A 55,769-nucleotide genomic window follows, 5' to 3' on the forward strand; every position below is an offset into this window, starting at 1 on the left:
GCCCAAGCTCAAGGCCATGTGCGCTTGCACCGACCACGGCCACCAGGCCGTGCGCGACGCCATCCGCGCCAGCAAGCTGCTCAGTATTTCGGACACCTTCAAGTTCATGGAATGGAAGACGCCCAACGGCTGCGCCACTTGCCGCCCTGCCGTCAACTACTACCTGATCAGCACCTGGCCCAAACAGGCCAAGGACGATCCGCAAAGCCGCTTCATCAACGAACGCAGCCACGCCAATATCCAGAAAGACGGCACCTACAGCGTCATTCCGCGTATGTGGGGCGGCGAGACCACCGCGAGTGAGTTGCGCCGCATCGCCGACGCGGTCGACAAATACAAGATCCCGACCGTCAAGGTGACCGGCGGGCAGCGTATCGACTTGCTGGGCGTCAAGAAAGAGGACTTGCAGAACGTCTGGAAAGACATCGGCATGCCCTCCGGCCACGCCTATGCCAAGGCGCTGCGCACAGTGAAAACCTGCGTGGGCAGCGAATGGTGCCGCATGGGCACGCAAGACAGCACACAGATGGGCAAGGACCTGGAGCGCGCCATGTGGCGCATGTATGCACCGCACAAGGTCAAGTTTGCGGTGAGCGGCTGCCCGCGCAACTGCGCTGAGTCCGGCATCAAGGACGTCGGCATCATCGGTGTCGATTCGGGCTGGGAAATGTACATCGCCGGTAACGGCGGCATCAAGACGGAAGTCGCCCACTTCTTCACCAAGCTCAAGACCGCGGCAGAGGTGCTCGAATACACCGGCGCCTTCTGCGAACTCTACCGCCAGGAAGGCTGGTACCTCGAGCGCACGGTTCATTACGTCAACCGCGTCGGCCTGGACTATGTGAAGAAAAAAATTCTGGAAGACCACGAAGGCCGCAAGGCGCTGTGGGAACGCCTGCAGTTCGCGCTCGACGGCGAGCCCGATCCCTGGTTCGACCTCAAGGAAGCTTCGGTCGACACACGCCAGTTCTCCGCCCTGCCCGCCTGAGATGCCGCTCCGCCATTCACCACACAAAGACCATTTGATGCGCCACCTTTTTCAACGCCGGGATTTTTGCAGCCTGGCCCTTGTTTCGCTGGGCTCGCTGGCGCCTGTCGCAGCCCACGCGCAAGTCGCCGGCATAGGCGACGCCATCAACAAGGCCGGCCGCCTGCGCATGCTGTCCCAGCGCATGGGCAAGGCCTGGTTCGGCCTGGGCCAGGGCATACAGGCCGAGTCGGCACGTCGTGTGCTGGACCAATCCATGGCACTGTTCGATCGGCAACTGGTGGAACTCAAGGCTTTTGCCCCGGCCGGCGAGACCCGCGATACCTATGCCCAGCTCGAGGGGGCCTGGGGTGAGTACAAAGATCTGCTGACAGGCGCCACGCCGTCGCAAGACAAGGCCAAACAGGTGCTGGAGCAGGCCGGCAAGGTGCTGGCACTCGCGCACAAGGGCACCGGGCTGTTCGAGCAGCAGGCCGGCAAACCCGGCGCCAGGCTGGTCAATGTGGCCGGGCGGCAGCGCATGCTCTCGCAGCGCATGGCCCAGTTTTACCTGGCCAGCAACTGGAACGTCGAAAGTGCGGTGAGCCTGCGCGAGATCAACAAGGCGCGCGAGGAATTCGTGCCGTCGCTGGAGCTGCTGCGCAGCGCGCCCGAAGCCACGCCGGAAATCAGGCAGGAACTTGCGCTGGCCGACAACCAGTGGTTCTTTTTCGACAACGCACTGAAGGCCCGCGTGACCGGCGCCAAGGCGGCCACCGACGTGTTCGTCAGCAGTGAAAACCTGCTGCAGGTCATGGACCGGGTCACCGGCATGTATGCCCGGGTTCTTGGTTAAACGGGCTAAGAGGAGACAGTCATGAGCGAATGGAAAAAAATCTGCCTGGTCGACGAAATCCCCGTGCTGGGCTCACGCCGCATTTCACGCGCGCAGGGCATGGACGTCGCGGTGTTCCGCAATGACCAGGACCAGGTGTTTGCGCTGCTGGACCGCTGCCCGCACAAAGGAGGCCCGCTGTCGCAGGGCATCGTGTTTGGCACCAGCGTGGCCTGCCCGCTGCACAACTGGACCATAGGCCTGGTGGACGGCTGCGCCAAAGCGCCTGATGAAGGCTGCACCCCCAAGTTCAGCTGCAAGGTGGAGATGGGCCAGGTGTTCCTGGATGCCGCCGAGCTGGACACGCTGGCGCTGGACTTGCAGCCGCCGCGCGCCGGCCCCGGAGCAAGCGCAGGTGCTTTGGGCGATGAAAGCTTCAGCGTGCAGGCGCCGCAAACGGCATGAGGGGAGGCCCCCTCGATCTTCATGACTGATACAAGATCAACCTGCCCCTATTGCGGTGTCGGCTGCGATCTGGCAGCTTGCGCTGCTGATCGCTTTGCGATTCCTTGGAAACACCGCAGCCGCGGCTCCGTTCACCATGGTTGAAACGCGATCAACCTGCCCTTATTGCGGTGTCGGCTGCGGTGTAATCATCGAATCGCAGGGCGACGAGATCACCGGTGTGCGGGGGGACCCGGACCACCCGGCCAACTTCGGGCGGCTGTGCACCAAGGGTTCGACGCTGGCGCTGACCGCAACCGCCTCCGTCACGCGGCAGACACGCCTCTTGCAGCCGATGCGGCGCGAGCATCGCCGTGAAGCGCCCAAGCCGGTGTCCTGGGACGACGCGCTGGGTTTTGCCAGCGAGAGCTTTGCACAGATCATCCGTGAGCACGGACCCGACGCCGTCGGATTTTATATTTCAGGCCAGTTGCTGACGGAAGACTATTACGTCTTCAACAAATTGGCGAAGGGCCTGATCGGCACCAACAATGTCGACACCAACTCGCGCCTGTGCATGAGCAGCGCCGTGGCCGGCTACAAGCAGACGCTAGGTGCGGACGCCCCTCCTTCTTGCTACGACGACGTGAACCATGCGCAGTGCATTTTTATCGTCGGCAGCAACACGGCCTATGCGCACCCCATCCTGTTTCGCCGCATTGAAGACGCCAAGGCGGCCAACCCGGCGCTGAAGATCATTTTTTGCGACCCGCGCCGCACCGACACGGCCGAGATCGCCGACCTGTACCTTGGCATCCAGCCGGGCACGGATGTGTCGCTCTTCAACGGCATGCTGCATATCATGCTGTGGGAGGGCTGGACCGACGCCGCCTACATCGCGGCGCACACCACAGGCTTTGACGCCCTGAAGGCGACAGTACGCGACTACACGCCCGACCTTGTGGCGGAAACCTGCGGCATCAAAAAAGAAGACCTGCTGGCTGCCGCCAAACTCTTCGCCACGTCAGCCCCCACATTGAGCCTGTATTGCCAGGGCCTGAACCAATCCAGCAGCGGCACTGCCAAGAACGCCGCGCTCATCAATTTGCACCTGGCCACCGGCCAGATCGGCAAGCCGGGCGCCGGGCCCTTTTCTCTGACCGGGCAGCCCAATGCGATGGGCGGGCGCGAAGTGGGCGGCCTGGCCAACCTGCTGAGCGCGCACCGGGACCTGGCCAACCCTGAACACCGCGCCGAAGTTGCTGCGCTGTGGGGCCTGCCCTCTGTGCCGGAAAAACCGGGCAAAACCGCAGTCGAGATGTTCCAGGCTGCAGCCGACGGCGAGATCAAGGCACTGTGGATTGCCTGCACCAACCCGGCGCAGTCCATGCCCGACCAGGCCACCGTGCGCCGTGCCATGGAGCGCGCCGAACTGGTGATCGTGCAGGAAGCCTTTGCCACCACGTCGAGCTGCGACTACGCCGACCTGCTGCTGCCGGCCACCACCTGGGGCGAAAAGATTGGCACCGTCACCAACAGCGAGCGCCGCATCAGCCGCGTGCGGCCGGCCGTGGCTGCACCGGGGCAAACCCGCCATGACTGGTCCATCGCGGTGGACTTTGCCCGGCGGCTTGAAAAGCTGCTGCCCAACCGAACGGAAGCAGGCGCGGCTCTCTTCCCTTATTCGCTGGCCGACGAAGCCGCCGGCGTGGAAACCATCTGGAACGAACACCGCGAATCAACCCGCGGCCGCGACCTCGACATTACCGGCTTGAGCTACGCACTACTCGACGTCGGGCCGCAGCAATGGCCCTTCAAATCGGGCGATACGGCGGGCAAAGTGCGGCTCTATGAAGACGGCGTGTTCCCCACCGCCGACGGCAAGGCCCGCTTCGTCAACACCGTCTACAAGCCAGTGGCCGAGCCACGCGAATCACGTTACCCGTTTTCCCTCACCACCGGCCGGCTGCGCGACCAATGGCACGGCATGAGCCGCACCGGCACGCTGGGGCGCCTGTTCGGCCATGTGGCCGAGCCCTCGGTGCAGATGAATGCGCAGGACATGGCACGGCGCCTGCTGAAAGACGGCGACCTGGTGTATGTGACCTCCAAGCGCGGCTCCATCGTGGTGCCCTTGCAGGCTTCGCCCGAAGTGGCGGTGAGCCAGGCCTTTATCGCCATGCACTGGGGCGAAGAGTATTTGAGCGGCCAGTCCACCGGCGGTACGCCGCTGACCGGCGTCAACGCGCTCACCACTTCGGCTTACTGCCCCAGCTCCAAACAGCCCGAGCTCAAGCACGCGGCGGTGAAGATCATCAAAGCCGAAATGCCCTGGACATTGCTGGCCGTGGCCTGGTTGCCGGAGGGCGATGCGCTGTCGGCGCGTGAACAACTCAAGCCCCTGATGGCGCAGTTTCCTTTCACCAGTTGCGTGCCATTTTCGAACAACACGCCGCTGGCCGACCGCAGCCGCGAGCGCACCGGCCTGCTGTTTCGCGCCGCCAGCCATGAAGCGCCGCCTGACGAAACGCTGGCGGCGCTGGAACGCATTCTCGGCCTGGACGGCGCCGACGTGCTGCGCTATGGCGACCGCAAGAAGGGCCAGCACCGCACCATGCGGCTGGTTCGCAACGAAGGCAACGCCCAACTAGACGGCTTTGTGCTGGCAGGCGACACCAGCGCCCAGACCTGGATCAAAACCCTGCTGCAGGACGAGCTTTCCGCGCAGTCCTATGGGCGCCTGCTGCTGCTGCCCGGCGCCAAACCGCCGGTGGCGGTGCAGTCACGCGGCAAGCCGGTGTGCACCTGCTTTAATGTGAGCGACATGGCCATCGACGAGCACCTGACCTTGCTCGCTCAAGGCGGCGGCGGTGCCGGTCACCTGGGCACCGATGAAGAGCGCCTCACTTCACTGCAGGCCACGCTCAAGTGTGGAACTAACTGCGGCTCTTGCGTGCCTGAGCTCAAGCGCCGGGTGCGGTCGGCGCGCGACATCCCGCCCAGTCCACAGGGACCCTCCCGCACGGTGATTCCCCTGCGGCAGGTGGCTTGAGCAGGAAGGATGGCATTCTGTGCAGACATCCTTCATTTTTCCGCCGGGCCGCCCCAAGGAAAATCATCCCCCTCGGGGGGGCAGCGCATTACGCGAAGCGAAAAGCGTGGAGGCCCTTAAGCTCATAACGAGAAGTTATCAATCTTCGCCGACAATCGCTCCCATGGGCATTAGCCAGTACATCAAGGAAATCGGTCGCGGCAAGGATGGCGCCCGCGCGCTGACGCGCGAGCAGGCCACCGACCTGCTGGGCCAGGTGCTCGACGGCAAAGTGACTGACCTGGAAATCGGCGGCTTTTGCCTGGCCATGCGCATCAAGGGCGAAACGCCCGAAGAGATGGCAGGCTTTCTGGATGCGGTGCACCAGCGCCTGGACCACCTGCCTGCCAGCGACACGCCTGTCGTGGTACTGCCCAGCTACAACGGTGCGCGCAAGCTGCCGGTGCTGACGCCGCTGCTGGCCTTGCTGCTGGCGCGCAAGGGCGTTCCCGTGCTGATCCACGGAACGCCCACTGAAAGCAGCCGCGTATTTTCATCAAAAGTGCTTGAAGCCCTTGGTATACGTGCGCAAGCAGCTACTAAAAAGATAGCAAATGGCGAGGTTGTCTTTACCCCGACCGAATTGCTGCTGCCGGCGCTGAAGCGCCTGCTGGACGTGCGCCGCGCGGTCGGCCTGCGCAACCCGGCGCACAGCCTGGTCAAGATCATGACCCCTTGCCTGGGCAAAAGCCTGGTAGTGAGCAGCTACACCCACCCCGAATACGCGGTATCAATGGCGCAAACCTTTGAGCTGACGGGCGCCAACGCCATGCTGCTGCGCGGCACCGAAGGCGAAGTGGTGGCCGACGCGCGCCGTATGCCGCAGATGGACGCCTTTATCGGCGGGCAGCGCTCACTTCTTCAGGAAACGCAGGCCGGCACGCTGGCCTCCATCCCTGACTTCCCCAAAACGGTGGACGCTGCCGCCACGGCGGACTACATTCGCGCCGTGCTGGCTGGCGACACGCCAGTGCCGCCTTCGATTGCGCAGCAGGTGGAACATATCTTGCGTTTGCTTCCTCAAATCAAGTTGCCCCAAACAGCCCCACCCACGATCACTTCCCCATCATGAACAACGGAAAAGTCACACTGGTAGGCGCAGGCCCCGGCGATCCGGAACTGCTGACCCTCAAGGCCCTGAAAGCTATCCAGCGCGCCACCGTGCTGCTGGTGGACGACCTCGTCAGCGACGAGATCGTGGCCTTCGCACGGCCCGAAGCGCGCATCGTCTACGTGGGCAAGCGCGGCGGCTGCAAGTCCACGCCGCAGGCCTTCATTGAAAAGCTCATGCTGATGGCCGCCCGCGAAGGCGAAGACGTGGTGCGGCTCAAGGGCGGCGACCCGTTCATCTTCGGCCGCGGCGGGGAAGAAGTCGAACACCTGCGCGCCGCCGGCGTTGCGGTGGAAGTCATCAACGGCATCACCGCGGGCCTGGCGGCTGTCACCTCGCTGGGCGTGCCGCTCACGCACCGCGAACATGCGCACGGCGTGGTGTTTGTCACCGGCCATGCCAAGCCGGGCGACACCGGCACCGACTGGAAAGCGCTGGCCGCCACGGCGCACAGCGCGCGGCTGACGCTGGTGATCTACATGGGCGTCAGCGGCTCCGGGCGCATTCAGAACGAGTTGCTCTCGGGCTTGCCTGCCGCCACGCCGGTAGCCGTGATCCAGAGCGCATCGCTGCCCACGCAGCGCCACATCACCACCACACTGGGTGCGCTGGCCGCCGCCATCCGCGAAGCCGGCCTGGCCAGCCCGTCCGTCATCGTGGTGGGTGACGTGATCAGCGGTGTGGCGCTCGCTGCCGCGCATCCTGACGCAGTCCGCGCAGCCTGAACGCGAGCCTGCCCCGCAACGTCGTCATACCCCCGTCATACAGCCCACCTAAGCTCCCGGTCTTTCGACTGGAGCATTCATGTCTCACCGTTTTCTGGCTGGTGCGCTGCTGGCGCTCAGCCTGGCTTCCGCCCAGGCGCAAAATTTTTCATTCGGGCTGTGGGGCGACATGCCCTACCAAAAAGCCGGCGACGACCCAAAGATTCCCGCGCTGCTCAAGAGCATCAACCGCTCCGACATCGCCTTCTCGATCTACGACGGCGACATCAAGGACGGCAGCTCCAAATGCACCGACGATATCTATGCCGCGGCGCTCACCATGTTCGGCGAGCTGAACAAGCCCGTCATCTATGTGCCCGGCGACAACGAATGGACAGACTGCCACCGCCTGAACAACGGCGGCTATGACGGCATGGAGCGCCTGACCTACCTGCGCAAAACCCTGTTCCCCACCACCCGCAGCTTGGGCAAACGCACGCTGCCGCTGGTTCATCAGGCCCCGCAGGGCGAGAAGTTTGTGGAGAACACCCGCTTTGCGCACGGCGGCATTGTGTTTGCCACACTCAACGTACCGGGCAGCAACAACAACAAGATCCTGGACGACAAGGACTGCACGCAAAAAAGTGCGCGCACCGCCGTCCAGTGCGAAGCCTCCAATGCCGAATACCTGGAGCGCGACGCGGCAAACGTGCGCTGGCTGCAGCAAGCCTTTGCAGAGGCCAGGGCCGGCAAGGCGCGCGGCGTAGTGCTGGTCATACAGGCCGATCCGGGCTTTGACCTGCCTGAAACCGAAGGCACGGACGAAAGCCAGGCGCCGGGCGTCAGCGGTTACCGCAACTTCATCAGCAACGTCATCGCCGAAACGGAGCAGTTCGCCGGCCAGGTCCTGCTGGTGCATGGCGACACGCATTTCTTCAAGGTCGACAAGCCGCTGTACAGCCCCGGCAAGCTGCTGGCCAACCTCACCCGCCTGCAAACTTTCGGCAGCCCGCTGATCCACTGGGTGCGCGTCACGGTGGAGCCTAAAAACCCCAACGTCTTCACAATCCAGCCCGTCATCGTCAAACAGTAAGCGGGGCTGGGAAAGAAGCCGGGAGGCGGTAGGGCGCACACGTGTGCGCCCCGCCTTACCGCCCCTCGCACAGCTACACTCCCGAAGTCAAACAACAACAGCGGGAGCCTCACGGTGCTTGAAAAACTCAATGAACTGACGGAAAGCCACGGCGAACTGCGCCGCGGCAAGGGCATGATGAGCGGGGTAATTGCCCTCAGCCTGGGCATTTTGTGCTTTCTGGGCGTGCTGGCCTTTCATTTCCCCGAATACCTGACCACGCCGCAGCTGCGCAAAAGCTACAACGTCGACGTGATCCGGATTGTCATGTTTGCCTCGCTGGTGATTGCCGGCGGCATCTCGCTGGTCAACATCATCTTCAACCGTTCGCGCTGGCTGTCCGGCGCTGCCTTCCTGCTGGTGGCCGGCACCGCGCTGCTGGGCGGCCACAAGGTACCGGTGAACGACTTTGCCGACAACACGCCCTACATCGGCCTGGACTGGTTCATCCTCGACTTGCTGGGCTCCTCGCTGATCTTCATCTTTATCGAAAAGCTCTTTGCGCTGCGCAAGGACCAGCCGGTGTTTCGCGCCGAATGGCAAACCGACTTTCACCATTTCATCGTCAACCACATGATCGTGGGCTTTGTGCTGCTGGCGACCAATCTGCTGGTGCACAAGTTCTTCGGCTGGGCCGCCAACGACGGCATACGCGGCTGGGTGCAGGGCCTGCCTTTCTGGGGCGGTGTGCTGCTGATCGTGCTGGTGGCCGACCTGGTGCAGTACTGGACGCACCGCGCCTACCATGAGGTGCCGGTGCTGTGGCGCCTGCACGCGGTGCACCACAGCGCCAAAAGCATGGACTGGCTGGCCGGCTCGCGCCAGCACATCCTGGAACTGCTGATCACCCGCACGCTCATCCTGGCACCCATCTATGTGCTGGGCTTTTCCAAGGAAGTGATCGACGCCTACATCGTCATCGTCGGCTTCCAGGCGGTTTTCAACCATGCCAACGTGAGCGTGCGCCTGGGACCGCTACGCTACATCATCGTCACGCCCAACTTTCATCACTGGCACCACAGCCAGGACCAGGAGGCGCTGGACCGCAACTACTCGGCGCATTACGCCTTCATCGACTATTTGTTCGGCACCGCCGTCAAAAGCACCCGCCTCTGGCCGGAGCGTTATGGCGTGCTGGGCGACTACGTGCCGAACGGCTTCCTGAAGCAGCTGAAGTTTCCGTTCACCTGGAAACCGTGACCGCGGCGACTGCAGTGGCATTGGGGCGTCGACCGGTTGGTCGCTACGTTATTGATAGCTGCTTGCGCTCGTCCCTATTGGCCTGGAGCACGATTTGACCCATAAATTCGACGCCGTGGTGATCGGCGCGGGTGCCGCCGGGCTGTTCTGCGCGGCCCAGGCCGGCCAGCGCGGCCTGAAGGTGCTGCTGGTCGACCACAGCGAGAAGGTGGCCGAGAAGATCCGCATCTCGGGCGGCGGACGTTGCAACTTCACCAACCGCGACGCCACGCCGGCCAACTTCCTGAGCGAGAACCCGCACTTTTGCCGATCGGCCCTGTCGCGCTACACGCCGCAAGACTTTATTGAACTGCTGCAGCGCCACAACATCCCGTTTCACGAAAAGCACAAGGGCCAGCTGTTTTGCGACCACTCGGCCGAAGACGTGATCAACATGCTGCTGGCCGAGTGCGATGCCGGCGATGTGACGCGCTGGCAGCCTTGCGGCATAAAAAGCATCAAATACAGCCCTAACCCAGATGGGACGGGCGCAAGCAGCTATCAAATTGAGAGCGACCGCGGAACGGTGGAAACGCCGCAAGTGGTCATCGCCACCGGCGGCCTGTCGATCCCGAAGATCGGCGCCACCGATTTCGGCTACCGCATCGCCAGACAGTTCGAGCTGCGCCTGGTCGAACCACGCCCCGCGCTGGTCCCGCTGACCTTTGACGGTGACGCCTGGGCGCCGTATGCGGGCCTGGCCGGCCTGGCCTTGCCGGTGCTGATCGACACCAGCCCCGCAGACGCAACGCCCAAGCAGCGCAAGAAAGCCATGGTGTTTTCAGAAGACCTGCTGTTCACCCACCGCGGCCTCAGCGGCCCGGCGGTGCTGCAGATTTCCAGCTTCTGGCGTGAGGGCCAGCCAGTACATATCAACCTCGCCCCAGGCATCGACCTGCCCGCCCTGCTGCTGCGTGCCAAGGCGCACTCGAAAAAACTCATTGCCAACGAGCTCGGCACCCTGGTGCCGGGCCGCCTGGCCGATGCCTGGGCCAGCACCGACCCCGCCTTGCAAAAACCCGTCAGCGAGGCAACCGACAAGGCCTTGCTGGACCTGGCCGGGCGGCTGGCCGATTGGCAGCTGACGCCGAACGGGTCGGAAGGCTACCGCAAGGCTGAAGTCACCATCGGCGGCGTCGACACCCGCGATTTGTCGTCGCAAACGCTGGAATCAAAGCAGCCGGGCCTGTATTTCATCGGCGAAGTCGTTGACGTGACCGGCTGGCTCGGTGGCTACAACTTTCAATGGGCCTGGGCCTCGGCGCATGCCTGCGCGGAGGCGCTCAGCGCTGCGCACCAGACCGCGGGCGAGGCAACGCACTAACCCTGCCGGGCCAGCTTCCATTCGCGCGGTGTCTGGCCGCTTTGCGCCTTGAAAGCGCGCGACAGCGCCGCCTCGCTGCCATAGCCAACGTCAGCAGCAATGAGCTTGAGCGGCCGCCCCCGGCGCAGCGCCTGCTGCGCCAGGCCCACCCGCCAGCGCTGCAGGTACACCCCGGGCGTGCAACCGACCGCGTCGCGAAACCGGTTGGCAAACACACTGCGCGACATGCCCGCGTGATCGGCCAGGGCTTCCAGGCTCCACTCCTGCGCAGGGTTCTGGTGCATGGCCACGATGGCGTGGCGCAGGCGCGGATGCGACAGGCCCGCCAGCATGCCGGACCGGGTTTCACCGCTCTCCATCAAATGCCGAAGCACCTGGATCAGCACCACGTCAAACAGCCGGTCCAGCAATGCCTGCCGGCCGCAGCGCTGCTCGAAAGCCTCCTCGAAGAGCAGTTCCAGCACACCCGCAGCGCCTGCAATTTGCCCCAGCGGCAGGCACACGAAGGACGGCAGCGCCGCTGCGATGGGGTTGGCCGCGCCGCCTTCAAAGCGCAGGTGTGCGCAGACAAAATCCGCGCCGTGTATCGGGTCGGTGATGAACCGATGCGCCATCGGCCTCGGGTAAAGCAGCAGGCAGGGTCCGCTGACGCGCAGCACTTCGGCGCCGCCATGGCTGACGCCGACGTCGCCGCTGCGCACCAGGTGCAGCTGGCCGGCCCCCTCTTCCTCGTCGAGGTCATTGACGCCGCAGAGCGCACCGGAATGGAAGACATTTGCGGTCACCGAAAAATGCCGCAGCAAGGTTTCGAGTCGATCGCTCATCGATACTCCTTATCAATTTTTAAGGATTATTAAATACTTATCGTATTTTGTGAAGCGTAAAGTTCGTTCTGTCGATTCCGACTTGTCTCAACCCCGCAAAGGAAACCGAAATGAACGCCTTGACCCGCATCACCGCCGCAGCCGCACTGGCCACCGCCGCAATCGCCTCTGGCCCTGCCATGGCCGCTGGCGCGCCGCAGCAGCCAGCTGCTGCTGCACGCAGCGCCAGCTACATCACGACCTCGGACGGTGTGCAGATCTATTACAAGGACTGGGGCCCGAAGAACGGACCGGTTGTGAGTTTCAGCCACGGCTGGCCGCTCAATTCGGACAGCTGGGAATCGCAGATGATTTTTCTGGCCTCCAAAGGGTTTCGTGTGATTGCCCATGACCGTCGCGGCCACGGCCGCTCCAGCCAGCCCTGGGACGGCAACGACATGGACCACTATGCCGCCGACCTGGCTGCGGTGATCGACACGCTCGGCGTCAAGGACGTGACCCTGGTGGGTTTCTCAACCGGCGGCGGCGAAGTTGCCCGTTACATCGGCCGCTACGGCACGGCCAAGATCAAAAAGGCGGTGCTGGTCAGCTCCGTCCCGCCGCTCATGCTGAAAACCGCGGCCAACCCGGGCGGCCTGCCGATCGAGGTGTTCGACGGCATCCGCCAGGGCGAGCTGGCCAACCGGTCGCAGCTTTACCTGGACATTGCCTCCGGCCCCTTCTTCGGTTTCAACCGTCCGGGTGCCAAAGTGTCGCAGGGCCTGATCCAGTCGTTCTGGGTGCAGGGCATGCAGGCAGGCCACAAGAACACCTATGATTCGATCGCGGCGTTCTCGGCCACCGACTTCACCGAAGACCTCAAGCGCTTCGACGTGCCGACCCTGGTGATCCACGGCGATGACGACCAGATCGTGCCGATTGATGCGTCTGGCCGTGCCGCTGCAAAACTGGTGAAAAACGCCAAACTGATCGTCTACGCAGGCGCGCCACACGGCCTGGCTGACACCCATAAGGAACGCCTCAACAACGACCTGCTGGCTTTCATCCGGGAATAAAACACCGCCCCCCCCCCGTCCAGGCTCACTGCGTGTAGCCTGTTCCCCCCTCAAGGGGGCAGGCGCCTGCGGTCTGGCAAAGCCAGTCCCGCGGCCCCTACTGGGGTGGACAGCCCGCCAGCCACTCAAGGCGATGCGAAGCGAGTCGATCAAAGGCCAGCATGAGCCACGGAACCGGCTTTGCCGGGCCGTAGGCTCTGTCCCCTGCAAGGGGAAAAGGGCTACACGCAGTGAGCCCGATAGGGGTGTGCCAATTTTCGGCTTTGCCGGGCCGCAGGCGGGCGGCCCCCTCTGGGGGCAGGGAGTTACACGCAGTGAACGACTGTGGGGGTGCTATAATCTCAGGCTTTGCTAGCAAACCCGCGCCTGGCCTGATCCTGATCAGATCAATTAAGGCGCACCTTTTGGATCAATTGAACGATGACCACCATCCGTGTAAAAGACAATGAGCCCTTTGATGTGGCTCTGCGCCGTTTCAAGCGCACCATTGAAAAACTCGGCCTGCTGACCGACCTGCGCGCCCGCGAGTTTTACGAAAAGCCAACGGCTGAACGCAAGCGCAAGAAGGCAGCCGCCGTCAAGCGTAACTACAAGCGTATCCGCTCGATGCAGTTGCCCAAGAAGCTGTACTAATTTTAGTACCGCCTTACGGCAACAAAAAGCCCGCACGAGGACGCTCTGCGGGCTTTTGTGTTTTTGGCGCCTGCCAATTCCATCCTGCCAGCCTTTCCGCTTCCCATTCTTCATTCCTCTTCATCCATTGCCCCCCTTCAGGAGCCCCAATGTCAGCACTCAAAGACCAGATCACCGAAGACATGAAGACCGCCATGCGCGCCAAGGACAGCGAGCGCTTGGGCACCATCCGCCTGCTGCTCGCCGCCCTCAAGCAAAAGGAAGTGGATGAGCGCGTGGTGCTGGACGACGCGGCCGTGGTCGCCATCGTCGACAAGCTGATCAAGCAGCGCAAGGACTCGCTCGAGGCCTTTCAGAAGGCCGAGCGCAAAGACCTGGCCGACAAGGAGGCCGCCGAACTCGTCGTGCTGCAGGCCTACTTGCCTGCGCGCCTGAGCGCCGACGAAGTCGCGGCGGCAGTGAAGGCCATCGTGACCGAACTGGGCGCCACCGGCCCCGGCGACATGGGCAAGGTCATGGGCGCGGTCAAGGCCCAACTGGCCGGCAAGGCCGACATGGGCCAGGTGTCTGCGGCCGTCAAAGCTGCCTTGGTGGGCTAAACCCCCTTCAAGCCGGGGCCGCGGAACTGGCTTTGCCAGACCGCAGGCGCAGCGGCCTCCTCGGGGGGAGGGAGCTACACGAAGTGAGCGACCGTGGGGGCTCTTCTCTTCCCAAGCCGGGGTCGCGGAACCGGCTTCGCCGGGCCGCAGGCGCAGCGGCCCCCTCGGGGGGCAGCGACCCACACGAAGTGGGGGAGCGTGGGGGCTCTAGCTCCCCGCAACCTTCATGCGGTTGACGAGAATGGAGCCGACCGTCTTGGCGCCGTAGTTGTACGCATCAGCGCCCACGGCTTCAATGCCCATCAACATGTCGCGCAGGTTTCCGGCAATGGTGATTTCTTCCACCGGAAAAGCGATGCGGCCGTTTTCTACCCAGAAGCCGGAGGCGCCGCGCGAATAATCGCCGGTCACATAGTTCACGCCCTGCCCCATCAACTCGGTCACAAAAAGGCCCCGGCCCAGCTTGCGCAGCATGGCGTCCAGGTCGTCGCCCTGGCGCGTCAGCCGGCTGGTCATGACAAGGTTGTGTGAGCCTCCGGCATTGCCGGTGGTGCGCATGCCGAGCTTGCGCGCCGAATAGGTGCTCAAAAAATAGCCTTCGACGCGGCCGCCGTCGACCACCTGGCGCGCCTTGGTCTTCACGCCTTCTTCGTCAAACGGTGCACTGCCCTTGCCTTTGCGCAGATGCGGATCTTCGGCAATGTCGACGTGCTTGGGAAAAGCCGGTTTGCCCAGGCTGTTGGCCAGAAAGGTGCTTTTGCGGTACAGCGCACCGCCGCTCACGGCCTGCACAAAGCCGCCCAAAAGGCCCGCGGCCAGCGGCGACTCGAAGAGCACAGGGCACTGTGTCGTCGGGATCTTGCGACTCTTGAGCCGCGCTAGCGCGCGCTCGGCAGCGTAACGGCCCACCGCCTCGGGGGGCGCCAGATCACGCGCGTCGCGCATGGAGCTGTACCAGGCATCGCGCTGCATCTGGTCGCCCTTGCCGGCAATAGGCGCCACTGAAATGCTGTGCCGCGAACTGGCATAGCCGCCGCGAAAACCTTTGGTGTGAGCGCTGAAGAAATGGCTTTGCTGGGCCGACACGCCCGCGCCCTCGCTGTTGGTGATCAGCCGGCTGGTGCCCAACGCCGCAGCTTCGCACAGCAGGGCCAGTTGCGCGGCTTCTTCCGAGTTGATGGACCAGGGGTGAAACAGGTCCAGCGCCGGATGCACACGCGCAATGTCGCGGTCGTCAGGCAGACCCGAGGTTTTGTCTTCCGCCGTAAAGCGCGCGATGTCGTAGGCCGCTTTCACGGTCTGTTCGATGGCCGCCTTGGAGAAATCACTGGTCGCTGCATTGCCGCGCTTCTTGCCGATATAGACAGTAATGCCCAGTGATTTGTCGCGATTGCGCTCAACGTTTTCCAGCTCGCCCTTGCGCACGCTGACGGACAAACCACAGCCTTCCGAGGCTTCCGCCGCGGCATCTGTGGCACCCAGTTTTTTGGCATGGCTCAGCGCACTGTCGACGAGTCCCTCAAAAAAATCACGGTGGTAGCTGAAGCCGGATTCGGGCTGGCGTTGCTGGCCATTGGGGCCCGAAGCGGGACGGGATGCACTGCGAGTTGCGCCGCTGGCGCGTGAGGAAGCTTTTTGGGTCATATGGGTAGCTATGATACTGACTGCTATGAACAACAAGACTCCCAAGGCCATCAAGGGCTACTGGTCCAACGGCCGCTTCGTCAAACCCGAGGAAATCGCGCTTGAAGAAGTCGGCCCGCCCAGCAAAACCCAGCTCAAGGCCGAGGCCGACGAAAAACAGGCGCTCGGTGAAGCGCTGCTAACCTTGCGCGCCGACCTGATGGCGCGCCTGGACCTGCCCGACAAGCTGCGCGACGCGATCGCCGACGCCAAAAAGATCACCAATTTCGAGGGCAAACGCCGCCAGATGCAGTTCATCGGCAAGCTGATGCGCCCGCTGGACCCTGATCCGATTCGCGAAGCGATCAACGAGCAGCTCAACGGCTCAGCCGACCTGACGCTGGCCCTGCACCTGGCCGAGCAATGGCGCGACAAGCTGATCGCCGACGACGCCGCGCTGGGCACCTGGCTGGGGGAGCACCCCGATACCGATTCCCAGCAACTACGCGCACTGATCCGCCAGGCCCGCAAAGACGCCAAGCCCGAAAAGCCCGGCGAAGCCGCGCGCCACGGCAAGTCCTACCGCGAAATCTTTCAGCTCGTGCGGCAGACGCTTGCCCGGGGACCTGGCGAGGCTGAGGAACCCGAAGAGCCTCAGGCATGAGCGAAGCCTTTGACGCCGTCAGGATCGGCATCGTCTCGGTCAGTGACCGCGCCTCAGCCGGCGTCTATGTCGACAAAGGCTTGCCGGCGCTAAAAGACTGGCTCACACGCGCCCTGCGCAACCCCATCGCCTTTGAAGAGCGCCTGATTCCCGACGAGCAGGTGCACATCAGCGCCGCGCTGATTGAACTGGTGGACGCCGGCTGCTCCCTCGTACTGACCACCGGCGGCACCGGCCCTGCGCTGCGCGACGTGACACCCGAGGCCACACTGGCAGTAGCCCACAAGGAAATGCCCGGCTTTGGCGAGCAGATGCGGCAGATCAGCCTGAAATTTGTGCCTACGGCCATCCTGTCGCGCCAGTGCGCTGTCATCCGCGACAAATGCCTGATCATGAATTTGCCAGGCCAGCCCAAGTCCATCGCGGAAACCCTGGAAGGGTTGAAGAACCCTGACGGCTCCCAGGCCGTGGCCGGCATCTTTGCCGCGGTCCCCTACTGCGTCGACCTGATAGGCGGGCCCTACCTGGAAACCGATGCCTTGGTCTGCCAGGCGTTCAGGCCGAAAAGCGCCATACGCCCACCGCGTTGAGCCTGGCCGCTCTCCGGTTTTGGGGCGGCTTTTTTCTCACGTAGTATTCGTGCTTTACAACACGAGGAGCCGAGATGGACGATCTGACTGAAACGCCGAGCAAGGAATCCAGGAACACCGCCGTGCTGATCTGGGTCGGAACCCTGTTTCTGGGTTTTATTCCGGGCCTGATTGTGTACCTGGTGAAAAAGGACGACACCTACATCCTGGACCAGTCCAAGGAAGCGCTGAACTGGTCCATCACCGCGGCCATCGGCTATGTGGCGGCGATCATCCTGACCTTCGTGCTGATTGGCTTTCTGGTGTTCGCGGCCCTAGGCATCTGCCACCTGGTGTTCTGCGTCATGGGCGCGCTGGGCACCTCCAACGGCAAGGCATTCCGGGTGCCGTTCGCGCTTCGCCTGATCAACTGAACGCGCCACTAAGGGCAAAGAAAAAGGAAGGGTGCGCCCTTCCTTTTTTGTTGCTACTTGCCGACCAGCTGGTTGAGCTTGTCGGCCTCAAAGGTTTCCGTCAGCGCCGCGTCCTTGGGTACGCAGTCTTTGCTCATGGCCGTTTGCGGGCCGGACAGCTTTTCAATCGCCTGCCAGAGCAGCGCAATCTGGTGCTCCTGCGACGAGGCGTTGTCGATCAGCCCCTTCATGGCCTGCCCAAGGGGGTCGTCGTCCAGCGTGATGCCGTAGGCAGAGAACTTGGGCGAGGTCGTGACGTCGGCGCTTTCACCCACTTTGGACGGGATGATGCGCGCCGGAATGCCAACCGCCGTAGCGCCGGCCGGGACCGGCTTGATGACGACGGCATTGCTGCCTATCTTGGCCCCGTCACCGACCAGAAAACCGCCCAACACCTTGGCGCCGGCGCTCACCACCACGTTACGGCCCAGCGTGGGATGGCGCTTTTCGCCCTTGTAGAGCGAGGTGCCGCCCAGCGTCACGCCTTGGTAAATCGTGCAGCCGTCACCGATTTCAGCGGTCTCGCCGACGACAACACCCATGGCATGGTCAAAAAACACCCGCTGGCCGATTTTGGCGCCTGGGTGGATCTCAATACCGGTCACCCAGCGCGAAAAATGCGAGATAAAGCGGCCCAGCCACTTGAGCCCGTGGTTCCAGCACCAGTGGGCCCGACGGTGCAACAGCAAGGCATGCACGCCCGGGTAGCAGGTCAGCGCCTCCCAGGCCGTACGGGCGGCGGGATCGCGGTCGAGGATGCACTGGATGTCGGAGCGGAGTCGGGAAAACATAGGCGAAGTCTACTGAGGGTGGGAGCTGCGCGCTTGGACGGCTGTTTTGGCCCCGGTTTCAGAGGCTTTCTGCAGCATGGCCTTGGCCACGCCTCGCAGAATGTGGATTTCCTCGGGGCTGAGCTGGGCACGGTTGAACAGCTGGTTCAGACGCGGCATCAGTTTTTTCGGCGAAGCCGGGTCCAGGAAGCCAATGCCGGTAAGCGCTTCTTCCCAGTGCTTGAGCATGCCGGCCACCGCCGCCGCATCGGCCAGCGTGGGCTCGGCCCTGGCCTGCTGCACACTGAAACCGCCCAGCGCCTGGCGCCAGTCGTAGGCGATCAGTTGCACCGCCGCGCCCAGGTTGAGCGAACCGAACTTCGGGTCCGTCGGAATGCTGAGCGCCACATGACAGCGGTAGACGTCTTCGTTTTGCATGCCGAAGCGCTCGGAGCCGAATAGAAAAGCAACGGAATCGGGCTTTGAGGCAATAGGGACGGGCGCAACCAGCTCCTCTTTTGATAGCGGATTCGTTTTTCCCAACAGACCCTCGAAGTGCTCTCTCGGTGCCCGCGTGGGCGGTCCGAAGTCGCGCGGCGTCATGGCGGTGGCGCACAGGTGGGCCATGCCCTCCACGGCTTCGTCCAGCGTCGCCACAATGCGGGCGTTTTTGAGCACGTCCAGCGCGCCGCTGGCCCGCTGTATGGTTTCTTCGCGGTTGAGCACATTGGCCCAACGCGGCGCCACGAGCACTAGGTCGTCAAAGCCCATGGTTTTCATGGCGCGGGCCGTTGCCCCCACATTGCCGGCGTGGCTGGTGTTGATCAGGATGAATCGCGTATGCATGGAGCTGGATTGTCCTATGCCGGCGGCTTCAGGACCTGGATCAGGGCCCGGATCTTGGGCGACATAGCGCCTTTGCGCCAGATGAGGTCGGTTTGCGCGCAGTCGCTGCCGGGCGGCAGTGCATGCACGCTCAAGCGCGCCCGCTCCGGAAAGGTCGCCAGCACGCTAAGCGGTACCAGCGAAATGCCCATGCCCACCACCACACAGCCCAGCATGGCGTGATAGGACGTGATCTCGATGGTCTGCACCGGCATGCTGTTTTTTCCGGCGTACCACTGCTCCAGCCGGGCGCGGTGCGGGCAGCCGGGTTCAAAAGCCACGATGGCGCGGGGCGGCGCTAAACCCTCAGCGGCCCCCGACGTGATCGCGGGATGCCCGGCGCTCGCAACGATCACCAAGTCTTCGCTGTAAATCGGCTCACGCTCAAACGGACCGTCGGCAATCGCCCCGGTCACCAGCGCGGCGTCCATGTTTCCGGCCAGCACGCCAAAGGCCAACTGCTGCGGGTTGCCGGTCTTGAGCGCCAGTTTGACTTCGGGGTACTGCCGCACAAAGTCGCTGAGCGGGCCGGGCAAGCGCACGGCTGACGTGCTTTCCATCGCGCCCAGCACAAAAGGGCCGCGCGGCTTGCCGTCTTGTACGGCTTCACGCGCCTCGTCGGCCAGGGCCAGAAGCCGTTCTGAATAAGCCAGCAGGGTTTGCCCCGCCGGCGACAGGTGCAGGCGCTTGCCTTCGCGGATGAAAAGTGCCACGCCCAGTTTTTCCTCCAGCTGGCGGATACGTGTCGTGATGTTGGACTGCACGCGGTGCAGCCGCTCAGCCGCACGCGTGATGCCGCCGGCCTCCACCACCGCCCGAAAGATCACCAGATCGCTCAAATCCATAAATCTCTTATTTAGATGTTATTTATCTTTATTATTCATTTTTAAAAATGATCTGTCACGCGTATCGTCCAGCCTTTGATCACTCAACCCACAAGGAACAACGATGGCAAAGGCTTACTGGATCGTGCGCGTGTCCGTGCACAACGAGGCGCAATACCCCGCCTACCTGGCCGCGGCACGGCCGGCTTTTGAGAAATTCGGCGCGCGCTTTCTGGTGCGCGGCGGCGCGTACGAATGCATGGAAGGCAGCTCGCGCGAGCGCAACGTGGTCGTGGAATACGCCGATCTGGCCACCGCCAAAGCCTGCTACGCCAGCCCCGAATACCAAGCCGCCAAAGCCATACGCCAGCAGCATGCCGACGCGGATTTTCTGATCGTCGAAGGCGCCTAGGGCTGGGCGCACGCGATATCGGTCTCTGGGGGAACGGTATCGGGGTTTATGGGAAAATACGCAGATTGCCCGCCGCCCGCATCGCCAGCGCCGGTTTTTCCCGTTCTTCCCTACAAGTTATGTCCAGCAATCTCCATCCCATGCTCAACGTGGCCATCAAGGCTGCGCGCGCTGCCGGCGCCATCATCAACCGCGCGGCGCTCGACGTCGAATCGGTCCGCGTGTCGGTCAAGCAGACCAACGATTTCGTCACCGAAATCGACCAGGCGGCCGAAGCGGCGATCATCGAAACGCTGCTGACCGCCTATCCCGGCCACGGCATCCTCGCCGAAGAATCTGGCAGCGAGCATGGCGCCAAAGACTCCGACTTCGTCTGGATCATCGACCCGCTGGACGGCACCACCAACTTCATCCACGGCTTTCCGGTCTATTGCGTCAGCATCGCGCTGGCCGTCAAGGGCAAGGTCGAGCAGGCTGTGGTGTACGACCCCACCCGCAACGACATCTTCTGCGCCACCAAGGGCCGCGGCGCTTACATGAACGACCGCCGCATCCGCGTGGCCAAACGCACCCGGCTGCAGGAATGCCTGATCTCGACCGGCTTCCCGTACCGCCCCGGTGACAAGCTCAAAAGCTACCTCAACATGCTCGGTGAAGTGATGAGCCAGTGCGCTGGCGTGCGCCGCCCGGGTGCGGCCGCGCTCGACCTGGCCTATGTTGCCGCGGGCTTCAGCGACGGATTTTTCGAAACCGGCCTCAAGCCCTGGGACGTTGCAGCCGGCTCGCTGCTGGTGACCGAAGCCGGCGGCCTGATCGGCAACTTCACGGGCGAGGCTGACTTCATGGACCACGGTGAATGCGTGGCCGGCAACCCACGTATTTATGGCCAGCTGGTCACCACCCTGGGCAAATACAGCAAATTCGCCGGCGCCGGCGACAAGGCCACAGTGCGCCAGGCTTTGCAGGACACATCCAGCGGCGAGACCGTTGCCGACGCCCCGCCTGCAGATAAACCGACCCTCACCGCCCGAAAAGTCAAGACCCCCGCGGTGCGCCCTGACAGCGTCTGATGCGCCCTTCCAACAGCGGACATCGCCGGCGTGCCGCGGCGATGGATACCGCTGCGCCTCAGCTAAAATTTCCGCTCAACACAGACTGACGCGTAATGCGCCCGCCCTGCTCCGAACAGCTTCATACTCCACCATGACCATGCCTGAATCCACCTTAAAAGCTTCCTCCAAATCGGCTGATGAAGCCCTGCTGCGCGAGGTCGCGGAACTGGTGGTGAGCGCCCTCAATCTCGAGGTGAGCGCGGGCGACGTAAAACCCGACGAACCGCTGTATGGCGACGGGCTGGGGCTGGACTCCATCGATATTCTCGAAATTGCACTGGTGGTTTCCAAGCGCTATGGCCTGCAACTTAGGGCGGACCACGAAGACAACCACGCCATTTTTCATTCGCTGCGAAGCCTGGGCGACCACATTGCCGCCCAGCGAACCCAGTGAAGGGCGTGCTGGCGACACGGTTTACCCAAGCCTGTCGCTGGGGCGGTATTGCGGCCCTGGGAGTCGGCTACGCCGTGCTCTCCCATCTGGCCGCCGCCTCGGCGACGCCCGGCCTGCTTGAAGCCCTGGTCGCTGTGCTTCCGCTGCTGGGACTTGCCTTTGTTCTGGCCTGGCGTTCACCACAACGCACCACCATGCTCGCTCTTTGCGGGGTGGCTTGTTTCGGGTTTTATCTTGCCCGGCAGTGGCTGATTACCCACTACAACTGGGTCTTCCTGCTGCAGCATGCGGGCATGTACGCCCTGCTGTGCGGAACCTTCGGCCGAACACTGGTACAGGGACAAACACCGATGATTTCGCAATTTGCCCGCATCGTGCATGGCGAACTCTCGCCCGCACTGGTTTCCTACACACGCTCTGTCACCTGGGCCTGGGCGCTTTATTTCGGTAGCGTGGCGGGGCTTTCCCTGCTGCTCTTCTGGCTTGCTCCCGTCTATGTCTGGTCCACGTTTGCCAACCTGCTGGGCATGCCCCTGCTCGGACTGATGTTTGCGGGCGAGTATTTGGTTCGCTGCCACACGTTGCCGGTTGAAGACCGTGCCGGCCCGCTGGAGTCGATTCGCGCTTATCGGCAGGCTTCCGCCGAAAACCGCGCACGCCGGCCATGACGACATTTCCGCTGATCGCCCATACCCAGGCAGATGATGTTGTGGCTTGCGGCCATGGCCAGACCGTCACCGCCGGGCATTTTCTGGCCGACGTGAGACAGCTTGCGGCGGCCCTGCCGGCAGGTAAACATGTACTCAATGTCTGCGCGGACCGTTACCGGTTTGCTGTCGGCATGGCGGCCGCACTGCTGGCCGACAAGATCAGCCTGCTGCCGCCCACGCTGACACCAGAAATGGTGAAACAGGTCCGCAGCTTCGCGCCGGATGTGTTTTGCCTGGCGGACCAGCCACAGAGCTTTACGCTTCCATTGCTGCATTGGGCGGATGCGATGCCTCCCCGTTCGCCAGACACCGCAAGCGTGGCGCCCTACGAGGTCCCGCAGATTCCCGCGTCGCGAATTGCCACCATCATGTTCACCTCCGGTTCTACCGGCACGCCCGTGGCGCACCGCAAAAGCTGGGGTGGGCTGGTCCGCAGCGCGCGGGCGGAAGCCGGCCGGCTCGGCCTGCTTGATGGCCGCAAGCACAGCATCGTGGCGACCGTACCGCCGCAACATATGTTCGGTTTTGAATCCACGGTGTTGCTGCCCCTGCAAAGCGGTGCCATTTTGGTGGCCGCTCACCCTTTTTATCCCGCTGATATCTGCACCGCGCTGGCTGAGAGCGGGCGCCCCCGCATGCTGGTGACCACACCGGTGCATCTAAAAGCGCTGATGTCCTCAGGACTGGATATTCCAAAGACCGATCAGCTGTTGTCCGCCACGGCACCCTTGCCACCGCAGCTGGCTTTGGCCACCGAGGAGCGCCTACAGGCCCCGCTGCTGGAAATCTACGGATCCACCGAAACCGGACAAATCGCCACGAGGCGCATGACCCAGGACGAGGCGTGGACGCTTTTCCCAGACGTCACATTGAGTGTCAAGCAGGGGCAAACCTGGGCCTCGGGCGGCCATATCGATCAATCCACCCCTTTGGCCGACGAACTTGAATCGCTGTCAGAAACACGCTTTATCCTCCATGGCCGCACCGCCGACCTGATCAATATCGCAGGAAAACGAAGTTCTCTGGGCTACCTGAACCACCAGCTCCACGCCATACCGGGCGTGATGGACGGCGCCTTTTTCATGCCCGACGACGGCCCCGGCGACACCGTGGTTCGGCTGATGGCTTTTGTGGTGGCCCCGGGCCTGACGGCACCGACCTTGCTCGCGGCGCTGCGGGAACGTGTCGATGCCATTTTTATCCCACGGCCGCTGGTGCTGCTGGACGCATTGCCCCGCAACAGCACCGGTAAATTACCCCGAGATATGCTGGCTGCGTTGGCCCGCGAACACCTTCAAAAGAGGCCTTTGTCTCCGATGGAAACCCGCTTTTCCATTGAGCCTGACCATCCAGCGTTTGCCGGGCATTTCCCTGGCTCGCCGATCGTTCCGGGCGTGCTGCTGCTCGACGCCGCGCTGCACGCCGTGCGGCAAGCGCGTGGCACCCCTGGTTCGGCAGGCGCCACAGTCCCTGCGGATATCTGCCAGATCAGCTCGGCGAAATTCCTCAGTCCCGTGGGCCCAGGTGAGACATTGACAATTTCCTGCACGAACACGGCCTCTGGCGGCACGCGCTTTGACATTTGCAGCGGCGACCGGAAAGTCGCCACAGGCACGCTGGTGCTGTCGCCGTCCCCATGAACGCAGCACACGGAGCGAACGCAAAATCGGGAGCCGAATGGCAGAAGGTGCCCGAGCGCAGCAGCGGTTTCATGTTGCGCGTCATGACCTGGATTTCGCTGAACATGGGCCGCAGCACCAGTCGCATCGTCCTCTACGGGATCGCAGCCTATTTTCTTGCTTTTGCACCGGCGGCGCGCCGCATGTCACGCAACTACTTGCGCCGCGTGCTTGACCTGCCCTCCCCCGCTGCGGTGGGCTGGCGTCACCTGTTCCAGCACTTCCTGAGTTTCGCGTCCACCATTCACGACCGTGTTTACCTGCTCAACGACCGCTTCGAGCTTTTTGACATCCGTGTGCACAACCAGCCCTTGATCGATCAGGTGGTGGCGGACGGCAAAGGCGTGTTCCTCATTGGCGCGCATATGGGCAGCTTTGAAGTCTTGCGTGCCATTGGTCGCCAGCAGCCCGGCTTGCGCATCGCCATGGTGATGTACGAGGAAAACGCGCGCAAGATCAACGCCGCTTTGAGCGCCATCAATCCCAAAGCGGAGATGGATGTCGTGGCATTGGGGCACATCGACTCGATGATCAAGGTGCACGAGCTGCTGGATCAGGGCGCCGTGGTTGGCATGCTGGGCGATCGTTCGCTGGGCAACGACGACACCCATTTGATCGAATTCCTGGGAGACGCAGCTGGCCTGCCGCTGGGGCCTTTTCGCATGGCGGCCATCCTGAAGCGCCCGGTGTTGTTCATGACCGGCCTGTACCGCGGCGGCAATCGCTATGACATTCACTTCGAGCCGCTGGCCGACTTTTCTGCGCTGCCGCCGCGCGGGCGCACAGTCGCAGTGCAATCCGCCATGACACGCTATGCTGCGCTCATGGCGCAATACTGCCGCATCGCGCCTTATAACTGGTTCAACTTCTTTGATTTCTGGCGAAGCACGCCGCAACACACCGGCCGCCCTGAACAAAACTCCTGAACATATGACAGACCTTCAGCCAACCGCTTTGACCTCGCTTTCACTTCGCATGATGCGTTGGCAGCCGCACGCTGGCCGCGTGCTGGCTGCAGTCCTGCTCGGAATGGCCCTCGCCGCATTGAGCCCCGCAGCTCAAGCCGCCTGGGACATCCAGCAACTGATGGATTCGCTGGCCCAAAGCAAATCAGGGCGCGCCACCTTTGTCGAAAGGAAAAATATCGCGATGCTCGACAAGCCGGTGGAGTCGTCAGGAGAGTTGCTTTACACCGCGCCCGACCGGCTCGAAAAAAAGACACTCAAGCCCAAGCCCGAATCCATGGTGATCAATGGCACAGAACTGGTGATTGAACGCGGCAAGCAAAAATATCAGCTGCGGCTTCAGGCCTACCCGGAGCTGGCGGCGTTCATCGAGAGCATCCGGGGCACCCTGGCAGGTGACCGCAACGCGCTGGAGCGCAACTACCGGCTCAGCCTGGAAGGAACAGCTGAGCGCTGGACCCTGCAGTTGCTGCCCCTTGATCCCAAAATGCAGGCCGTGATCCAGCGCATCCGGATCACGGGTGTGCGTGACCAGTTACGCACCATCGACATCGCGCAGGCCGATGGCGACAGCTCCACAATGACCATCGAACAAGTGGCTGCCCCGTGACAAACGGCGCACGCGGCCGCATCACGGCCATTGCGCTATGGCTGGTTTTCCTGATCGGTTGTGGCGTTGTCATCGCCCGCACACATTTCACCACCGACCTGTCGGCGTTCTTGCCGCGCACACCGACACCCGAGCAGCAACTGCTGATGGACCAGCTGACCGAAGGGCTGGCTTCACGGCTTATCCTGGTGGGAATAGAAGGTTCCGATGCGCCCCAGCGCGCAGAACTTTCCAAAAAAATCGCGCAGCAGCTCCGCACCGATCCAGCCTTTGCCAGTGTGTCCAACGGCGAGCCTGTCAATGTCGAGCGTGATCGCAACTTCCTGCTGACAAACCGCTACCTGCTCAGCCCGTCGGTCACGCCGGAGCGCTTCAGCGCAGACGGCCTGCATGCAGCCCTCGGCGACAGCATTGAACTGCTGGCTTCGCCCGCAGGTCTGATGGTGAAGGCCTTGCTGCCGCGCGATCCTACGGGCGAAATGGTGCAATTGTTGGGCCAGCTCAACAGCGGCAGCCAGCCGAATCAGGCCTATGGTGCCTGGGCCTCGAAAGACAGCCAACGAGCCTTGCTGCTGCTGCAAACGCAAGCCGCAGGGTCTGACACGGACGCCCAGCAACGTGCCATGGAGGCGATTCATCAGGCGTTCAACGCAGCTGGCGGTACCGCGAGCGGCGCCAGCGTCGTCATGGCGGGCCCCGGCGTGTTCTCGGTCACATCCCGCGAAACCATCCAGAGCCAGGTCAGCCACCTCTCAATGATCAGCGTGGTGTTGATCGCAGCACTGTTGCTGCTGGTTTATCGCTCCGTCAGCGCGCTGGTGCTGGGTTTTGTGCCCGTAGTGACCGGCGCACTGGCAGGGGTTGCCGTGGTCAGCCTGGGGTTCGGCTCGGTGCACGGCATCACATTGGGCTTTGGCACGGCCCTGATCGGCGAGGCAGTGGACTACTCCATTTATCTTTTTGTGCAGTCCGAAGACGACAGGGATCAGTCGCACTGGGTCAAGCGCTTCTGGCCTACCATCCGCCTCGGCGTTCTGACTTCCATCGCAGGCTTCGCCTCCCTCCTCTTTTCGGGTTTCCCGGGGCTGGCACAACTCGGCCTGTATTCGATTGCCGGCCTTGTCGTGGCGGCCGCGGTGACCCGCTACGTCCTGCCTCATCTGCTGCCGCGTCACTTTCGTATTCACGATGTGTCGGCCATCGGTCATCTGCTGGGCAGACTGGTGCAGCGTGCGACGTCTCTGCGATGGGCCGCCGTGGCCCTGCTGGCGGCAGCCTGTGCCATCCTTGCGATGCACCACGACAGTCTGTTCAATGACAAGATATCTTCGCTGAGCCCCGTTTCCCAAGCCGATGTGGCGTTGGACGAAAGGTTGCGCGCGGACATGGGGGCGCCTGGCGTACGGTATGTGGTCGTGGTTTCCGGCGCCAACCGTGAGGCAGTGCTGCAAACCGCCGAGCAGGTTTCCAGCCTGCTCCAGGCACAGGTCGAGCGCGGCGAGATCGCCGCGTTTGAAAGCCCCAGCCGTTACCTTCCAAGCCTTGCCACGCAACGCGCCCGCCAGGCCAGTTTGCCCCCGGCTGAGGTTCTGCAGGCACGAATGGCGCAGGCAACAAAAGGCCTGCCAGTGCGCGCGGAGGTATTCGCGCCCTTCACGGCTGACGTCACCGCCGCACGCAATCAGCCCTTGTTGCAGCCGGTCGACCTTGAAAAAACCTCCATGGCGATGGCGCTGTCCGCGTTGCTTATCGGCAAAGAAAGCCGCTGGAGTGCTTTATTGCCGCTGACAGCGCCTCAGGGGCGCAACATTGACGCACACGTCATTCGCAACGCGCTGGCTGCCAAGGCCCTGCCCGGGGTGCTTTTCGTCGACATGAAGAGCGAGTCAGACCACCTGTACTCCAGTTATCTGCGCGAGGCGATCATGCTATCGCTGGGAGGTCTGGCCGTCATTGTCGCCTTGCTGTTGGTAGTTTTCCGGTCATTCGCACGCGTGCTGCGGATCATTGCACCGCTGGCGGCCGCGGTCATCACGGTGACGGCGGGGCTGGCGCTGCTGGGCCAGCAATTGATCCTTTTGCATCTGGTCGGGCTGTTGCTAGTTGTGGCAGTGGGCTCCAACTACGCCCTGTTTTTTGACCGGCCCAATCCCAGTGCCCCGGTGGCGCCGCGGACGCTGGCTTCCATGCTACTGGCCAATCTGACCACCGTTGCGGGTTTCGGGCTGCTGGCTTTTTCCAAGGTGTCTATCCTGCAGGCCATGGGCGTCACCGTCGCCCCTGGCGTCATTCTGGCTCTGATCTACGCGGCAATTTTTGCCAGAAAACCGCATGCCTGACTTCATTTGGAAGCCCAGCATCCTGATACGTGCAAGTCTCGCATTGCACGCGGCTGCACTTGTCGCTGTTGTGATTGATCCCGGTCAATGGCGTTGGCCGCTCACCGCCGTGATCCTTAATCACCTGCTTCTCACTGCTGTGGGAATGTGGCCTCGCAGCCGGTGGCTGGGCCCCAACTGGACGCGCCTGCCCGAAGCCGCTGCTGCCAGACGGGAAGTCGCCCTGACCATTGACGACGGGCCTGACCCTTTGGTCACCCCGAAGGTTCTGGACGTGCTCGACCGGTACGCGGTTCGCGCGACTTTTTTCTGTGTCGGGGAGAAGGCATCCCGCTACCCCGAACTATGCCGGGAGCTGACGCGGCGCGGGCACGCCGTGGAAAACCACAGCCAAAACCACCGCCACTGGTTTGCGTTGACCGGCCCACGCAGCATGTTGCGCGAGCTGCAGGCGGCACAGGACACCTTGACCCAATTGACCGGTCAGCGGCCCCTTTTCTTTCGCGCGCCCGCCGGCCTGCGAAATCCCTTTCTGGATCCCGTGCTGGCACGGCTCGGCTTGAAGCTCGCCAGCTGGTCCGCTCGCGGCTTCGACACGCGTGTCGGCGATCCCGGACGCGTCAAAGACAAACTCACTGCCGGGCTACAGGCCGGTGCCATTTTGCTGTTGCATGACGGAAATGCAGCACGTACACCCCAAGGTGTTCCGGTCATCCTGGATGTCCTGCCGGCTTTGCTGGAATCCATCGCGGCGGCAGGCTTGCGCACCGTCACCCTGCGACAGGCCATCACATGAAGCCAACTCCGTCCCGGCAAAGTCCGTGGCCCCAGATCGGGCGTGTCATCTTCCAGCACTTTTACCTCAAAGGCATTGGAACCATGGCTTTCATCGCCGTCTTTTTCGGTGCCTATTTTTATCTGCTCAAGCACCCGGCATTTCCGATTGTGGTGATGCCGCTGACGTGGCCCGACCGCCTCATCGGCTTTGAGCCGCTGGCCCTGCCTGTGTATCTTTCGCTGTGGGTTTATGTTTCATTGCCTCCGCTGTTCTTCAGTGACCGAAGTGAACTGCTGCGATATGGTGGTGCGATTGCTTTGACCTGCCTGGCGGGCCTGCTGGTGTTTTACTTTTGGCCCACGGCCACCCCTCCAGCAGATATCGATTGGGTGAAATACCCTGAAATGCTTTTCCTGAAAAACATGGATACCGCGGGCAATGCCTGTCCATCTCTGCATGTTGCGACAGCGGTTTTTTCAGGCATCTGGCTGCACTACCTGCTGATCCGGTTTACCGTACCCTCATGGTTGCTGACGGTGAATGCCATCTGGTGTTTCGGCATTGCCTATTCAACGTTAGCCACGCGGCAGCATGTCGCAGTAGATGTCTTCGCAGGCATACTGCTCGGGGGACTGGCAGCGTGGCTGTCCCTCTTTCTTCACCAACGGCGCATCGCAGGCAGGTAACAGCTGGTGTCCGGCAAGGCGGGCACGCCGAATCTGCCGGCTTGTTTTGCTAAAGTGTCCTTTTCTTTCAGACAGGCTTTTCTCTGTACCCTCTTCGGCTTTCCCATTTCACTGCGACCAGTAGCATAGGCTGCGGTCTTGTGCAAACTCTTGACGCACTGCGTGCGCGGCGGGGCGGGCTCGCGCCATCCAGCTTCGACACGGTCGACTTGCCAACTTTTGTGGGCGAAGTCGCCGGCGTTGACGACGTGCGGCTTCCCGCGCAGTGGGCCCGCTTCGATTGCCGTAACAACCGGCTCGCGTTGATGGGACTCCAGCAGGACGGTTTTTCCCAGGCCGTTGCCGCTGCCGCTGAAAAATACGGTGCGAGTCGCGTCGGGGTTTTTATCGGTACCAGCACGTCGGGCATTCTTCAGACAGAACTGGCCTACCGAAGGCGCGACCCGGTGAGCGGCGCCCTTCCCCCCGACTTCATCTACGGAACAACACACAACACATTTTCCGTGGCCGACTTCACACGCCACTATCTGGGGCTGACGGGCCCCGCGGTGGTGGTTTCGTCAGCGTGCTCTTCAAGCGCCAAGGTGTTCGGGTCGGCGCGAAGGATGATGCAAGCGGGCCTGATCGATGCCGCGGTGGTGGGCGGCGTCGACTCGCTGTGCTTGACCACCTTGTATGGGTTCAACTCGCTGGGCCTGACTTCCACGCAGGCTTGCCGGCCATTCGACGCCGCGCGAGACGGCATTTCCATTGGCGAAGCCGCGGCTTTCATATTGCTGGAACCTGCATCGGCGCAACCCACTCCCGGCGACGTGCTCTTGTGGGGTGTTGGCGAGTCCAGTGACGCCCATCACATGTCCTCGCCGCACCCCGAAGGCCTGGGCGCCCGGCTGGCCATGGAGCAGGCCTTGGCCATGGCCGGCCTTGCCCCGGCCGCGATCGACTACATCAACCTGCACGGCACGGCCACGCCCAGCAACGACGCCGCAGAAGCCAAAGCCGTATCAGGCGTGTTCGGCAACGGAACGCCCTGCAGCTCTACCAAGGGCGCCACCGGCCACACCCTCGGCGCTGCAGGCGGGATTGAAGCCGTGATCTGCGCGCTCGCATTGCAGAACGGCTTCAAGCCCGGCGGCATCAACACCACCGCGTGCGATCCCGACTTACCCGTCGGCTACCTGACAGACAACCAGGAGATCGCTCCGCAATTTGTACTCAGCAATTCCTTTGGTTTTGGCGGCACCAACTGCAGCCTCATTTTTGGCCTTGCCGGCTGATCCCGACATGACATATCTGAAATCCAGCCCAGCGCAGACCTTGACCGCCTTCGTGGACGGTGTCGGGCTGCTGGGCCCGGGACTGGTCAGCTGGGCGCAAGGGCGTGAGCAATTCAAGGGCAGTGCCCCTTACCAGCCTGTGCGCTGCGTGCTGCCCGCCCCCATGGCATTGCCCCAGGCCGAACGCCGCCGGGCGGGCGCCGTCGTGAAGGTGGCCTTGGGGGTGAGCGAAGAGGCCATTGCGGCATCCGGGCTGGAGGCTGCCTCTTTAATTTCCGTCTTCTCGTCGTCGAGTGGCGACGCCGTCAATTGCCATGAAATCTGCAGCGCGCTGGCGTCCAGCGACCGGCTGATCTCGCCCACGCGTTTTCATAACTCCGTGCACAACGCCGCCTCCGGATACTGGAGCATCTCAAGCAGTTCGATGGCTTCTTCGTCGGTGCTTTGCGCGCGTGACGCGAGCTTTGCCGCGGGCCTGCTCGAAGCCATGACCCTGGTAGCGACGGAACAGATACCCGTGCTGCTCGTGGCCTACGACACCGATTACCCCGAGCCGCTGCACAGCACGCGCCCCATTCCCGACACCTTCGGTCTGGCCTTGGTGCTGGCGCCTTGCCGCAGCGAACGCAGCCAGGCGCAATGGACACTGGAACCCGGCGACTGCCTGACGGCATTGCCGGCAGACCGGCTGGCCGACGCGGCGCTTGAGAAAATGCGTACAGACATTCCAGCAGCGCGTTGCCTGCCCTTGCTGTGGAGCACGGCACGGCAGCGGAGCAGCCGCGTTGTGCTGGACTACCTTGAGGGCCTGCAGCTCACCCTTCAGGTGGCCCCATGACTCTTATGGCACTGATACCCACCCCAATGATCAGCGCTCCGCCGGCGCTGGAGCACGGCGAGATTATGCGTCGCATTCCCCATCAGGGCCGCATGTGCCTGCTGGATCAGGTGACGTCATGGGACGAGAGCCAGATTTTTTGCCAAGCCACCAGCCACAGAGCCATCGACAACCCCCTGCGCGCCTATGGGCGGCTTGGGGCCGCATGCGGCATTGAATACGCGGCACAGGCCATGGCCGTGCACGGCGCACTGATCTCCGAATCTGCTGCCGTGCCGGGATCATGCGCCGCCGAAGGCACCAACGGTTACCTGGTCAGCGTTCGCGGTGTCACCCTGTACGTCGACAGGCTTGACGACGTCGAACTCGACCTGACCATCCATGCCGAGCGCAGCAGCGGTGATGCAGCCAGCATTTTGTATGGTTTCACGGTCCATGCGGGACCTGCCCTGCTTCTGTCGGGGCGCGCCGTCGTGATACTGGAGGCACCCGCTCAAACCTCAACCGCTCTATCCAGAGGAAAACCATGAACGCCCCCGCTCCCAAACGCGCGCTGGTCACAGGCGGCAGCGGCGCGATCGGTTCGGCCATTTGCCGGCAGCTCGCTGCCGACGGATTCCATGTCCTTGTGCATGCCAACCGTGGCCTTGAGGCGGCGTCGGCGCTGGTCGCGTCAATCCAGGCTTCAGGCGGCCTCGCCGAGGCCGTGGCGTTTGACGTCACCGCACCCGCCGCAACCGCCACCGCCCTGGAAACGCTCTTGCTGCAAGGGCCGATCCAGGTGATCGTGAACAACGCCGGCATTCATGACGACGCGGTGTTTCCCGGCATGCAGCTGCGGCAATGGCAACAGGTCATCGACGTGTCGCTCAACGGCTTTTTTCATGTCACCCAGCCGTTGATGATGCCCATGATCCGTACGCGTTGGGGGCGTGTCATCAACATCACGTCGGTAGCCGCAGTCACGGGCAACCGGGGACAAGTCAATTACTCAGCGGCCAAGGGTGCATTGCATTCGGCCACCAAATCTCTCGCGCTGGAAGTCGCCAGCCGCGGCATCACCGTCAATGCCGTTGCACCGGGCATCATCGCGACGCCCATGAGCCAGGGCAGCTTTGACGCTGCGGCGATTGCGCAGATGGTGCCCATGAAGCGCGCCGGCAAGCCCGAAGAGGTGGCAGACCTCGTGAGCTTTCTGGCTTCGGATCGGGCGGCTTACATCAGCGGCCAGGTTATTTCCGTCAACGGCGGCATGATTTAAACAACAAGGAATTCCATGGCTACCCCCGAAATCACCCCTACCGTGCATGCACCCCATGCCCCCCTGACCGAGTATTACAAGACAGAGCAGGACCGACAGGCATATCTGCGCAAGATTTTTGACAGCACGGCAGCCGACTACGACCGCATCGAAGCCATTCTGGCTTGGGGCAGCGGCTCCCGTTATCGGCGCGATGCACTGATTCGCGGTGGCCTCAAGCCGGGCATGAAAGTGCTCGATGTGGGCGTGGGAACCGGGTTGGTTTCAGCGCAGGCCTGCCTGTTGACGGGCGACCCTGCCCTGGTGACCGGCGTGGACCCCAGCCCCGGCATGATGGCTGCCAGCAAGCTGCCCAAAGCCATGGCGCTGGTGGAAGGCCGGGCCGAATCGCTGCCGTTTCCAGACAACCATTTCGATTTTTTGAGCATGGGTTATGCCCTGCGCCACATCAGCGATCTGGGCGTGGCATTTGCAGAATTCGAGCGCGTGCTAAAGCCCGGGGGCCGGCTCTGCGTGCTTGAAATCACGCAGGCAAAAAGTAGCTGGGGCCGGTGGCTGCTTAAAACCTACATGCGCGGCGTGATTCCCCTGCTGACGCGGCTCGTTTCGCGGCAAAAAGAAACCGCATCCATCTGGCGCTATTACTGGGACAGCATAGAGGCCTGTGTTCCGCCCGAACAGGTGCTGGCTACGCTGCGTGCAGCAGGTCTGACGCAGACCAGGCAGCACCTGGAAGCCGGTGTTTTTTCGGAGTATCAGGCGATCAAGCCGCTGCCCGGCTCCGCCGCATCAGCTTAAGGCCGCTGAAATAGGCGCCTGGCCACCAGCAGCGGCAGGCGCAACACAAACCCAAGAAACAACCGCGAGTGCATCCAGGTGAGCAAGAGGTTGTCACGCAGGTAGTTGAAGTGCGACACCCCGCCCTCGTCCGGGCGAAAGTACTTCACGGTGGCCGGCAAATTGATGGGCTTGACGCCGCGCCAGCACATGCGAACAACGGCTTCCGGGTCAAAGTCGAAGCGGCGCATCCAGCGTTGCCCCGCCATCACCTCGCGCAGCGGCGCTATCGGGTAGACACGAAAGCCGAACAGGGAGTCTCCGATGCCGGCCCACAGAGTTTCCAGGTCCGCCCAGCCATTGGAAACCTTGCGGCCATTGACACGCAGACGGGGCGCGTCCGCAGCGAACACAGGCACGCCGAGCACCATGGCTGCGGGCTGGGCCTGTGATGCCGCCATGAATTCCGGAATCAGGTGAGCGGGGTGCTGGCCATCGGAGTCCATGGTCAGCACGTGCGTGAACCCCTGGGCCGCAGCCAGTTCAATACCGCTCAGTACGGCAGCGCCCTTACCGACATTGCGCGGCAGCACCACCACGTGCAGACGGTCATCACCCGCCGCCATTGCCAGCAGGCGGTCGGCGCTGCCGTCGGTGCTGCCGTCGACCACGACCCAAACGGGTGACCATTGCGCCAACGCGCTGCGGACGGTTTCGTCCACCTTGACGCCGGGGTTGTAACTGGGGATCAGCACCAGGTGAGTGCTGGGCCCGTCTCGGACAGAATCATTCATCGAGGGGAACTTGAAGTATGTGCGGCTCAGGCCAGCGGGGAAGAGACTGCTGCGGAGGATGAAGGCGTGCGCTTCAGCTCGGCATGAAAGTAATGCTCCAGCTCCGCTGTAAAGTGCGCCGTGTCACTGGCAGGCTCAAAGCACTTGCCAAGGCGTACACGGTAGGTGACAGGCATTTTAGGGGTCCAGAGCAGGGACCAGCCTTTGCCAAGAAACTTCGAGTCGGTTTCGATGAAAATAGTCTGTACCGGCACACCCGCAAACTTCGAAATCAGGCTGGTGGTGCCTTGCATTCGCTCGACGGGCAACCGCCGCGTACGGGTACCTTCCGGAAACAGCAGCAAGCTGTTGCCCTGACTCAGGTCTGCGACGGCCAGCTGCACCATGGTGCGCAGCGGTGTGTTTCGGATGTAGCCCACCAGCCGCGCACCGGCGCCGAAAAATACGTTGTTCACGATGTCCGCTTTCATGATGCAGGTAGCGTTCGGCAACCGGGACAGGATCATGATGGCGTCCAGCAGGGAGGGATGATTGGGCGCGATGATCACCGCAGGGCCCGCCTGCAGGGCATCCAGCGCCGTCAGATCGAACCGGCAAGCTCCCATAAACACCAGCAGGCGCAGATAGGACCGAAAGCTGGCAGCCACAAGCACGCGCCCCCACCGCCGGCTCAAAACCCTGGGCAACAGCGGCCGCATGAGAATTGCCAGCAATGAGACGGTCAGACTAACCCCCACCAGCACCAGATAGCCCAGGCACAGTCGGGCAGTCTCGTGTACGGCCCTGCGGCCTGCATTCAGTGGAGGTGGGTCGGCAAGCACAGCGTCAGATTTGTTTTCCATTGAAGCAGTTCGCAGGTGGCTTTAGCATAGAGGGCGTTTCCGCGCTTTCGACATCCCGGATGTTAGCCGTGAGAAGCGTCATACTGGCCGTGGATGCGAGAAATTTCAGCCAAAGTCACGTGAAAAATGCCCCATAGTGCGAACGGCATGCTTGGCTTGCCCATCGCCAGCCCTCCGATCGAGATTGCAAACAGGTCAATGCCGGGATCCGGTGGCCGCAGCCAATCGTTGCGCCTGCAGAAGCCCATGAAGTCTACCGTTGTCCTGAACCGTTTGGGACGCCTCGGCGGTTTGATTTACGGCGTAAAGATTTGGGCCGCCCCATCTTCAGCCGCAGCTTTCGCGCAGAGAGGCTGAGCCCTGTCGCAAGCGCCGGAGAGTAAAGGACAATCGGAGCGTGAACCCCATCCCGGCGCCGCTTCCAGGATGGACGGTTGAATCCGCAAAAATGCGAAAAAGGAAGAAGCGCAACGCGCCAGGTCATTGATGCAAAAAGAAACAATTCCGCGCAAGAATGCTGCCGGTGGAGCGGCAGAAGACACGCCCATGATGACGCAGTACAAGCGCATCAAGGCGGAATACCCCGACACCCTGGTTTTCTACCGCATGGGCGACTTCTATGAAGTTTTCTTTGCCGATGCGGAAAAAGCCTCGCGCCTGCTGGACATCACCTTAACCCGGCGCGGCCAGTCCGCAGGCGAGCCCGTGGTCATGGCGGGCGTGCCTTTTCACTCACTCGAAGGCTACCTCGCCAAGCTCATCAAGCTGGGCGAATCGGTCGCCATCTGCGAGCAGGTCGGCGACGTCGCCACCAGCAAGGGACCAGTCGAGCGAAAAGTAGTGAGGGTGGTGACGCCAGGCACGCTGACCGACACCGAACTGCTGAACGATAAAACCGAATCGATTTTGCTGGCGGTGCACCAGGGTACGCGCAATACCTGCGGCCTGGCCTGGCTCAGTGTGACGCAAGGCGAGATTCACCTGGCGCATTGCGCCAATGACGAGCTCGAGGCCTGGCTGGCCCGCGTGGCCCCCAGCGAACTGCTTTACAACGTCGACGTCACACCGGCTTTCGAGCAGCGCCTGAAAGCGCAGCGCTGCGCCTCCACCGCCCGCCCGGCCTGGCAGTTTGACGCCGCGCTGGGCGCGCGCCGCCTGCTCGACCAGCTCAAGGTCGCGTCGCTGGCCTCCTGGAACGCCGAAGCGCTGGGCGAGGCTCACGCAGCGGCATCGGCACTGCTGGGCTACGCCGAACACACGCAAGGCCGGGCGCTTTCGCACGTGCAAGGCCTTCAGGTAGTGCGGTCGGGGGAGCTGATCGAGCTGCCGCAAACCACGCGACGCAACCTCGAACTCACGCAGACGCTGCGCGGCGAAGATTCGCCCACGCTGTTTTCATTGCTGGACACCTGCGCCACCGGCATGGGCAGCCGTGCACTTAAAAGCTGGCTGCTCACCCCGCGCCGCGACCGCGCCCAGGCCGCCGCGCGGCTCGAAGCCATCACACATTTACGCAGCGGCTCACAGCAAACCCTGCGCACAAAACTCAAGGGCTGCAGCGACGTGGAACGCATCACGGCCCGCATCGCGCTGCGCCAGGTGCGCCCGCGCGAGCTGGTAGCGCTGAAAGACACGCTACAAAAAGCAGAGCTGGTAGCGCCCGCCCTGATTGGGCTACCGGCACTTTTGACTAAAATTTTTGAAGACCTGCAGCCGCCAGCGGGTTGCCGAGAGTTGCTCGGCCGTTATGTGCTTGACGAGCCGGCGGCACTGGTCCGTGACGGCGGCGTCATTAACCACGGCTGCGACGCCGACCTGGATGAGCTGCGCGCCATTCAGACAAACTGCGACGACTTTCTGCTCGACCTCGAAGGCCGCGAAAGGGCCCGGACCGGCATCGCCAACCTGCGTGTGCAGTTCAACAAAGTGCACGGCTTTTATATCGAGGTCACGCAAGGGCAACTCGACAAGGTGCCCGACGACTACCGCCGCCGCCAGACACTGAAAAACGCCGAGCGGTACATCACGCCGGAACTCAAGGCTTTTGAAGACAAGGCCCTGTCGGCACAAGAGCGCGCCCTGGCACGCGAGAAATGGCTGTATGAGCAGTTGCTGGACCAGTTGCAGGACTTCATCCCCGCGCTGAGCCGCCTGGCGCGCGCATTGGCATCGCTTGACGCGTTGTGCGCCCTGGCCGAACGGTCGCTCACCTTGAACTGGGCCGCACCGGTGTTTGTGCGCGAGCCCTGCATCGACATTGTTCAGGGCCGCCATCCCGTGGTGGAAGCGCGCCTGGCCGAAACCGGCGGCAGTGCCTTCATTGCCAACGACAGCAGCATGAGCGGCAAGCACCGCATGCAGGTCATTACCGGCCCCAACATGGGCGGCAAGTCGACCTATATGCGTCAAGTTGCACTGATTGTTCTGCTCGCCAGCGTCGGTTCCTACGTTCCCGCCGCCAGTTGCCGGCTCGGCCCCATCGACGCCATCCACACCCGCATTGGCGCTGCCGACGACGTGGCCAACGCGCAGTCCACCTTCATGCTCGAGATGACCGAGGCCGCGCAGATCCTGCATGCGGCCACACCCCATTCACTGGTGTTGATGGACGAAATCGGCCGCGGCACTTCGACCTTCGACGGCCTGGCACTGGCCGGCGGCATCGCGGCCTACCTGCACAACAAGACGCAGGCCTTCACGCTGTTTGCCACGCATTACTTTGAGTTGACCGAATTCCCGGCGCAGCACCACGGCGCCATCAACGTCCACGTGAGCGCGGTCGAGTCCGGCGCCGACATCGTCTTCATGCACTACATCGAGCCCGGCCCCGCCAGCAAAAGCTACGGGATTGCGGTCGCCAAGCTGGCCGGCGTGCCCGCCGCTGTCGTCAACCACGCCCGTCACGCGCTCAATGCACTCGAAGCCCACCAGACCGAAGTGCGCGCACAGGTCGACCTGTTTGCCGCTCCGCCTGAATCAGCCGCGCCCGAGCAAAGCGCCGTGGAGAAGGCATTGGGTACGATAGACCCCGATGCACTGAGCCCGCGTGAAGCGCTCGATGCCCTGTACCGCCTGAAGAAAATTTCGATCGCACCGTGAACCAGCGCAACCCGACTTCCCCAGCTTCCCCCACGTCCTCCACACTTCCAGACCACCTCATGACTTATTGCGTCGCTGTCAAACTCAACGCCGGACTCGTGTTTTTGTCCGACTCCCGCACCAATGCGGGCCTGGACCACATCAGCACCTTCCGCAAGATGATCGTCTATGAAAAGCCCGACGACCGCTTCATGGTGCTGCTGTCGGCCGGCAACCTGTCGATCTCGCAATCGATTCGCGAAATTTTGCAGGTCGAGCAACTGAAAGACCGTGAAGGCGCCGAACCCATCACGATCTGGAACGCCAAGAGCATGTTCGACGCCGCCCGCGTGCTGGGCTCGGCGATCCGCCGCGTCTATGACCGTGATGCCGAGGCACTGAAAAACGCCGACGTGGACTTCAATGTCTCGCTGGTGTTCGGCGGGCAGATTCGTGGCGAGAACATGCGCCTCTTCCAGATGTATTCGGCCGGCAACTTCATTGAAGCCACCGACGAGACGCCCTACTTCCAGGTCGGTGAATCCAAATACGGCAAGCCAGTGCTGGACCGCGTGCTGACCCCCGCCACGCCGCTGGCCGAGGCCGCCAAGTGCGTGCTGGTGTCGATGGACTCCACCATGAAGTCCAATCTCTCGGTGGGCCTGCCGCTGGATCTGGTGGTGTACGAAGCCGACACCTACAAGAGCGACAAGATCGTCTGCATCGACAACGACAACCCTTATTACCGCATGATGCACAGCAGCTGGGGCCAGAAACTGCGCGAAGTGTTCGACAGTATCGAAGACCCGGTTTGGGACGATGCACACACCGACATCCCGCTGAAGATGCCGGCCGTGCGCCACGAGCCCCTGAAGAAAATCACCACGCCTGAAGAAAAGTTAATTTAAGCCGTGCCTGCTTCGACAAAACCGCTGGTCATTTTTTCCCATGGCAACAGCTTTCCGGCCAGTACCTATGGCGTTGTCTTCCAAAGCCTGAGAGCGCGCGGATTCCAGGTCAAGGCCATCGAAAAGTTCGGCCACGATCCGCACTACCCCGTGACCAGCAACTGGCCGCACCTGGTGCAGCAGCTGGCGGACTTCACCGCCCATGAGGTTGAAAAATCCGGTCAACCGGCATTTCTGGTGGGCCACTCGCTTGGAGGCTTTTTAAGTTTGATGTGCGCGGCACGCAACCCGGTGCTGGGCGGCCACCCGGTCGGGGGCGTGGTCCTGGTTGACTCACCCGTCCTCGGTGGCTGGCGCGCCACCGCGCTGAGTGTCGCCAAACGTGCGCAACTGGTCGGCACCCTCTCCCCCGGCGCCGTCAGCCGCAAACGCCGGCACCAATGGCTGGGAAAAGACGAGGTCTTCGAACACTTTCGCAGCAAGAAAGCATTTGCCGCCTGGGACGAGCAGGTGCTGCGCGACTACATCGAGCATGGCACGCACGACGGTGCCGAAGAAGGCGAACGCCTGCTGAGCTTCGACCGCGATGTGGAAACAGCGATCTACAACACATTGCCCCATAACCTGGATGGCCTGCTCAAGCGCCACCCACTCAAGTGCCCCGTCAGTTTTATCGGTGGCCGGCAATCGGCCGAAATGAAACAAGTGGGCATGGCCATGACGGAGAAAGTGACCAAGGGACGGATCATGATGCTCGATGGGAGTCATCTGTTTCCGATGGAGAAGCCGTTGGCTACGGCGGCTGCGGTTGAGGCAGCTTTGAGGAACTTCCAGGAATAAGCAGCGGCCTTCCCTACCGTTCAGGCTGGGTATCCCTACCGTTCGGGCTGAGGTATCGAAGCCTGCATTTCACCCCGGAACACACAAGAGGCTTCGATACCTCAGCCCGAACGGGGAGAGCTTAGCCCGAACGGGGAGAGCTTGGCCCGAACGGGGAAGAGGCCGCCCTACAAAACCTCCGCCGCCGACAAGACCGGCGTCTCGGCGATCCGCGCCGAAATCCCCCGGCAAGCTTCCACCAACGGCGCCACATAAGCCCCCTCAGGATCCGCTTTCTGCCGAAACATCAAAGTGCTCACACTGATCGCAGCAACAGGCGCGCCGCCGCTACCTCGAATGACGGCACCGTAACAGAAGATGCCAGTCTCATGCTCCTCGGCATCCACCGACCAGCCCCTCTCCCGCGTGACTTGCAACTGCTTGCGCAACTCCGGCAGCTTGACCTGCGTGTTGCCGGTGTAACGCGGCAAAGGCAGCCTCTGCAGCAACGGCTCGAGCACAGCAGGCTCCAGCGCCGCCATGTAAGCCTTGCCGACTGCAGTCGCATGCAGCGCCACGCTGGTGCCGATACGCGATGCCATGCGCACCGCGCTCGGACTCTCCAGTTTCTCGATGTAGACCATGGTGTTGCCGTTGGGCACGGCCAGGTGCACGGTCTCGCCGGTGAGGTCGCGCAGGCGCTTGAGTTCGTCGACTGCTGCCAGGCGCAAGTCTGAGCGGCCCCAGCTGCGGCTGGCCAGCTGGATCAGGCGGGGCCCAAGCGCCAGCAGCGCGCCGCGTTCGTTCTCCACCAACAGGCGCTCAGCCACCAGTGCAGCGACGATGCGGTACACCGTGGGCCGGGGGTAGCCGCTGGCCTTGACCAGCGCGCCGACGTTGAGCGGTTCTTCGGCGTCGGCCACCAGTTGCAGCACATGCATGAACTTGGAAAATGCCGCCGTGCCGGCCACCTGCAAAGGAGGCGGCTTGGCGGCTTGGGGCTTGGCTGTTTTGGGCAAAGCGTTCACTTGATCAAGACACCATGTAGCCGCCGTCCACCGGCAGGATCACGCCGGTCATGAACGCAGCCGCCGGTGTGCAGAGAAACATCGCGGCTTCGGCCACGTCTTTGGGCGTACCCCAGCGGCCCATGGGCGTGCGCGCCAGGATAGGGCCGGCGCGCGCAGGGTCGTCTTGCAGCGCTTGCGTGAGCGGCGTGGCGATCCAGCCGGGGGCGATCGCGTTGACACGGATACCGTCGGGCGCATAGGCAATTGCCAGCGACTTGGTGAGCTGCGCAACACCGCCCTTGCTGGCCGCGTAGCCCGGCACCAGGCCGCCGCCGAAGAAGCTCAGCATGGAAGCTGTGTTGACGATGCAGCCGTGGCGCGCCTTAAGGCGCTCTCGCGTGGCGGTGCACACACGCATGGTGCCGGTGAGGTTCACGGCCAGCACCTTTTGGAAGACCTCAATGTCGTGCTCGGCCCCGCGCTGGATGATGCCGGCACAGTTGAACACGATGTCGAGCTGGTCAATGCCAGCCAGCGCGGCATCCAGGCTTTGCGCCGAGGTCACATCGGCCTGGCGCACATCGACAGCCGCGTCCAGCGTGCCATCGCCGCCTCCCAGCCCCAACGCGGTCACCTCAGCGCCCAGTGCGGTAAGGTGGTTGGCAATCACGGCGCCTATGCCTTGCGTGGCGCCAGCGACCAGCGCGCGTTTGCCTTTGAAGAGTCCTGCCTGGTAGGTCATGAAAGTGCTCCGAGGGGTCGTGATTTGTTGTCGGGTGAGCGTCTGGCCTGGACTGCGGCGTCGGAAGGCTGGAGCTTGGTGCTATTAAAAAAGTAGCTGCTTGCGCTCGTCTCTATTGGGCTGCAGGCTTTTTTTCCTAAACTTCTTCAAGTTTCCGGTTTTTTCGACCCGGTTTGGAGGTCAGCGGATGAACTGCTTCGTGTAGTCGGCGCCCAGGCCGACGGCGTCGAAGTGCTTGTTGCACATGTCGATCTTGGTGAACACGTCCTCGTAGCCCGTGCCTTTGCCATACGGGTCGGTGTAGTACATGACACCGTTGACCTGGAAGTAGGTGATCATTTCCTCGACGTCCTCGGGCACATACAGCGTGTGGGTTTCGCCGGGCGGCTCAAACACATAGCTGCCCTCGGTGGCTTCCCAGTCGTGCTCCAGATAACGCCAGCGGCCCTTGAGCACAAAGCCGTGCACGGCTTGTGGATGGCGATGCCGGCTCAGCACGCCGGACTTGCGCACACGCAGAAGATTCATCCAGTAGCCCTGGCTGGCATTGAGGCACAGCGGGCGGAACCAGACGTTCTCGGCCTGCGGCACCCAAAGCCGCTCGTCAGTCGGGATGGCATGCTGCACCACGATTTCCGCCCTGGCGTCGGGCGGATTGGGGTACTGGTAGGGCATCAGCGGCGTCTGGTCAGGGGTGTCAACAGGCATTTGGTTGTCCATAATGTGGATACGTGTCCACATTGTAGATTTCTAATACCTAGTCGATGCCCGGAGTTACCCCAACGCCAAGGCACGGCCGCAAAGACGCGATGACCGCCTGGCGGCCATGGCGGACAAGCTCAGGTCACCCCGAGCGTTGTCACTAATCCATCAAATCGGCAGGCACCTTGCCGCCGTTGGCGGCCAGCTTGTTCATGACCTGCTTGTGCAGCCAGATGTTCATGGATGCGCTGTCATTCATGTCGCCCGTGTAACCCAACTCTTTGGCCAGTTCCTTGCGCTCGCCGAGGCTGCTGTCCAGGTGCAGCAGCTTCATCAGGTCAACGATGGAGGTCTTCCAGTTGAGTTTTTCCGGGTTCTTGCTGGCCATGTCGTTGAGCAGGGCTTCGACATCGACCTGCTGCATGGGTGGCGCTGCGGGTGTGGGGGCTGCAGGCGCTGTGCCAGCGGCCGGCGGTGTGGCGTCGGCTGTTTGAAGCGACGGAAATATTTTGCCGAAAATTTTGCCGAGAATACTCATGATGCGCCCTAGGGTGGATTGTAAAAATCCAGCCTAACACCGGGACGTGACAGCGCGTGTCAGACGTCACGCCAACCGCAAACGTGAAGTGGCACCGCTCACCGGGCTGGCGCACCCACTCGCTTCAGGCTCGCTTCACTTGCCCGCGCTGCCACATCGGGTTGCCACACGACCTGGTCGTCCACCGCGTACAGCCAGCACACTGTGCGGGCTTTAGCGCACATATTAAACACCACGCGAATCGATTCCGGGTTGCCCGCGTTGAAATACCACCGGCCGTTTTCGGTCACCGCAAAAGCCTTGGGCGACGGCAGTTTCCTGAAGTGGGCATAACGGTCCCTACCGCTTCCGGTCACAGGCACGGCTGCCAGGTCGTCAATGGCGGCAAAACCGCTGCCGGGTGGAACCCGGTAATGGTGCCCCTTGATGCGCTGGGCATGAGACATCGCGAGCGGTTGGCCCAGCTGGGCCGAAAGAAAATCAAACAGGCGCATATGCGACGCCTCCCTGGCCTCGGGATTGCCGCCTATCGTGGCTTTGCCGCTTTTGGTGTTGGCGACGTTGTCCCTCACCGTCACCGGCCCGGTACTGTCAAAGCCATGATGGCTGCCGGGATAGACCACCAGGTCAGACGAAGCATTGGCAGAATTTTTCTTCAGCTGGCCACTCAGGGTGACGCAATAACTAGCAGGGGCCCAGTCGTCGATCTCCCCCACCATGAGCAGCAGCGGAGAGCGAATTTCATAGTTCCACATTCGCGTGAACTTGGCGCAGCCGGGATAAAAAGCCACGCCCGCCGCGGGTTTGATTTTTTGCGCCTGCACAAATTTGTCGCCGGCATCCAACACGCTGAGAACCGTCTGCCCGCCATGCGACCAGCCCAGCACGACGATGCGCGAAGCATCGACCGAAGCCTGTTTGGAGAGCCATTCAATCGCGGCGAAGACATCTTCGCGGCGCTCTTCCTCGTTGATGGTGCGGCGGGACGTGAGGATTTCGCAGATGGACTTCTGGCCCCGCGGCGTAAAGCTGTCCAGCACCAGAAAATGCATGTGCTCGGCATTGAAGTAGCCTGCATAGCGAAAGAAGCGATCGCTGAAATTGCCTTGGCCGTCCAGGGCCCCGCCGCAGCCATGCAGCCCGATAACGACGGGCCGGGGGCCTGTGTCGCCGCTCTCGAACCAGTAAGCCGGTATCTGGAGTTTGCCGTCCTGGGAGGGGATTTGAACTGGCCCGGCCAATGACGTGGCGGGCCAAGCAAGCACGCCTGTCAGCAACCACAATATGGCCCAAGTCAAGACGACGAATCGGTTGCGCACCATCATGAAACGACTCCCGTAGGACTTGCGTTAAATCAGCCCGCCCAGGTCACCAGCCCACTCCACGCCGTGGCCAGCACCACAATGCCAAACGCGATGCGGTACCAGGCAAACGGCACAAAGCTGTTGGTCGAGATGTAGCGCAGCAGCCAGCGCACGCATAGCCAGGCGCTGAAAAACGAGAACACCAGCCCGACTGCAAACAACGGCACATCGGTCACGGACAGCAGCGCACGCTCTTTGTACAGGCTGTAGGCGCCGGCGCCTATCAGCGTGGGCATGGCGAGGAAGAAGGAAAAGTCGGTTGCGGCCTTGCGCGACAGGCCCAGCAGCATGCCGCCGATGATGGTGGCGCCGCTGCGGCTGGTGCCCGGAATCATCGCCAGGCATTGCACCAGGCCCACCTTGAGCGCGTCCATCACGGTCATGGCGTCGACCTCCTGCACCCGTGCGACTGCCGGGTTGTTTTGCTGGCGCTTTTCGGCCCACAAGATGATGAAGCCGCCAATGATGAAGGTGCTGGCCACCACCACCGGTGTGAAGAGGTTCTCTTTAATTGCCTTGCCAAACAGCAGGCCCAACACCACCGCCGGCACAAAAGCCACCAGCACATTCAGCACAAACTGTTGCGCCTGTTTCTCGGTCGGCAGGGCTACTACGGTGGCGCGTATCTTCTGCCAGTACACCAGGATCACCGCAAAAATGGCGCCGGTCTGGATCGCGATGTCGAAAACTTTCGCCTTCTCATCGTCAAATCCGAGCAAGGCCCCGGCCAATATCAGGTGCCCTGTCGAGGAGATGGGCAGAAATTCGGTCAGGCCCTCGACGATGCCCATGATGGCGGCTTTGATCAACAGTGCAATATCCACGCTGGCTCCAGAAATGAAGCGTGAATTATCGCTTCACGCCGGCGTGGGCAACCCTGCATGTTGACAAAGCGCCGCGCGGGGCAGCAGCCCCTTCTGCGTCTGGGTCTGTGCTCAGGATGGCAGGCGGATGGCCTGGCGTGCCAGCAATTTCCACGCACCGCCCTGTTGCTGCCAGACCTGCAGGATGTTGATCTTCACCATGCCGGGCTTGCCGCCGTCCAGGGTCTTGGCCGTCAGCGTGTGGCGCACGATGGCAGCGTTTTGCGACACCTTGACGGTCTGGTCGGTGATCTCGATGCTCACGAAGTCCGACTTGCCGCTGACCAGGTCGGCGATGAAGCTGGTCCGGGTGTCGATCTTGCCGCCCGAATGGCCATAGCTCAGGTCCTCGGCAACGATGGCCTCCAGCTGCGCGCGGTCAGGGTCCACCATCAGCACGCGCAGCTTTTCGGCCGCAGCGGCAACGCTGTCAGCGCCGCCCTGCCCGGCCGGCATGACGGAACACGCGCACAAGGCGGTGATGGCAAGGACCATGGCGGCAAGATTCTTGAACACGACGTGTCTCTTGATGATTTGCGGTTAACCGCGTTTTGAAGCAGCTAAAAACCTGACGGCCGGCAACCCGGCGCCATTGCTCGTGGCGCCGTGCAGCCAGCTGTTTACTGAGGGCCCAGGCTGTGGATCAACGCCTCAAGCGCCTCGTACTCGGCGGGTTTGAGGTCTGTCAGCGGGGGCCGCACCGGCCCTGCGCCGTGGCCCACGATGCGGGCCCCGGCCTTGACGATGCTGACTGCATAGCCCTGGCTCTTGTTGCGAATGTCCAGGTAAGGCATAAAAAACGAGCGCAGCAAACGGTGTTGCGTGGCGTGGTCGTCCTTTGCCACCGCATGGTAAAAATCCATCGCGGTTTTGGGGATGAAGTTAAACACCGCCGACGAATACACCGGTGTTCCCAGCGCCTTGTACGCCGCGGCATACACCTCTGCGGTGGGCAAGCCGCCAAGGTAGGCAAACCGGTCACCCATGGTCTGGTAGATCGAGGACATCAGCTCGATGTCGCCGATGCCGTCCTTGAAACCCACCAGGTTGGGACACCGCTCGGCCAGGCCCGCAAGCGTGGCCGGCAGCAACCGGCACATACCGCGGTTGTAAACAATGACGCCGAACTGCACGCTCTTGCAGACAGCCTCCACATGGGCGGCCAGGCCTTCCTGGCAGGCTTCCGTCAAATAGTGCGGCAGCAGCAGCACACCGTGTGCGCCGGCCTTTTCAGCCTGCTGCGCGCATTCAATGGCAAACCGCGTGGGGCCGCCGGCGCCGGCAATGATGGGCACCTTGCCTTTGCAGGTGTCCACCGCGCGCTGAATGATTTGCGGGTACTCAGACCCCGTCAGCGAAAAAAACTCGCCGGTGCCACCGGCGGCAAACAGCGCGGTGGCGCCGTACGGAGCCAGCCACTCAAGTCGGCGGGAATACGAGGCAGCGTCAAAGTTGCCCTGGTCGTCGAAATCCGTCACCGGAAATGAGAGTAACCCGCTGCTGACGGTCGATTTGAGTTCTGAAGGGTGCATACGTGTAGAGGTCATAAGTTGTCCGACATCTTAAAGACTCATAAGTAAGGCAGTCACAAGGGTTAACACGTATTTTTTCAACAAATTGCATTTTTAATACCCAGAAATCAGCCGAAATTGCCCTCAGTTGTACGATGAGAGGCCAAAGACAACGGCTCCCAGCCTCATAGCGCCCTCTACGGATCGCGGCAACGGCAAACCAGCCAACCCGTCACGCGTTGCGGCAATCGCATACGGTTTTTCGACCAAAAAGCAGCCATCACCCAATACAGACGAGCGCCAGCAGCTCCTGATTTGATAGCACGGCTCGAACTGGCGGACACCGGATCAGGGAAGCGATGTGCGTCTAGCGAGCCGCAACGCCCCCGCCAGCCTGCTCCACGCCCCGCACCATATTTAGATCAAATTGATTCTTTTCAGTGCGTTTTAGCGCGGTAAGGCGCCCTAACAAAGCGCATTAGTACAACTTATCTACTCGCACATTCAACGCAAAGCAGGGGAACCCCACTATCGCTTCATGACGGTGAAACCTACATTCAGTTACACCAACATACAACCAAGGTTCTCAGCATGACCAGCTCCAAATTCCGCCGCCATACCCTGGCAGCACTGACCGCCACAGTTGCCGTCACCGGCGCGCTTTTGTCGGGCTGTGACAGCCCGCCCGACACCATCAAGATCGGCGTTGCCCAGCCGCTGTCGGGAAACCTCGCCGCGTTGGGACAGGACCTGCACAACGGCGTGAAGCTTGCGGTGGACGAAATCAACAAGGAAGGTTTCCAGATCAAGGGCAAGACCGTGAAGATCGAGATCGTTGCGATGGACGACCGCTCTGATCCGAAAGCCGGCGTCGAAGTCGCCAAACAGCTCGTCGACGCGGGCGTGGTCGCCGTGATCGGCAATCTCAACTCGGGGGTGAGCATTCCGGCCGCACCGGTGTATGCCGAAAACCACATCGCGCAGCTGGCCATTTCGACCAACCCCAAGTTCACCGAACTGGGCCTGGACACCACCTTCCGTCTGGTGGCCAACGACAACCTGCAGGCCCGCGCCATCGGCTCCTTCGCAGCCAACCAGCTCAACGCCAGCAAGTTCGCCATCGTCGATGACGGCACCACTTACGGAAAAGGCCTGGCCGCCGGCGCAGCCACCGAGCTGAAGAAAGCCGGTAAAGAGGTGGTGGTCACCTATTCGTCGGACGACAAAACCACCGCGTTCGACGACCTGGCCGGCAAGATCAAGGCGGGCAACGTCGAGGTGATCGTGTCCACGCAAGGTGACTTCCAGGTCCTGGCGCTCATGGAAGCGCTCAAAAAGATCGACTACACGCAGCAGGTCAGCATCCTGGGCGGAGACACCATCAAGACCACCGCCATGCTCAAAGGCAGCGACGTGGTCAAAGGCCTTTATGCCACCTCGCCCATCCTGGACGCCAAAGAGTTCGTCAATGGCAAGGCTTTCCTCAGCAAGTACCAGGACGCCTACAAAATGGAGCCAGCCTACGGCGGCCATTACACCTACGACGCGATGTACATCCTGGCCGGCGCCATGCGGCGCGCCAACTCCGTGAAGCCCGCAAAAATCACCGAAACCCTGCGCACCTTCGACGGCTACGCGCCCATCACCGGCTCCATGAAATGGGACTCGGTCGGCGAGCAGCGCTACGGCGTGGTGGGCGTTTACTCGGTGCGCAAGGGTGTTTGGGACCTGCAGCTGCGCTCCGACCGTTGGTAGGCTAAGCTCGCGGTCGTCATGACCGAGCCCAACCCTGTACCGCAACCATCCACCCGCCGCCCTGCCACGCCTGCCGAGGTCCTTGCCTTCTGGCTGGGCGACGGCGTTGAAAAAGGCTGGCCCACGCAGGATCTGGGCAAGCAGTGGTTTGGCGGCGGCGCCCAGCTGGATGAAGACATCAAGGCGCGCTTTGAGACCGAAGTCCGCATGGCTTTGGGCGGCGGGCTCCCCGACTGGGAACAGCCGCCGCTGAGCCGCCTGGCGCTGGTCATCCTGCTGGACCAGTTCACCCGCAATGTCTTTCGCGGTACTGGTCAGGCTTTTGCAGGCGATGCGCGTGCGCAGCAGCTGGTCATGGACGCCATCGCCTCGGGCGGCGACCTGCAGCTTCCCTGGGTTGGCCGCGTGTTCATCTACATGCCGCTGATGCACGCCGAAAGCCTGGCATTGCAGGACGAATGCGTTGCCCGCTTTTCCCGGCTCATGTCCGACGCGCCTGATACGCTGAAACAGCGCCTGCAAGGCAACCTCGATTTCGCACACCAGCATCGGGACATCATTGCCCGCTTTGGCCGCTTTCCTTATCGCAACGCAGCGATGGGACGAGCTGACACGCCGGAGGAAGCCGACTTCCTCCTCAAAGGCCCGCGCTTCGGGCAGTAGCACGGCACCCCCGTCCAGGCTCACTTCGTGTAGCCCGTTCCCCCCTCAAGGGGGCGGCGCCTGTGGCCCGGCAAAGCCGGTTCCACGGCCCCCGCTGGTGGAATACCCCGTGGGCTCGGCTCTGCTGGGATTTATGCATCAAATCGGCCTCCAGCCCAGACAGAATGTGCACTAGCAGCTACCAATTTTATAGCACGTGACGCCAGGCGCGATGCGAAGCGAGCTGTACCAAGGCCAGCATGAGCCGCGGGACTGGCTTTGCCAGACCGCATGGCGAGCGGCCCCCTCGGGGGGCAGGAAGCTACACGCAGTGAGCGACCGTGGGGGCTCACCTTTTTGAATCCACCAGGGCCGCTGCGCCGTACTACCTGCAGGACGTCACGCCAGATCGCCCATAACAACGGCGGACGTCCTGCCACCGGCCGCCCCGGCCGTTCATGAAAACACAGGAGTTCACAATGAAATTACGCACCGCAACCGCCTCAGCTTCAGTTCTGCTCGTATCCCTGCTCGCCGCCTGCGGCAGCATGTCCCCCATGGCGCCGATGTATTCGCAAGCCAGCCTGCCTGCCGCCGTTCAGGTGCCGGCCGGCAACAAGGTCGCGATGGAAACCGTCGGCGTGGGCGAGATCACCTACCAGTGCAACGCCAAGAAAGACATGGCCGGCCAGTTTGAATGGGTGTTCGTCGGCCCCGACGCCAAACTCAATGACCGCAGCGGCAAACAGGTCGGCAAATACTACGGCCCGCCCGCCACCTGGGAAAGCATGGACGGCTCCAAATTGACGGCGACACAAATCGCGGTAGCCCCGAACAGCATGGGCAATATTCCTTTGCAGCTCGTCAAGGGCAACCCGGCCATGGGCAACGGCGCCATGAGCGGCGTGACCTACATCCAGCGCGTGGACACCCGCGGCGGCGTTGCACCCGCCATGGCTTGCGCCGCCGGCAATATGGGCAGCAAACAAATCGTGAAGTACCAGGCCGACTACATCTTCTACAAGGCGATGTAAGGCCCTTTAAGGCCGTTGAAGGCCAGTTTTCCCCCGCCGGTGTTGGCCCTGACGTGATCCGGGCCACGCCCCCAACCAGGGCGCCCAGGACGCGCCGGCGGAACCACCCTTTTCCTTCAGGGTGAGCAACCAGCGCTGAAATTAGGCGGAGCTGGTTTTCAGGCCCACAGGCTTGCCGCAAGGCCGGTTCTGTGGGCTTTTTTGCGTGCTTTTGCCTGGGCATTCCAGTGTGTGTTGACCTGGGGCACGCCTCACGCCAGGCGCTGGCACGAAGGCTGCGCGGCGTCCTACAGGTGTTTGAAGGCCGCCCGGTTTTACTCGCTACTAGGGAAAAAAACCTTACGAACAACAACCGGGGAAACACATGAAAAGCACACACAACATTCTTTGGGCCTACACCAAGAGCGCAAGCGTCACGCTGGCCATGGTCACCGGCACCGCCGCGCTGATCACCGCCTGCAGCGGCGTTGCTCCGCTCCCCAAGGAATACAGCCAGGACCAGCTCGACAGCCAGATCATGGTGCCACCGGGCCAGGTTGTAGCGCTCGAAACCACCGCCAGTGGGCTGCTTCACTACGAGTGCAAGGCCAACGCCACCACGGCCGGCACCATCGGCTGGGTGCTGGTGAGGCCAGAGGCCGACCTCCTGGACCGCACCGGCAAAACCGTCGCGAAATATTCCGGCCCGCCTGCCACCTGGACGCACATCGACGGCTCCAGCGTTGTCGGCACGCAAGTGGCGCTCGCGCCTCGCGTGGGTGCCACCAACCTGCCGCAGCAGCTTTCTACCGGCGCATCCGGCACAAGCCCCGGTGTCCTGCAAAACATCACCTACATCCAGCGCATCAAGACCAAGGGCGGGCAAGACCTGAGCAAGACCTGCACGCAAACTGAGCTGGGCAACAAGATGACGCAGTCCTACCAGGCTGACTACATTTTCTGGAAAGCAGCTTAAGGCAGCTGTTCCAGGCGCGCCCTGAAAAGCGCGTCCGTCCATTGCGGCAAAGCGGCAATGGAACCCAGCCCGCAGACCGAGGTCTGCGGGCTTTTTCGTTTCCGTCTCTGGCCACGAGCCAGCCATCCACCAAAACCTGAATTTCACCAGGTTTCAACGCAAACTGACAGTGCCGATGTCCGCCCGCAACCTTTCCTTGTAGCGTCCTACACCTGGCCATGGCCTGAACTGTTGTACTCTGCTCAACACTACGCCCACTCTGGAACTGCCGTGAAATACAAAGCCCGCCGACTTCTTTCGTCTCGCCTGCTGCAAAGCTCGTTGCTGGTCATGGCAGCTGCGGGCGTTCTGGCGGCTTGCAGCGCGCGCATGCCCAACCTGTTGCACACCCAGCTAACCCTGCCCGAGCCCATACGCGTGCCGCAGGGCTATAAAGCCGTGCTGGAGGCACAAGGCAAAGGCGATCTTCTGTACGAATGCCAGGCCGTTAAACGCGCGCCATATGAATACGCATGGCTGCTCCAGACCCCCGGCCTGCGGCTTGAAGGCGGCGCCGGCCAAACCATCATGTACTACCCCGGCGCGCGGTCACGCTGGGTTCACAGCGACGGCTCGCAAGTCATTGCGCAAGAACTTGTCGAAGTCACCACCGACCGCAGCAGCCTTCCCTTGATACGAGCCCTCGCAAGGCCTTCAACCACTTCGGGGGCGCTTGCAAACATCAGTTATATCCAGAGCCTCAAGACCGCGGGAGGCGTGGTAGCGGCCCCGGTGTGCACGTCTGCAAGCCTGGGCATGCGCGTGTCGGTTCCGTACGAGGCCAGTTACGTCTTCTGGCAGCCAGCGGCCTGAACGCCCTTGCCACACAATGGCCACATAACGGCCACACAACAAAAAGCCCGCTCGAAGCGGGCTTTTTGTTGAGCCAGACACTACAGCGATGGCTGTTGGTCGGCTTGACTTAGCGCTGGTAGTAAACCGGTGCTGCGCGGTAACCAGGTCCGTAGCCCTGACGCGGCGCCTGCACGTAGTAGCCACCGTGGTGCCTGTGGCCGTGTGGGCGGCCGTAGTACACCGGCTGCGGCACCACATACACAGGAGCGGGCCTGACGTACACAGGGCGCGGCTGGTAGTAAACCGGCGCAGGTTGGTAATACACGGGTGCCGGTTGAGCATAAACAGGCTGCTGGTACACCGGATAGGCGTTGGTTACGCCCACCTGCACACCTGGCACGCCGATGCCCACGGAAAACGACACATTGTCGCGAGCCTGGGCAGCACCGGCAAAGCCCATGGCTGCCAGGGCCAGCGTGGCGGCGGCGCCAGCCAGCGCGACGGAGCGGTTTGCTTTGATGGTTGTCTTCATATGATCTCCTTAGCAGGGCAGGAAATGCCCATGTGTTTATTAAACGCGGCACCCTGGTAACGGCATACCGTACGCACAGTGAAGAGCGTAGCCAAACGTAACCCTTTCGTGTAACGCCTAAAATCGCCCGATGACCTCCCCCGCCCCTTCCCAAGCGTCCCAAGCCGCCCCTGCCGACAAAGAAACCCACAAACCCAGCAACTTTCTGCGCCAGATCATCGAAAAAGACCTGGCAGAGGGTACTTATGCCAGCCGCCGCTGGGGCGGCAGCCCCGGGGACGCCGCCCACCACGCTGGAGGCCAGCCCGACCCGGCCAAGGTACGCCTGCGCTTTCCGCCCGAACCCAATGGCTATTTGCATGTGGGCCACGCCAAAAGCATTTGCCTGAACTTCGGTCTGGCGCGCGACTATGGCGGCGTATGCCACCTGCGCTTTGACGACACCAACCCCGAAAAAGAAGACACCGAATACGTCGACAGCATCATTGAAGCCGTGAAGTGGCTGGGCTATGACTGGGCACAAGTGGGCCAGCCATCTGGCGGCACCAGCCCTTACCAGGCCAGCGACTACTTCGACTTCATGTACCGCGCGGCGGAATATCTGATTGAAAGCGGCAACGCCTACGTCGACGAACAAAGCGCCGAAGAAATGCGCCACAACCGCGGCGACTTCGGCCACCCCGGCACCAACAGCCCCTTCCGCGGCCGCACGCCCGCCGAAAACCTGGCGCGCTTTCGTGAAATGCGTGACGGCAAGTTGCCCGACGGCGCGGCCGTGCTGCGCGCCAAGATCGACATGGCCTCGCCCAACATCAACATGCGCGACCCGGCCATCTACCGCATACGCCGCGCCCACCACCACAACACCGGCGACAAATGGTGCATCTACCCGATGTACACCTTCGCCCACCCGGTCGAAGACGCGCTCGAGCAAATCACCCACAGCATCTGCACACTCGAGTTTGAAGACCAGCGCCCGTTTTACGACTGGCTGCTCGACAGATTGGCCGAAGGCAAGCTGATCGCCACGCCGCACCCGCGCCAGTACGAATTTGCGCGCCTCAACCTCACCTATGTGCTCACCAGCAAACGCAAGCTCGCGCAGCTGGTGACCGAAAAGCGCGTGAGCGGCTGGGACGACCCCCGCATGCCAACCATCGTCGGCCTGCGCCGCCGCGGCTATACACCCGAAGCGATTCAACTCTTTGCCGAGCGCATCGGCGTGACCAAGAGCGACAGCTGGATCGACTACAGCACACTCGAAGGCTCACTCCGCGACACGCTGGACCCGATTGCCCCACGCGCCATGGCCGTGCTCGACCCCGTCAAGCTGGTGCTCACGAATTGGGACGAAGTGATGGGTGCAGGCAAGCTCGATGATTGCTCGGCGCCTGTACACCCGCACCATGAAGAAATGGGCAAGCGCCAATTCAAGATCGGCAAGGAAGTCTGGATTGAACGCACCGACTACGAAGAAACGCCGCCCAAAGGTTTCTTCCGCCTGTTCCCGCCCCACATCAACGCCAGCAAACAAGCCATTGCCGGCAGCAAGGTCCGCCTGAAATACGGCCACGTCATCGAATGCACAGGCGCAGTCAAAGACACCGACGGCAAAGTCACCGAAGTACACGCCACTCTGATCCCAGACACCAAGAGCGGCACCCCCGGCTCCGACAACATCAAGGTCAAAGGTGTGATTACCTGGGTCAGTGTGAGCGATGCGGTGCAAGCCGAAGTGCGCTTGTATGACCGCCTGTTCAGCGTTGAGCACCCCGGCACCGGCGACAAGGACTTTCTGGATGAGCTGAACGCGGATAGCTTGAAGACTGTGACGGCGTATGTGGAGCCGTCACTGACCAACGTGCCCGCTGGTACGCGCTTTCAGTTTGAGCGGCATGGGTACTTTGTGACAGACTCAAAAGATCATCAGATTAGAGGAGAGGGTAAGTCCGTCTTCAATCGGGTCACGGGTATGAAAGACTCGTTCAGCAAGTAGCGAGGAGCTCATGCTTCATCGCTGCTTGGAAAAAACAATCCTGCAGTCAACGAAGGAAGTGTTTTGACGAGCCCAATCAGCAGCGTCGATATTGAAGCGGAGCTTAGTTACGCGTTCTTGCACGCAGTAGCTTCACATGCGCAAGCAACTTGTCGACAGGCCGAGAGACTTTCTGACAACAGGGGCATAGATGTTCAACTCACATCTTGGGGCCCCTTCCCTCCGGGTGCAAAGAAAGAAGTTGATTTAAAAATTCAACTCAAAGCGACCATTAGTACGCCTGCAGATTTAGGTACACACCTCTCATACTCAATAAAAAAAACATCGCAGTATGACGATCTACGAGCTGTAGGAGCATATGCCGTTCCTCGCATTCTCGTCGTCCTGTTTTTACCAGTCGAGGAGCACAACTGGCTAGACGTTACAGAGCACTCTCTTGCATTGAAAAAATCTGCATACTGGGTTAGCTTATCGGGCGCAGCAGCGGTGACTACTGCGTCAGCGACCGTACATATTCCAAAAACAAACTTACTTACATCATCAGCCCTTCGGACTATATTTGCCGAACTCTCTCAAGGCAGGCTTCCTAGCTATACGCCGATGGGAGGGAGCACATGAATCTAAATCTGACACAACTGCAAATATTCTTGCGATCGCACGGATGGATGAATTCCGATGTCGCTAGATTCTCCGAGCATGTAGTAGTCTTTACCAATCCCCAGCACCCAGATCGAGAATTAACACTTCCCACAAAAGAAACTGCGCCCGACTATCAAGATGCGATGCACGTTATGTTCTCGAAATTGGCCTCCTTGGAGCACAGGTCAATAGCGTTACTGGTACGGGAAGCCGAAGATGCTAAAGATGGTCACTTACCAGAAACCAGTGACGACCTGATTCTGCGTATTGTTAGGCCGAGCCAGGACGGCGACGCAATACCGTTAACTCTCGCACGCACCGCTTTGAAAGAAACCGAGGTGTTGCTAATGACGAGCAACTGCCAGGCCCTAAAACCGGCTCCCTACTATCGACGGATTGACAACAAATCCTCAACATCACTGGTAGATAGGGCTGTGTTTAACCACACACGGCATGGAAGTTTTGTGTTGACTGTTTCATGCCCACTTCTTTCCGAGGGTGAGCAACTAAACCTCTTGTGGGATAACAGCAATCTGCCAATCACCAGAAGATCCTTCCTCGCGCTTCACAAAGGGCTAGAAGATTTATCGTCTGCTATCGCCAATGA

General features: G+C 62.0%; 57 protein-coding genes (2 of these 57 only partly in view). 41 read left to right on the forward strand and 16 right to left on the reverse strand.

Annotated elements, in window-relative coordinates; translation table 11 throughout:
* From nirB to ABI546_RS12795, 9 genes are all read left to right on the forward strand, one after another.
* Window positions 1-988 carry the final stretch of a nitrite reductase large subunit NirB gene (gene nirB, locus ABI546_RS12755; protein WP_348046961.1) on the forward strand. It extends 1,460 nt beyond the left edge of the window, so 988 of the gene's 2,448 nt are visible here — the last part of the coding sequence; its start codon lies off the left edge, out of view; it ends in the stop codon at window positions 986-988.
* A gap of 37 nt (window positions 989-1,025) precedes the next feature.
* Entirely contained in the window at window positions 1,026-1,823 is a 798-nt protein-coding gene (locus tag ABI546_RS12760; RefSeq protein ID WP_348046962.1) for a type IV pili methyl-accepting chemotaxis transducer N-terminal domain-containing protein, read from the forward strand.
* A 21-nt stretch (window positions 1,824-1,844) separates the two neighbouring features.
* Window positions 1,845-2,267 carry a nitrite reductase small subunit NirD gene (gene nirD, locus ABI546_RS12765; RefSeq protein WP_348046963.1) on the forward strand — a complete coding sequence of 141 codons (423 nt, stop codon included), beginning with the start codon at window positions 1,845-1,847 and terminating at the stop codon, window positions 2,265-2,267.
* A 136-nt stretch (window positions 2,268-2,403) separates the two neighbouring features.
* Window positions 2,404-5,298, forward strand: a complete 2,895-nt coding sequence (locus ABI546_RS12770; protein ID WP_348046964.1) for a molybdopterin-dependent oxidoreductase — start codon at window positions 2,404-2,406, stop codon at window positions 5,296-5,298.
* A 163-nt stretch (window positions 5,299-5,461) separates the two neighbouring features.
* The gene (gene ybiB / locus ABI546_RS12775) at window positions 5,462-6,409 is read left to right on the forward strand and encodes a DNA-binding protein YbiB (RefSeq protein WP_348046965.1); all 948 of its coding nucleotides are present in this window, start codon (window positions 5,462-5,464) and stop codon (window positions 6,407-6,409) included.
* Window positions 6,406-7,173 (forward strand): uroporphyrinogen-III C-methyltransferase, encoded by a 768-nt coding sequence (gene cobA, locus ABI546_RS12780; RefSeq protein WP_348046966.1) that lies wholly within the window; start codon window positions 6,406-6,408, stop codon window positions 7,171-7,173. Before ybiB ends, cobA begins: the two co-directional genes overlap by 4 nt.
* A 79-nt stretch (window positions 7,174-7,252) precedes the next feature.
* Window positions 7,253-8,245: a hypothetical protein gene (locus ABI546_RS12785; RefSeq protein ID WP_348046967.1), complete on the forward strand. Its 993-nt coding sequence runs from the start codon at window positions 7,253-7,255 to the stop codon at window positions 8,243-8,245.
* Window positions 8,246-8,359: 114 nt separating this feature from the next.
* Window positions 8,360-9,484: a sterol desaturase family protein gene (locus tag ABI546_RS12790; protein ID WP_348046968.1), complete on the forward strand. Its 1,125-nt coding sequence runs from the start codon at window positions 8,360-8,362 to the stop codon at window positions 9,482-9,484.
* Window positions 9,485-9,578: 94 nt separating this feature from the next.
* Window positions 9,579-10,847: an NAD(P)/FAD-dependent oxidoreductase gene (locus ABI546_RS12795; protein WP_348046969.1), complete on the forward strand. Its 1,269-nt coding sequence runs from the start codon at window positions 9,579-9,581 to the stop codon at window positions 10,845-10,847.
* Here the strand turns inward: ABI546_RS12795 and ABI546_RS12800 are convergent.
* The gene (locus ABI546_RS12800) at window positions 10,844-11,671 is read right to left on the reverse strand and encodes an AraC family transcriptional regulator (RefSeq protein ID WP_348046970.1); all 828 of its coding nucleotides are present in this window, start codon (window positions 11,669-11,671) and stop codon (window positions 10,844-10,846) included. The two genes, ABI546_RS12795 and ABI546_RS12800, sit on opposite strands and share 4 nt — an antisense overlap.
* 110 nt (window positions 11,672-11,781) lie before the next feature.
* Here ABI546_RS12800 and ABI546_RS12805 point away from each other — a divergent pair, with 110 nt between their 5' ends.
* The 3 genes from ABI546_RS12805 (at window position 11,782) to ABI546_RS12815 (ending at window position 13,958) form a co-directional block, all read left to right on the forward strand.
* The gene (locus ABI546_RS12805; protein ID WP_348046971.1) at window positions 11,782-12,726 is read left to right on the forward strand and encodes an alpha/beta hydrolase; all 945 of its coding nucleotides are present in this window, start codon (window positions 11,782-11,784) and stop codon (window positions 12,724-12,726) included.
* A 420-nt stretch (window positions 12,727-13,146) separates the two neighbouring features.
* Complete coding sequence (gene rpsU, locus ABI546_RS12810; protein WP_007872347.1) at window positions 13,147-13,359, forward strand: 30S ribosomal protein S21; 213 nt, start codon at window positions 13,147-13,149, stop codon at window positions 13,357-13,359.
* 149 nt (window positions 13,360-13,508) lie between these two features.
* On the forward strand, window positions 13,509-13,958 hold the full coding sequence (locus tag ABI546_RS12815; RefSeq protein WP_348046972.1) for a GatB/YqeY domain-containing protein: 450 nt from the start codon (window positions 13,509-13,511) through the stop codon (window positions 13,956-13,958).
* A gap of 207 nt (window positions 13,959-14,165) precedes the next feature.
* Here ABI546_RS12815 and pmbA read toward each other — a convergent pair whose 3' ends face one another.
* Window positions 14,166-15,602 (reverse strand): metalloprotease PmbA, encoded by a 1,437-nt coding sequence (gene pmbA / locus ABI546_RS12820; protein WP_348046973.1) that lies wholly within the window; start codon window positions 15,600-15,602, stop codon window positions 14,166-14,168.
* Between the two features lie 25 nt (window positions 15,603-15,627).
* Here pmbA and yjgA point away from each other — a divergent pair, with 25 nt between their 5' ends.
* The 3 genes from yjgA (at window position 15,628) to ABI546_RS12835 (ending at window position 17,248) form a co-directional block, all read left to right on the forward strand.
* On the forward strand, window positions 15,628-16,245 hold the full coding sequence (yjgA, locus tag ABI546_RS12825) for a ribosome biogenesis factor YjgA (protein WP_348046974.1): 618 nt from the start codon (window positions 15,628-15,630) through the stop codon (window positions 16,243-16,245).
* Entirely contained in the window at window positions 16,242-16,835 is a 594-nt protein-coding gene (gene mog, locus ABI546_RS12830; protein WP_348046975.1) for a molybdopterin adenylyltransferase, read from the forward strand. The genes yjgA and mog overlap by 4 nt, the downstream gene beginning before the upstream one ends.
* Window positions 16,836-16,909: 74 nt before the next feature.
* Complete coding sequence (locus ABI546_RS12835) at window positions 16,910-17,248, forward strand: DUF4870 domain-containing protein (RefSeq protein WP_348046976.1); 339 nt, start codon at window positions 16,910-16,912, stop codon at window positions 17,246-17,248.
* A gap of 53 nt (window positions 17,249-17,301) precedes the next feature.
* Here the strand turns inward: ABI546_RS12835 and cysE are convergent, their stop codons facing one another.
* Genes cysE through ABI546_RS12850 form a run of 3 tightly spaced genes read right to left on the reverse strand, consistent with a single transcriptional unit; the run spans window position 17,302 to window position 19,787 of the window.
* Window positions 17,302-18,078 carry a serine O-acetyltransferase gene (cysE, locus tag ABI546_RS12840; protein ID WP_348046977.1) on the reverse strand — a complete coding sequence of 259 codons (777 nt, stop codon included), beginning with the start codon at window positions 18,076-18,078 and terminating at the stop codon, window positions 17,302-17,304.
* 9 nt (window positions 18,079-18,087) lie between these two features.
* Entirely contained in the window at window positions 18,088-18,903 is an 816-nt protein-coding gene (locus ABI546_RS12845; RefSeq protein WP_348046978.1) for an RNA methyltransferase, read from the reverse strand.
* 14 nt (window positions 18,904-18,917) lie between these two features.
* Window positions 18,918-19,787 carry a LysR substrate-binding domain-containing protein gene (locus ABI546_RS12850; RefSeq protein ID WP_348046979.1) on the reverse strand — a complete coding sequence of 290 codons (870 nt, stop codon included), beginning with the start codon at window positions 19,785-19,787 and terminating at the stop codon, window positions 18,918-18,920.
* Between the two features lie 103 nt (window positions 19,788-19,890).
* Between ABI546_RS12850 and ABI546_RS12855 the strand changes: the two genes are divergently transcribed.
* The 15 genes from ABI546_RS12855 (at window position 19,891) to ABI546_RS12925 (ending at window position 33,625) form a co-directional block, all read left to right on the forward strand.
* Window positions 19,891-20,178: a DUF1330 domain-containing protein gene (locus tag ABI546_RS12855; protein ID WP_348046980.1), complete on the forward strand. Its 288-nt coding sequence runs from the start codon at window positions 19,891-19,893 to the stop codon at window positions 20,176-20,178.
* A 119-nt stretch (window positions 20,179-20,297) separates the two neighbouring features.
* Window positions 20,298-21,248, forward strand: a complete 951-nt coding sequence (locus tag ABI546_RS12860) for an inositol monophosphatase family protein (protein ID WP_348046981.1) — start codon at window positions 20,298-20,300, stop codon at window positions 21,246-21,248.
* 139 nt (window positions 21,249-21,387) lie between these two features.
* On the forward strand, window positions 21,388-21,684 hold the full coding sequence (locus ABI546_RS12865) for a phosphopantetheine-binding protein (RefSeq protein WP_348047144.1): 297 nt from the start codon (window positions 21,388-21,390) through the stop codon (window positions 21,682-21,684).
* A gap of 5 nt (window positions 21,685-21,689) precedes the next feature.
* A complete protein-coding gene (locus ABI546_RS12870; protein ID WP_348046982.1) occupies window positions 21,690-22,352 on the forward strand; it encodes a hypothetical protein in 663 nt (220 codons plus the stop codon).
* Window positions 22,349-24,034 (forward strand): AMP-binding protein, encoded by a 1,686-nt coding sequence (locus tag ABI546_RS12875; protein WP_348046983.1) that lies wholly within the window; start codon window positions 22,349-22,351, stop codon window positions 24,032-24,034. The genes ABI546_RS12870 and ABI546_RS12875 overlap by 4 nt, the downstream gene beginning before the upstream one ends.
* On the forward strand, window positions 24,031-24,999 hold the full coding sequence (locus ABI546_RS12880; RefSeq protein ID WP_348046984.1) for an acyl-CoA synthetase: 969 nt from the start codon (window positions 24,031-24,033) through the stop codon (window positions 24,997-24,999). The genes ABI546_RS12875 and ABI546_RS12880 overlap by 4 nt, the downstream gene beginning before the upstream one ends.
* Window positions 25,000-25,048: 49 nt before the next feature.
* Window positions 25,049-25,648: a LolA-related protein gene (locus tag ABI546_RS12885; RefSeq protein WP_348047146.1), complete on the forward strand. Its 600-nt coding sequence runs from the start codon at window positions 25,049-25,051 to the stop codon at window positions 25,646-25,648.
* Window positions 25,645-27,987, forward strand: a complete 2,343-nt coding sequence (locus ABI546_RS12890; RefSeq protein WP_348046985.1) for an MMPL family transporter — start codon at window positions 25,645-25,647, stop codon at window positions 27,985-27,987. The genes ABI546_RS12885 and ABI546_RS12890 overlap by 4 nt, the downstream gene beginning before the upstream one ends.
* The gene (locus ABI546_RS12895) at window positions 27,980-28,783 is read left to right on the forward strand and encodes a polysaccharide deacetylase family protein (RefSeq protein ID WP_348046986.1); all 804 of its coding nucleotides are present in this window, start codon (window positions 27,980-27,982) and stop codon (window positions 28,781-28,783) included. Before ABI546_RS12890 ends, ABI546_RS12895 begins: the two co-directional genes overlap by 8 nt.
* Window positions 28,780-29,451 carry a phosphatase PAP2 family protein gene (locus ABI546_RS12900; protein WP_348046987.1) on the forward strand — a complete coding sequence of 224 codons (672 nt, stop codon included), beginning with the start codon at window positions 28,780-28,782 and terminating at the stop codon, window positions 29,449-29,451. The genes ABI546_RS12895 and ABI546_RS12900 overlap by 4 nt, the downstream gene beginning before the upstream one ends.
* A gap of 83 nt (window positions 29,452-29,534) precedes the next feature.
* The gene (locus ABI546_RS12905; RefSeq protein ID WP_348047148.1) at window positions 29,535-30,728 is read left to right on the forward strand and encodes a beta-ketoacyl-[acyl-carrier-protein] synthase family protein; all 1,194 of its coding nucleotides are present in this window, start codon (window positions 29,535-29,537) and stop codon (window positions 30,726-30,728) included.
* Window positions 30,729-30,735: 7 nt separating this feature from the next.
* Window positions 30,736-31,566: a beta-ketoacyl synthase chain length factor gene (locus ABI546_RS12910; RefSeq protein ID WP_348046988.1), complete on the forward strand. Its 831-nt coding sequence runs from the start codon at window positions 30,736-30,738 to the stop codon at window positions 31,564-31,566.
* A 5-nt stretch (window positions 31,567-31,571) separates the two neighbouring features.
* Window positions 31,572-32,096 (forward strand): 3-hydroxylacyl-ACP dehydratase, encoded by a 525-nt coding sequence (locus tag ABI546_RS12915; RefSeq protein ID WP_348047150.1) that lies wholly within the window; start codon window positions 31,572-31,574, stop codon window positions 32,094-32,096.
* Window positions 32,093-32,827 carry a 3-oxoacyl-ACP reductase FabG gene (gene fabG, locus ABI546_RS12920; RefSeq protein WP_348046989.1) on the forward strand — a complete coding sequence of 245 codons (735 nt, stop codon included), beginning with the start codon at window positions 32,093-32,095 and terminating at the stop codon, window positions 32,825-32,827. Before ABI546_RS12915 ends, fabG begins: the two co-directional genes overlap by 4 nt.
* 15 nt (window positions 32,828-32,842) lie before the next feature.
* Window positions 32,843-33,625, forward strand: coding sequence for a class I SAM-dependent methyltransferase (locus ABI546_RS12925; RefSeq protein ID WP_348046990.1), 783 nt, complete (start codon window positions 32,843-32,845; stop codon window positions 33,623-33,625).
* Here the strand turns inward: ABI546_RS12925 and ABI546_RS12930 are convergent.
* Together ABI546_RS12930 and ABI546_RS12935 are read right to left on the reverse strand one after the other, a co-directional pair.
* Window positions 33,622-34,398 carry a glycosyltransferase family 2 protein gene (locus ABI546_RS12930; RefSeq protein ID WP_348046991.1) on the reverse strand — a complete coding sequence of 259 codons (777 nt, stop codon included), beginning with the start codon at window positions 34,396-34,398 and terminating at the stop codon, window positions 33,622-33,624. The genes ABI546_RS12925 and ABI546_RS12930 overlap by 4 nt on opposite strands.
* A gap of 26 nt (window positions 34,399-34,424) precedes the next feature.
* Window positions 34,425-35,240, reverse strand: coding sequence for a lysophospholipid acyltransferase family protein (locus tag ABI546_RS12935; protein ID WP_348046992.1), 816 nt, complete (start codon window positions 35,238-35,240; stop codon window positions 34,425-34,427).
* Window positions 35,241-35,726: 486 nt separating this feature from the next.
* Between ABI546_RS12935 and mutS the strand changes: the two genes are divergently transcribed.
* From mutS to ABI546_RS12950, 3 genes are read left to right on the forward strand one after another with little or no spacing between them, the layout of a single operon-like run.
* The gene (gene mutS / locus ABI546_RS12940) at window positions 35,727-38,339 is read left to right on the forward strand and encodes a DNA mismatch repair protein MutS (protein ID WP_348046993.1); all 2,613 of its coding nucleotides are present in this window, start codon (window positions 35,727-35,729) and stop codon (window positions 38,337-38,339) included.
* A 59-nt stretch (window positions 38,340-38,398) separates the two neighbouring features.
* Window positions 38,399-39,226, forward strand: coding sequence for a proteasome-type protease (locus tag ABI546_RS12945; RefSeq protein WP_348046994.1), 828 nt, complete (start codon window positions 38,399-38,401; stop codon window positions 39,224-39,226).
* A gap of 3 nt (window positions 39,227-39,229) precedes the next feature.
* The gene (locus tag ABI546_RS12950; protein ID WP_348046995.1) at window positions 39,230-40,066 is read left to right on the forward strand and encodes an alpha/beta hydrolase; all 837 of its coding nucleotides are present in this window, start codon (window positions 39,230-39,232) and stop codon (window positions 40,064-40,066) included.
* A gap of 167 nt (window positions 40,067-40,233) precedes the next feature.
* On the opposite strand, the gene ABI546_RS12955 is transcribed toward ABI546_RS12950, so the two are convergent.
* The 8 genes from ABI546_RS12955 to kdgD form a co-directional block, all read right to left on the reverse strand.
* Window positions 40,234-41,064, reverse strand: a complete 831-nt coding sequence (locus ABI546_RS12955) for an IclR family transcriptional regulator (RefSeq protein ID WP_348046996.1) — start codon at window positions 41,062-41,064, stop codon at window positions 40,234-40,236.
* Between the two features lie 13 nt (window positions 41,065-41,077).
* Window positions 41,078-41,797, reverse strand: a complete 720-nt coding sequence (locus tag ABI546_RS12960; RefSeq protein WP_348046997.1) for an SDR family oxidoreductase — start codon at window positions 41,795-41,797, stop codon at window positions 41,078-41,080.
* Window positions 41,798-41,977: 180 nt separating this feature from the next.
* Entirely contained in the window at window positions 41,978-42,505 is a 528-nt protein-coding gene (locus ABI546_RS12965) for a 2,4'-dihydroxyacetophenone dioxygenase family protein (protein ID WP_348046998.1), read from the reverse strand.
* A gap of 154 nt (window positions 42,506-42,659) precedes the next feature.
* Complete coding sequence (locus ABI546_RS12970; RefSeq protein ID WP_348046999.1) at window positions 42,660-43,037, reverse strand: DUF3597 domain-containing protein; 378 nt, start codon at window positions 43,035-43,037, stop codon at window positions 42,660-42,662.
* A gap of 98 nt (window positions 43,038-43,135) precedes the next feature.
* A complete protein-coding gene (locus ABI546_RS12975; RefSeq protein WP_348047000.1) occupies window positions 43,136-44,362 on the reverse strand; it encodes a prolyl oligopeptidase family serine peptidase in 1,227 nt (408 codons plus the stop codon).
* 29 nt (window positions 44,363-44,391) lie between these two features.
* On the reverse strand, window positions 44,392-45,225 hold the full coding sequence (locus tag ABI546_RS12980) for an undecaprenyl-diphosphate phosphatase (RefSeq protein ID WP_348047001.1): 834 nt from the start codon (window positions 45,223-45,225) through the stop codon (window positions 44,392-44,394).
* A gap of 111 nt (window positions 45,226-45,336) precedes the next feature.
* Window positions 45,337-45,720 (reverse strand): nuclear transport factor 2 family protein, encoded by a 384-nt coding sequence (locus ABI546_RS12985; protein WP_348047152.1) that lies wholly within the window; start codon window positions 45,718-45,720, stop codon window positions 45,337-45,339.
* A 164-nt stretch (window positions 45,721-45,884) separates the two neighbouring features.
* On the reverse strand, window positions 45,885-46,796 hold the full coding sequence (gene kdgD, locus ABI546_RS12990) for a 5-dehydro-4-deoxyglucarate dehydratase (RefSeq protein ID WP_348047154.1): 912 nt from the start codon (window positions 46,794-46,796) through the stop codon (window positions 45,885-45,887).
* A 570-nt stretch (window positions 46,797-47,366) separates the two neighbouring features.
* Between kdgD and ABI546_RS12995 the strand changes: the two genes are divergently transcribed.
* From ABI546_RS12995 to ABI546_RS13015, 5 genes are all read left to right on the forward strand, one after another.
* Entirely contained in the window at window positions 47,367-48,530 is a 1,164-nt protein-coding gene (locus tag ABI546_RS12995) for a branched-chain amino acid ABC transporter substrate-binding protein (RefSeq protein ID WP_348047002.1), read from the forward strand.
* Window positions 48,531-48,548: 18 nt separating this feature from the next.
* The gene (locus tag ABI546_RS13000) at window positions 48,549-49,193 is read left to right on the forward strand and encodes a DUF924 family protein (RefSeq protein ID WP_348047003.1); all 645 of its coding nucleotides are present in this window, start codon (window positions 48,549-48,551) and stop codon (window positions 49,191-49,193) included.
* Between the two features lie 458 nt (window positions 49,194-49,651).
* A complete protein-coding gene (locus ABI546_RS13005) occupies window positions 49,652-50,206 on the forward strand; it encodes a DUF3455 domain-containing protein (RefSeq protein ID WP_348047004.1) in 555 nt (184 codons plus the stop codon).
* Between the two features lie 364 nt (window positions 50,207-50,570).
* Entirely contained in the window at window positions 50,571-51,161 is a 591-nt protein-coding gene (locus ABI546_RS13010; RefSeq protein WP_348047005.1) for a DUF3455 domain-containing protein, read from the forward strand.
* Window positions 51,162-51,431: 270 nt separating this feature from the next.
* The gene (locus tag ABI546_RS13015) at window positions 51,432-52,013 is read left to right on the forward strand and encodes a DUF3455 domain-containing protein (RefSeq protein WP_348047006.1); all 582 of its coding nucleotides are present in this window, start codon (window positions 51,432-51,434) and stop codon (window positions 52,011-52,013) included.
* Between the two features lie 109 nt (window positions 52,014-52,122).
* Here ABI546_RS13015 and ABI546_RS13020 read toward each other — a convergent pair whose 3' ends face one another.
* The gene (locus ABI546_RS13020; RefSeq protein WP_348047007.1) at window positions 52,123-52,527 is read right to left on the reverse strand and encodes a hypothetical protein; all 405 of its coding nucleotides are present in this window, start codon (window positions 52,525-52,527) and stop codon (window positions 52,123-52,125) included.
* 130 nt (window positions 52,528-52,657) lie between these two features.
* On the opposite strand from ABI546_RS13020, the gene ABI546_RS13025 reads away from it, so the two are divergent.
* From ABI546_RS13025 to ABI546_RS13035, 3 genes are all read left to right on the forward strand, one after another.
* Window positions 52,658-54,523: a glutamine--tRNA ligase/YqeY domain fusion protein gene (locus tag ABI546_RS13025; protein WP_348047008.1), complete on the forward strand. Its 1,866-nt coding sequence runs from the start codon at window positions 52,658-52,660 to the stop codon at window positions 54,521-54,523.
* Between the two features lie 63 nt (window positions 54,524-54,586).
* Window positions 54,587-55,141, forward strand: coding sequence for a DUF4365 domain-containing protein (locus ABI546_RS13030; RefSeq protein WP_348047009.1), 555 nt, complete (start codon window positions 54,587-54,589; stop codon window positions 55,139-55,141).
* Window positions 55,138-55,769 carry the 5' portion of a hypothetical protein gene (locus ABI546_RS13035; protein WP_348047010.1) on the forward strand. The gene runs 520 nt beyond the window's last position, so the window shows 632 of its 1,152 coding nt (coding positions 1-632); it begins with the start codon at window positions 55,138-55,140; the stop codon falls past the right edge of the window. Before ABI546_RS13030 ends, ABI546_RS13035 begins: the two co-directional genes overlap by 4 nt.

The sequence above is a fragment of the Polaromonas sp. genome (genome assembly GCF_039932935.1).
Taxonomy (GTDB): domain Bacteria; phylum Pseudomonadota; class Gammaproteobacteria; order Burkholderiales; family Burkholderiaceae_C; genus Polaromonas.

What these genes read in the sequence shown, in the direction of transcription:
- ABI546_RS12945 (WP_348046994.1), top strand. Translation starts at nt 38,399, where the DNA reads ATGACTTATTGCGTCGCTGTCAAACTCAACGCCGGACTCGTGTTTTTG.
- ABI546_RS12845 (WP_348046978.1), bottom strand. Translation starts at nt 18,903, where the DNA reads ATGCATACGCGATTCATCCTGATCAACACCAGCCACGCCGGCAATGTG.
- ABI546_RS12885 (WP_348047146.1), top strand. Translation starts at nt 25,049, where the DNA reads ATGATGCGTTGGCAGCCGCACGCTGGCCGCGTGCTGGCTGCAGTCCTG.
- mutS (WP_348046993.1), top strand. Translation starts at nt 35,727, where the DNA reads ATGCAAAAAGAAACAATTCCGCGCAAGAATGCTGCCGGTGGAGCGGCA.
- ABI546_RS12910 (WP_348046988.1), top strand. Translation starts at nt 30,736, where the DNA reads ATGACATATCTGAAATCCAGCCCAGCGCAGACCTTGACCGCCTTCGTG.
- ABI546_RS12930 (WP_348046991.1), bottom strand. Translation starts at nt 34,398, where the DNA reads ATGAATGATTCTGTCCGAGACGGGCCCAGCACTCACCTGGTGCTGATC.
- ABI546_RS12970 (WP_348046999.1), bottom strand. Translation starts at nt 43,037, where the DNA reads ATGAGTATTCTCGGCAAAATTTTCGGCAAAATATTTCCGTCGCTTCAA.
- ABI546_RS12800 (WP_348046970.1), bottom strand. Translation starts at nt 11,671, where the DNA reads ATGAGCGATCGACTCGAAACCTTGCTGCGGCATTTTTCGGTGACCGCA.
- ABI546_RS13005 (WP_348047004.1), top strand. Translation starts at nt 49,652, where the DNA reads ATGAAATTACGCACCGCAACCGCCTCAGCTTCAGTTCTGCTCGTATCC.
- ABI546_RS12995 (WP_348047002.1), top strand. Translation starts at nt 47,367, where the DNA reads ATGACCAGCTCCAAATTCCGCCGCCATACCCTGGCAGCACTGACCGCC.
- ABI546_RS12985 (WP_348047152.1), bottom strand. Translation starts at nt 45,720, where the DNA reads ATGCCGGCCGGGCAGGGCGGCGCTGACAGCGTTGCCGCTGCGGCCGAA.
- ABI546_RS13000 (WP_348047003.1), top strand. Translation starts at nt 48,549, where the DNA reads ATGACCGAGCCCAACCCTGTACCGCAACCATCCACCCGCCGCCCTGCC.
- cysE (WP_348046977.1), bottom strand. Translation starts at nt 18,078, where the DNA reads ATGTTTTCCCGACTCCGCTCCGACATCCAGTGCATCCTCGACCGCGAT.
- yjgA (WP_348046974.1), top strand. Translation starts at nt 15,628, where the DNA reads ATGAACAACAAGACTCCCAAGGCCATCAAGGGCTACTGGTCCAACGGC.
- ABI546_RS13025 (WP_348047008.1), top strand. Translation starts at nt 52,658, where the DNA reads ATGACCTCCCCCGCCCCTTCCCAAGCGTCCCAAGCCGCCCCTGCCGAC.
- ABI546_RS12785 (WP_348046967.1), top strand. Translation starts at nt 7,253, where the DNA reads ATGTCTCACCGTTTTCTGGCTGGTGCGCTGCTGGCGCTCAGCCTGGCT.
- ABI546_RS12835 (WP_348046976.1), top strand. Translation starts at nt 16,910, where the DNA reads ATGGACGATCTGACTGAAACGCCGAGCAAGGAATCCAGGAACACCGCC.
- ABI546_RS12850 (WP_348046979.1), bottom strand. Translation starts at nt 19,787, where the DNA reads ATGGATTTGAGCGATCTGGTGATCTTTCGGGCGGTGGTGGAGGCCGGC.
- ABI546_RS12855 (WP_348046980.1), top strand. Translation starts at nt 19,891, where the DNA reads ATGGCAAAGGCTTACTGGATCGTGCGCGTGTCCGTGCACAACGAGGCG.
- mog (WP_348046975.1), top strand. Translation starts at nt 16,242, where the DNA reads ATGAGCGAAGCCTTTGACGCCGTCAGGATCGGCATCGTCTCGGTCAGT.
- ABI546_RS12760 (WP_348046962.1), top strand. Translation starts at nt 1,026, where the DNA reads ATGCGCCACCTTTTTCAACGCCGGGATTTTTGCAGCCTGGCCCTTGTT.
- ABI546_RS12805 (WP_348046971.1), top strand. Translation starts at nt 11,782, where the DNA reads ATGAACGCCTTGACCCGCATCACCGCCGCAGCCGCACTGGCCACCGCC.
- rpsU (WP_007872347.1), top strand. Translation starts at nt 13,147, where the DNA reads ATGACCACCATCCGTGTAAAAGACAATGAGCCCTTTGATGTGGCTCTG.
- ABI546_RS12925 (WP_348046990.1), top strand. Translation starts at nt 32,843, where the DNA reads ATGGCTACCCCCGAAATCACCCCTACCGTGCATGCACCCCATGCCCCC.
- ABI546_RS12915 (WP_348047150.1), top strand. Translation starts at nt 31,572, where the DNA reads ATGGCACTGATACCCACCCCAATGATCAGCGCTCCGCCGGCGCTGGAG.
- ABI546_RS12880 (WP_348046984.1), top strand. Translation starts at nt 24,031, where the DNA reads ATGAACGCAGCACACGGAGCGAACGCAAAATCGGGAGCCGAATGGCAG.
- ybiB (WP_348046965.1), top strand. Translation starts at nt 5,462, where the DNA reads ATGGGCATTAGCCAGTACATCAAGGAAATCGGTCGCGGCAAGGATGGC.
- ABI546_RS12900 (WP_348046987.1), top strand. Translation starts at nt 28,780, where the DNA reads ATGAAGCCAACTCCGTCCCGGCAAAGTCCGTGGCCCCAGATCGGGCGT.
- ABI546_RS12960 (WP_348046997.1), bottom strand. Translation starts at nt 41,797, where the DNA reads ATGACCTACCAGGCAGGACTCTTCAAAGGCAAACGCGCGCTGGTCGCT.
- ABI546_RS12895 (WP_348046986.1), top strand. Translation starts at nt 27,980, where the DNA reads ATGCCTGACTTCATTTGGAAGCCCAGCATCCTGATACGTGCAAGTCTC.
- ABI546_RS12860 (WP_348046981.1), top strand. Translation starts at nt 20,298, where the DNA reads ATGTCCAGCAATCTCCATCCCATGCTCAACGTGGCCATCAAGGCTGCG.
- cobA (WP_348046966.1), top strand. Translation starts at nt 6,406, where the DNA reads ATGAACAACGGAAAAGTCACACTGGTAGGCGCAGGCCCCGGCGATCCG.
- ABI546_RS12770 (WP_348046964.1), top strand. Translation starts at nt 2,404, where the DNA reads ATGGTTGAAACGCGATCAACCTGCCCTTATTGCGGTGTCGGCTGCGGT.
- ABI546_RS12815 (WP_348046972.1), top strand. Translation starts at nt 13,509, where the DNA reads ATGTCAGCACTCAAAGACCAGATCACCGAAGACATGAAGACCGCCATG.
- pmbA (WP_348046973.1), bottom strand. Translation starts at nt 15,602, where the DNA reads ATGACCCAAAAAGCTTCCTCACGCGCCAGCGGCGCAACTCGCAGTGCA.
- fabG (WP_348046989.1), top strand. Translation starts at nt 32,093, where the DNA reads ATGAACGCCCCCGCTCCCAAACGCGCGCTGGTCACAGGCGGCAGCGGC.
- ABI546_RS13020 (WP_348047007.1), bottom strand. Translation starts at nt 52,527, where the DNA reads ATGAAGACAACCATCAAAGCAAACCGCTCCGTCGCGCTGGCTGGCGCC.
- ABI546_RS12975 (WP_348047000.1), bottom strand. Translation starts at nt 44,362, where the DNA reads ATGATGGTGCGCAACCGATTCGTCGTCTTGACTTGGGCCATATTGTGG.
- ABI546_RS12865 (WP_348047144.1), top strand. Translation starts at nt 21,388, where the DNA reads ATGCCTGAATCCACCTTAAAAGCTTCCTCCAAATCGGCTGATGAAGCC.
- ABI546_RS13010 (WP_348047005.1), top strand. Translation starts at nt 50,571, where the DNA reads ATGAAAAGCACACACAACATTCTTTGGGCCTACACCAAGAGCGCAAGC.
- ABI546_RS12965 (WP_348046998.1), bottom strand. Translation starts at nt 42,505, where the DNA reads ATGCCTGTTGACACCCCTGACCAGACGCCGCTGATGCCCTACCAGTAC.
- kdgD (WP_348047154.1), bottom strand. Translation starts at nt 46,796, where the DNA reads ATGCACCCTTCAGAACTCAAATCGACCGTCAGCAGCGGGTTACTCTCA.
- nirD (WP_348046963.1), top strand. Translation starts at nt 1,845, where the DNA reads ATGAGCGAATGGAAAAAAATCTGCCTGGTCGACGAAATCCCCGTGCTG.
- ABI546_RS12875 (WP_348046983.1), top strand. Translation starts at nt 22,349, where the DNA reads ATGACGACATTTCCGCTGATCGCCCATACCCAGGCAGATGATGTTGTG.
- ABI546_RS12935 (WP_348046992.1), bottom strand. Translation starts at nt 35,240, where the DNA reads ATGGAAAACAAATCTGACGCTGTGCTTGCCGACCCACCTCCACTGAAT.